The 57,671-nt window shown below is 53.6% G+C and carries 47 protein-coding genes and 7 tRNA genes (1 of these 54 running past the window's edge); 48 read left to right on the top strand and 6 right to left on the bottom strand.

Annotated features, from left to right (window positions below; genetic code table 11):
* The first annotated feature begins 405 nt into the window (after positions 1 to 405).
* Complete coding sequence (glpA, locus tag B5D23_RS10460; protein ID WP_078685400.1) at positions 406 to 1,989, top strand: anaerobic glycerol-3-phosphate dehydrogenase subunit GlpA; 1,584 nt, start codon at positions 406 to 408, stop codon at positions 1,987 to 1,989.
* Positions 1,979 to 3,277, top strand: coding sequence for a glycerol-3-phosphate dehydrogenase subunit GlpB (gene glpB / locus B5D23_RS10465; protein WP_078685401.1), 1,299 nt, complete (start codon positions 1,979 to 1,981; stop codon positions 3,275 to 3,277). The genes glpA and glpB overlap by 11 nt, the downstream gene beginning before the upstream one ends.
* A gap of 122 nt (positions 3,278 to 3,399) precedes the next feature.
* Here glpB and B5D23_RS10470 read toward each other — a convergent pair whose 3' ends face one another.
* Together B5D23_RS10470 and B5D23_RS10475 are read right to left on the bottom strand one after the other, a co-directional pair.
* Complete coding sequence (locus B5D23_RS10470) at positions 3,400 to 4,149, bottom strand: UPF0280 family protein (RefSeq protein ID WP_078685577.1); 750 nt, start codon at positions 4,147 to 4,149, stop codon at positions 3,400 to 3,402.
* 105 nt (positions 4,150 to 4,254) lie between these two features.
* A tRNA-Asn gene (locus B5D23_RS10475) sits at positions 4,255 to 4,330 on the bottom strand.
* A 14-nt stretch (positions 4,331 to 4,344) separates the two neighbouring features.
* On the opposite strand from B5D23_RS10475, the gene B5D23_RS10480 reads away from it, so the two are divergent.
* Entirely contained in the window at positions 4,345 to 4,674 is a 330-nt protein-coding gene (locus B5D23_RS10480; protein WP_078685402.1) for a hypothetical protein, read from the top strand.
* Here the strand turns inward: B5D23_RS10480 and B5D23_RS10485 are convergent.
* A tRNA-Asn gene (locus tag B5D23_RS10485) sits at positions 4,653 to 4,728 on the bottom strand. The genes B5D23_RS10480 and B5D23_RS10485 overlap by 22 nt on opposite strands.
* A gap of 282 nt (positions 4,729 to 5,010) precedes the next feature.
* Between B5D23_RS10485 and lysS the strand changes: the two genes are divergently transcribed.
* The 9 genes from lysS (at position 5,011) to B5D23_RS10530 (ending at position 14,894) form a co-directional block, all read left to right on the top strand.
* On the top strand, positions 5,011 to 6,528 hold the full coding sequence (gene lysS / locus B5D23_RS10490) for a lysine--tRNA ligase (protein ID WP_078685578.1): 1,518 nt from the start codon (positions 5,011 to 5,013) through the stop codon (positions 6,526 to 6,528).
* Positions 6,525 to 7,754, top strand: coding sequence for a lipoprotein-releasing ABC transporter permease subunit (locus tag B5D23_RS10495; protein ID WP_078685403.1), 1,230 nt, complete (start codon positions 6,525 to 6,527; stop codon positions 7,752 to 7,754). The genes lysS and B5D23_RS10495 overlap by 4 nt, the downstream gene beginning before the upstream one ends.
* On the top strand, positions 7,747 to 8,436 hold the full coding sequence (locus B5D23_RS10500; protein ID WP_078685404.1) for an ABC transporter ATP-binding protein: 690 nt from the start codon (positions 7,747 to 7,749) through the stop codon (positions 8,434 to 8,436). The genes B5D23_RS10495 and B5D23_RS10500 overlap by 8 nt, the downstream gene beginning before the upstream one ends.
* On the top strand, positions 8,420 to 11,110 hold the full coding sequence (gene bamA / locus B5D23_RS10505; RefSeq protein ID WP_078685405.1) for an outer membrane protein assembly factor BamA: 2,691 nt from the start codon (positions 8,420 to 8,422) through the stop codon (positions 11,108 to 11,110). The genes B5D23_RS10500 and bamA overlap by 17 nt, the downstream gene beginning before the upstream one ends.
* 105 nt (positions 11,111 to 11,215) lie before the next feature.
* A complete protein-coding gene (locus B5D23_RS10510) occupies positions 11,216 to 11,734 on the top strand; it encodes an OmpH/Skp family outer membrane protein (RefSeq protein WP_078685406.1) in 519 nt (172 codons plus the stop codon).
* 13 nt (positions 11,735 to 11,747) lie between these two features.
* Positions 11,748 to 12,794 (top strand): UDP-3-O-(3-hydroxymyristoyl)glucosamine N-acyltransferase, encoded by a 1,047-nt coding sequence (lpxD, locus tag B5D23_RS10515; protein ID WP_078685407.1) that lies wholly within the window; start codon positions 11,748 to 11,750, stop codon positions 12,792 to 12,794.
* Positions 12,787 to 13,248: a 3-hydroxyacyl-ACP dehydratase FabZ gene (gene fabZ, locus B5D23_RS10520; protein ID WP_078685408.1), complete on the top strand. Its 462-nt coding sequence runs from the start codon at positions 12,787 to 12,789 to the stop codon at positions 13,246 to 13,248. Before lpxD ends, fabZ begins: the two co-directional genes overlap by 8 nt.
* Before the next feature lies 1 nt (position 13,249).
* Positions 13,250 to 14,059 (top strand): acyl-ACP--UDP-N-acetylglucosamine O-acyltransferase, encoded by an 810-nt coding sequence (gene lpxA, locus B5D23_RS10525; RefSeq protein ID WP_078685409.1) that lies wholly within the window; start codon positions 13,250 to 13,252, stop codon positions 14,057 to 14,059.
* 7 nt (positions 14,060 to 14,066) lie between these two features.
* Positions 14,067 to 14,894: an LpxI family protein gene (locus B5D23_RS10530; protein ID WP_078685410.1), complete on the top strand. Its 828-nt coding sequence runs from the start codon at positions 14,067 to 14,069 to the stop codon at positions 14,892 to 14,894.
* Between the two features lie 77 nt (positions 14,895 to 14,971).
* On the opposite strand, the gene B5D23_RS10535 is transcribed toward B5D23_RS10530, so the two are convergent.
* Positions 14,972 to 15,685, bottom strand: coding sequence for an N-acyl homoserine lactonase family protein (locus tag B5D23_RS10535; RefSeq protein ID WP_078685411.1), 714 nt, complete (start codon positions 15,683 to 15,685; stop codon positions 14,972 to 14,974).
* A gap of 271 nt (positions 15,686 to 15,956) precedes the next feature.
* On the opposite strand from B5D23_RS10535, the gene ricT reads away from it, so the two are divergent.
* From ricT to B5D23_RS10590, 10 genes are all read left to right on the top strand, one after another.
* Positions 15,957 to 17,141 carry a PSP1 domain-containing protein gene (gene ricT / locus B5D23_RS10540; protein WP_078685412.1) on the top strand — a complete coding sequence of 395 codons (1,185 nt, stop codon included), beginning with the start codon at positions 15,957 to 15,959 and terminating at the stop codon, positions 17,139 to 17,141.
* Positions 17,142 to 17,166: 25 nt separating this feature from the next.
* Complete coding sequence (metG, locus tag B5D23_RS10545) at positions 17,167 to 19,116, top strand: methionine--tRNA ligase (RefSeq protein ID WP_078685413.1); 1,950 nt, start codon at positions 17,167 to 17,169, stop codon at positions 19,114 to 19,116.
* A 588-nt stretch (positions 19,117 to 19,704) separates the two neighbouring features.
* Complete coding sequence (gene carB / locus B5D23_RS10555) at positions 19,705 to 22,938, top strand: carbamoyl-phosphate synthase large subunit (protein WP_078685415.1); 3,234 nt, start codon at positions 19,705 to 19,707, stop codon at positions 22,936 to 22,938.
* 41 nt (positions 22,939 to 22,979) lie between these two features.
* Positions 22,980 to 24,371, top strand: a complete 1,392-nt coding sequence (gene purF, locus B5D23_RS10560) for an amidophosphoribosyltransferase (RefSeq protein ID WP_078685416.1) — start codon at positions 22,980 to 22,982, stop codon at positions 24,369 to 24,371.
* Between the two features lie 28 nt (positions 24,372 to 24,399).
* Positions 24,400 to 25,392, top strand: a complete 993-nt coding sequence (locus B5D23_RS10565) for a KpsF/GutQ family sugar-phosphate isomerase (protein ID WP_078685417.1) — start codon at positions 24,400 to 24,402, stop codon at positions 25,390 to 25,392.
* A 19-nt stretch (positions 25,393 to 25,411) separates the two neighbouring features.
* Positions 25,412 to 27,040 (top strand): ArnT family glycosyltransferase, encoded by a 1,629-nt coding sequence (locus B5D23_RS10570; RefSeq protein WP_078685418.1) that lies wholly within the window; start codon positions 25,412 to 25,414, stop codon positions 27,038 to 27,040.
* Positions 27,041 to 27,042: 2 nt separating this feature from the next.
* On the top strand, positions 27,043 to 27,558 hold the full coding sequence (locus B5D23_RS10575; RefSeq protein ID WP_078685419.1) for a hypothetical protein: 516 nt from the start codon (positions 27,043 to 27,045) through the stop codon (positions 27,556 to 27,558).
* Positions 27,559 to 27,603: 45 nt separating this feature from the next.
* On the top strand, positions 27,604 to 29,982 hold the full coding sequence (locus B5D23_RS10580) for a penicillin-binding protein 1A (RefSeq protein WP_078685420.1): 2,379 nt from the start codon (positions 27,604 to 27,606) through the stop codon (positions 29,980 to 29,982).
* Between the two features lie 156 nt (positions 29,983 to 30,138).
* Positions 30,139 to 30,474 carry a carboxymuconolactone decarboxylase family protein gene (locus B5D23_RS10585; RefSeq protein ID WP_144012607.1) on the top strand — a complete coding sequence of 112 codons (336 nt, stop codon included), beginning with the start codon at positions 30,139 to 30,141 and terminating at the stop codon, positions 30,472 to 30,474.
* Between the two features lie 34 nt (positions 30,475 to 30,508).
* A complete protein-coding gene (locus B5D23_RS10590) occupies positions 30,509 to 30,856 on the top strand; it encodes a phenylpyruvate tautomerase MIF-related protein (RefSeq protein WP_078685422.1) in 348 nt (115 codons plus the stop codon).
* 58 nt (positions 30,857 to 30,914) lie between these two features.
* On the opposite strand, the gene B5D23_RS10595 is transcribed toward B5D23_RS10590, so the two are convergent.
* Entirely contained in the window at positions 30,915 to 32,966 is a 2,052-nt protein-coding gene (locus tag B5D23_RS10595; protein WP_234985088.1) for a peptidase U32 family protein, read from the bottom strand.
* Positions 32,967 to 33,033: 67 nt separating this feature from the next.
* Here B5D23_RS10595 and B5D23_RS10600 point away from each other — a divergent pair, with 67 nt between their 5' ends.
* From B5D23_RS10600 to B5D23_RS10620, 4 genes are all read left to right on the top strand, one after another.
* Positions 33,034 to 33,831 (top strand): dihydroorotate dehydrogenase electron transfer subunit, encoded by a 798-nt coding sequence (locus B5D23_RS10600; protein ID WP_078685423.1) that lies wholly within the window; start codon positions 33,034 to 33,036, stop codon positions 33,829 to 33,831.
* 20 nt (positions 33,832 to 33,851) lie between these two features.
* Positions 33,852 to 34,763 carry a dihydroorotate dehydrogenase gene (locus tag B5D23_RS10605; protein ID WP_078685424.1) on the top strand — a complete coding sequence of 304 codons (912 nt, stop codon included), beginning with the start codon at positions 33,852 to 33,854 and terminating at the stop codon, positions 34,761 to 34,763.
* 384 nt (positions 34,764 to 35,147) lie between these two features.
* Positions 35,148 to 35,594: a DMT family transporter gene (locus tag B5D23_RS10615; RefSeq protein ID WP_078685426.1), complete on the top strand. Its 447-nt coding sequence runs from the start codon at positions 35,148 to 35,150 to the stop codon at positions 35,592 to 35,594.
* Between the two features lie 32 nt (positions 35,595 to 35,626).
* Entirely contained in the window at positions 35,627 to 36,415 is a 789-nt protein-coding gene (locus B5D23_RS10620) for an AsmA family protein (RefSeq protein ID WP_078685427.1), read from the top strand.
* An 89-nt stretch (positions 36,416 to 36,504) separates the two neighbouring features.
* On the opposite strand, the gene mutY is transcribed toward B5D23_RS10620, so the two are convergent.
* Positions 36,505 to 37,599 carry an A/G-specific adenine glycosylase gene (gene mutY, locus B5D23_RS10625; RefSeq protein ID WP_078685580.1) on the bottom strand — a complete coding sequence of 365 codons (1,095 nt, stop codon included), beginning with the start codon at positions 37,597 to 37,599 and terminating at the stop codon, positions 36,505 to 36,507.
* 354 nt (positions 37,600 to 37,953) lie between these two features.
* On the opposite strand from mutY, the gene rpmE reads away from it, so the two are divergent.
* The 22 genes from rpmE to rpsG form a co-directional block, all read left to right on the top strand.
* Positions 37,954 to 38,175: a 50S ribosomal protein L31 gene (gene rpmE / locus B5D23_RS10630; protein WP_078685428.1), complete on the top strand. Its 222-nt coding sequence runs from the start codon at positions 37,954 to 37,956 to the stop codon at positions 38,173 to 38,175.
* Between the two features lie 177 nt (positions 38,176 to 38,352).
* Complete coding sequence (locus tag B5D23_RS10635; protein WP_078685581.1) at positions 38,353 to 39,282, top strand: DUF1385 domain-containing protein; 930 nt, start codon at positions 38,353 to 38,355, stop codon at positions 39,280 to 39,282.
* A 19-nt stretch (positions 39,283 to 39,301) separates the two neighbouring features.
* Positions 39,302 to 40,375, top strand: a complete 1,074-nt coding sequence (gene prfA / locus B5D23_RS10640) for a peptide chain release factor 1 (RefSeq protein WP_078685429.1) — start codon at positions 39,302 to 39,304, stop codon at positions 40,373 to 40,375.
* Positions 40,376 to 40,377: 2 nt separating this feature from the next.
* Positions 40,378 to 41,259 (top strand): peptide chain release factor N(5)-glutamine methyltransferase, encoded by an 882-nt coding sequence (gene prmC / locus B5D23_RS10645; RefSeq protein ID WP_078685430.1) that lies wholly within the window; start codon positions 40,378 to 40,380, stop codon positions 41,257 to 41,259.
* A gap of 132 nt (positions 41,260 to 41,391) precedes the next feature.
* Positions 41,392 to 42,315 carry a UDP-3-O-acyl-N-acetylglucosamine deacetylase gene (lpxC, locus tag B5D23_RS10650; RefSeq protein ID WP_078685431.1) on the top strand — a complete coding sequence of 308 codons (924 nt, stop codon included), beginning with the start codon at positions 41,392 to 41,394 and terminating at the stop codon, positions 42,313 to 42,315.
* A 217-nt stretch (positions 42,316 to 42,532) separates the two neighbouring features.
* A tRNA-Thr gene (locus B5D23_RS10655) sits at positions 42,533 to 42,608 on the top strand.
* A 10-nt stretch (positions 42,609 to 42,618) separates the two neighbouring features.
* Positions 42,619 to 42,704, top strand: a tRNA-Tyr gene (locus B5D23_RS10660).
* 65 nt (positions 42,705 to 42,769) lie between these two features.
* A tRNA-Gly gene (locus B5D23_RS10665) sits at positions 42,770 to 42,846 on the top strand.
* A gap of 59 nt (positions 42,847 to 42,905) precedes the next feature.
* Positions 42,906 to 42,981, top strand: a tRNA-Thr gene (locus B5D23_RS10670).
* 55 nt (positions 42,982 to 43,036) lie between these two features.
* Positions 43,037 to 44,179, top strand: a complete 1,143-nt coding sequence (tuf, locus tag B5D23_RS10675) for an elongation factor Tu (protein ID WP_078685432.1) — start codon at positions 43,037 to 43,039, stop codon at positions 44,177 to 44,179.
* Positions 44,180 to 44,184: 5 nt separating this feature from the next.
* Positions 44,185 to 44,334, top strand: coding sequence for a 50S ribosomal protein L33 (rpmG, locus tag B5D23_RS10680; RefSeq protein WP_078685433.1), 150 nt, complete (start codon positions 44,185 to 44,187; stop codon positions 44,332 to 44,334).
* Between the two features lie 121 nt (positions 44,335 to 44,455).
* Positions 44,456 to 44,532: transfer RNA gene (locus B5D23_RS10685), tRNA-Trp, on the top strand.
* 24 nt (positions 44,533 to 44,556) lie between these two features.
* Complete coding sequence (secE, locus tag B5D23_RS10690) at positions 44,557 to 44,808, top strand: preprotein translocase subunit SecE (protein WP_078685434.1); 252 nt, start codon at positions 44,557 to 44,559, stop codon at positions 44,806 to 44,808.
* Between the two features lie 34 nt (positions 44,809 to 44,842).
* Positions 44,843 to 45,397 carry a transcription termination/antitermination protein NusG gene (gene nusG / locus B5D23_RS10695; protein WP_078685435.1) on the top strand — a complete coding sequence of 185 codons (555 nt, stop codon included), beginning with the start codon at positions 44,843 to 44,845 and terminating at the stop codon, positions 45,395 to 45,397.
* Positions 45,398 to 45,454: 57 nt separating this feature from the next.
* A complete protein-coding gene (gene rplK, locus B5D23_RS10700; protein WP_078685436.1) occupies positions 45,455 to 45,880 on the top strand; it encodes a 50S ribosomal protein L11 in 426 nt (141 codons plus the stop codon).
* A gap of 11 nt (positions 45,881 to 45,891) precedes the next feature.
* On the top strand, positions 45,892 to 46,599 hold the full coding sequence (gene rplA / locus B5D23_RS10705) for a 50S ribosomal protein L1 (RefSeq protein ID WP_078685437.1): 708 nt from the start codon (positions 45,892 to 45,894) through the stop codon (positions 46,597 to 46,599).
* Between the two features lie 205 nt (positions 46,600 to 46,804).
* Positions 46,805 to 47,332, top strand: coding sequence for a 50S ribosomal protein L10 (gene rplJ, locus B5D23_RS10710; RefSeq protein WP_078685438.1), 528 nt, complete (start codon positions 46,805 to 46,807; stop codon positions 47,330 to 47,332).
* 46 nt (positions 47,333 to 47,378) lie between these two features.
* Entirely contained in the window at positions 47,379 to 47,762 is a 384-nt protein-coding gene (gene rplL, locus B5D23_RS10715) for a 50S ribosomal protein L7/L12 (protein WP_078685439.1), read from the top strand.
* A 343-nt stretch (positions 47,763 to 48,105) separates the two neighbouring features.
* On the top strand, positions 48,106 to 52,218 hold the full coding sequence (rpoB, locus tag B5D23_RS10720; RefSeq protein WP_078685440.1) for a DNA-directed RNA polymerase subunit beta: 4,113 nt from the start codon (positions 48,106 to 48,108) through the stop codon (positions 52,216 to 52,218).
* A gap of 72 nt (positions 52,219 to 52,290) precedes the next feature.
* Positions 52,291 to 56,445 (top strand): DNA-directed RNA polymerase subunit beta', encoded by a 4,155-nt coding sequence (gene rpoC, locus B5D23_RS10725; RefSeq protein WP_078685441.1) that lies wholly within the window; start codon positions 52,291 to 52,293, stop codon positions 56,443 to 56,445.
* A gap of 386 nt (positions 56,446 to 56,831) precedes the next feature.
* On the top strand, positions 56,832 to 57,203 hold the full coding sequence (gene rpsL, locus B5D23_RS10730; protein WP_078685442.1) for a 30S ribosomal protein S12: 372 nt from the start codon (positions 56,832 to 56,834) through the stop codon (positions 57,201 to 57,203).
* Between the two features lie 14 nt (positions 57,204 to 57,217).
* Positions 57,218 to 57,671 carry the 5' portion of a 30S ribosomal protein S7 gene (gene rpsG, locus B5D23_RS10735; RefSeq protein ID WP_078685443.1) on the top strand. The gene runs 17 nt beyond the window's last position, so the window shows 454 of its 471 coding nt (coding positions 1-454); its start codon is at positions 57,218 to 57,220; its stop codon lies off the right edge, out of view.

Raw genomic sequence — 57,671 nt, forward strand, 5'->3', positions numbered from 1 at the left:
CGCAAGCGTTCAGAAAGAAAGGGTTGAGGCGCAAAGAAAAAGAACACACGTTCAGTTAACTAGGCCGAAAAAAATGGGACCGAAATGGAGAGGAGAGCGTAGCTCTCATCACATTTCGGTCCCATTTTATTTCGGGCGAAAGCGGGATTCCCAAGGGCCTCGTCCTTGGGCGGGGTCAAGGGGCAGCGCCCCTTGCAGGGGTGCGGGGACAGAGTCCCCGCCCAGCCAGCGCAAAAGCCTGCTGTTTTGCTATGATTCAGATCTGATTAAAGAGGTTGACATGGCTTGATTGACGCGCAATATCCGCTCGTACTTCACTGAAATTGAAATGGACCTGCGCCTCTGCGGGAGTAGGGGTGTTATCTACTGTAGTGAGAGCTGCGGTGGAGTGGAAAGGAGAGATGTGTGCAGACACAGGTATTAATTATTGGTGGCGGCGTGACTGGCACAGGCATAGCGCGAGACTTGGCTCTTCGTGGTGTGGACTGTGTGCTGGCCGAGGCTCTGGACATCAATGCTGGGGCATCGGGAGGCAACCACGGGCTGCTGCACTCAGGCGGGCGGTACGCATGTACTGATCCTGAGGCTGCGGCGGAGTGCCGTAGCGAGGGCGAGATCCTGAAACGGCTTGCACCGCACTGCATTGAGAAGACCGGCGGTATTTTTGCTGCTGTGGAGGGTGACGACGAACAGTACGCTGCGGACTTTGGTTCCTACTGCGAGAAGGCAGGCCTGCCTGCCCGCCAGCTGGACCCGAAGGAAGCGCGTGAGATGGAGCCAGTTCTTTCTGACCGTGTTTTTGCAGCATGGGAAGTGGAAGACGCCTCTGTTGATCCGTTCCGCCTTGCTCTGGATAACATGGCCCACGCTGTGAGTCTGGGAGCGCGATTCCTGCGCCGGACGCGAGTTGTTGGCTTTGAGAAAGAGGGTGGACGTGTCACGGCTGCCAAGCTGGTTGAAACCCGCACGGGCCGTGAACTGACCATTGAGGCAGACGTCATTGTCAATGCTGCTGGAGCATGGGCAGGCGAAATTGCGGCAAAGGTTGGCGGAGAGCTGAATATGCTGTTCTCCAAAGGCACGCTGCTGATTACGCATTCGCGCATGGCAAACCGGGTCATCAACCGCCTGCGTAAGCCGGGCGACGGCGATATTCTTGTCCCGGGTGGAACTGTTTCCATCCTTGGTACAACGTCTGTTCGCCTTGAGAACCTTGATGATATTCGTCCTTCTATTGAAGAAGTTGACCGCAATATCAATCAGATGGCGGCGCTGATTCCTTCTCTGGAAACGACGCGTTACGTCCGTGCATATGCTGGTGTTCGTCCGCTGGTTATGAGCCGAGGCGCAACAAGCGACCGTACAGTCAGCCGTGGCTTCACGCTCGATGGCCATGAAGAAGACGGTCTTGAAAATTTCATTACGATTACGAGTGGCAAGCTCACGACGTATCGTTTGATGGCAGAGCGCACCTCTGATCTCGTTTGCGAGCGCCTTGGTGTTTCCGCTCCCTGCCTGACCAGAACCGAAGCATTGCCAGAAGCTTCTGAGTGCCGCTGGACCGAGCCGGGAGTTGCTCCCAAGATTTGGCTCAAGGGTCACGAGCGGGACGATCAGCTCCTGTGCGAGTGCGAAATGGTACCGACTTCTGCTGTTGACCAGATCATTGATTCCTTTGCTCCGGGCAAAGACGCCCCGCGTATGGAAGCTGTTGCACGCCGAAGCCGTGTGGGTAAGGGCAGCTGCCAGGGTGCAACCTGTGGCCTTCGTCTTGCTGGCCATATGTACGACCGTGGCGTGTTTAATGGTCCGGAAGACCTCGATAGCCTCCGTGATTTTGTTGCGGAACGCTGGCGTGGCAAGCGCTCCATTCTGTGGGGACCCCAGCTGAATCAGGCTGAATTGCAGGAAGCAATCCATTGCGGCCTGTTTGATCTTGAACTCAATTCCGCAGCAGTGAAAGGCGAGGAGGACGACAATGCCCGATAGAAGCGAACGGCATTTTGACGTCATGGTGATTGGTGCTGGCATGGCTGGCATGGCCGCCTCTATTTTTGCTGCTGACCGTGGTCTCAAGGTTGCACAGGCAGGCGTTACAGGCGAGAGCGTGTATACCAGTGGTGTCATGGACATCATGGGCGTGCACCCGGTTGCTGACGCCCATGTCTGGGGTAATCCCTTTGACGCCATGAAGGCAGTTGCCAAAGATATTCCTGGTCATCCGTACGCCAAGCTTACAGAGAGCGATGTGCGTGACTCCTTTAAAGAATTCCTTGGATTCTTTGAAGAGCTGGGCATCCACTATTGCCATGAAAAGGACGCCAATAGCGATGTCCTGACCGCAATGGGAACATTGAAACACACCTACGCTGTGCCCGAAACCATGTGGGCAGGAACAGTGCTTCGCAAGAAGAAAGCACCATGCCTGTTCGTTGGGTTCCGTGGCCTCAAGGGATTCAGCCCCAAACAGATTGCCTCGGTTCAGGGCAAGTTCTGGCCGGGCCTGAAAGCCGCTGTTGTTGAGTTCCCGGGCTGCGAAGAAAAGGGTGAAATTTATCCTCAGCAGATGGCTCAGGCTCTGGAATTTGAGGGCAACCGTGAGGCGCTCGTAGAGCGCATCCGTCCGCACCTCGCTGATGCTGCTGGCGTGGGTATCCCCGCGATTGTCGGCATCTACCATTGCCGCGAGATTCTTGCTGACCTCGCTGAGCGCCTTGGCGTGCCGGTGTTTGAGATTCCGTCTCTGCCGCCGAGCGTTCCGGGCCTGCGTATTAAGGAAGCTTTTGACCGCCACATCGAAGATCGTGGTGTGACTGCTTTCCGTCAGAAGAATGTGCTTTCTGCCCGCTATGATGCTGCTGAGAAAGAGTTTGTGCTGGAAGTTGGCTTTGGTGCAGTGGAATATACCCTGCGTACAAAGGCTGTCATTCTTGGTACAGGCCGTTTCCTTGGCGGTGGCCTGTTCGCTGCTCGAAAAGGCATTGAGGAGACGGTGTTTGGTTTGCCCGTGTCCCAGCCAGAAGAGCGTGACGCATGGCACCAGAAAGACTTTATGAATCCGGCAGGACATCCTGTGAACCGAAGTGGTCTGGAAACTGACGAACAGTTCCGTCCGCTTGGTGCAGAGGGTTCTGCTGCTTATGCACGACTGTATGCCTGCGGCTCGGTGCTGGCTCATCAGGACTGGATGCGCGAAAAGTGCGGATGCGGTCTTGCTCTGGCTTCGGCATTTAAGGCTGTAGACAGTCTGGCTGCTGATTTGAAGGCAGACAAATAAAAGAGAGCCAGCGAGTGCTGGCGCAAAGGTTCGTGCGGGCTGTGTCCCGCAATCAACAAAGGCGAAAAGGGTGCGGCGCTCCGGATGGAGCGCCGCTTTCTTTTTGGAAAAGAGAAAGGTCGCTAGAGCGCTGTGAGTTCGATTTTTCCCCATGCGGTGAGTGTCTGGCCGCACTGGGCAAAAATGCCTTCGATGCCGTTCTGCTCCCAGGCCTGAGCCTGCTCTGTCACGTGGCGCAGGTCCTTGCGTTCCTGAACCATGTTGCAAAGGGCGGTGGCGGCTGCATCGGCAAGGCTGGCGTCCCTGGAACGGACGACAACGAGGTCTCCGTGCCCAAGGCTGAGGGAGTGACCAATCTTGGCAGAGGAGGCACAGAGCGCGACGGGAAAGTCTTCTGCGCCAAGAGAGAGACCAATGCGGGCCTCGTGCGTGGGGTCTGAGAGAATGGCACAGGTGCGGGGGCGGTTTGAGTACATGAAGACATCGCCGCCGTTTTCGACGAGCACGTTTGCGCTGTGCTCGTGCAGACGCTCTGCAACCATTTGGGAGACCGTCCCGGCAACAGCAGCCATTGGGCCAACGCCGCAGATGGTGCCTGCGTGGGCCATGCGCTGAATGATTTCCGGAGCATGCTCAGGAACCGTCACAGGGACGAGGCTGTGCAGGAAATCTGGATGCAGGGTAAACCAGGCCTTGAGCTGGCCGCGAAGTTCATCGACGCATTCAAGGGCGAGCTGGGACATGTTGTGTTCTGCAAGGATGAGGAGGTCAGTTTCTTCGACAACGGTCTGGAACTGGACTTCTCCTGTTCGGGCCTGAATGCCGGAGCGGTAGGCGCGGTGTGCGCTGCTGTGTGGGGAATGGGTGCTCATGCGGTCATGATGCCGCTCGGTCTGGCTTTTCGTCAAGAGAAGGGCGGGGAGGGTGTACGCTCCAAACGAAAAAAGCCTTCATCTTTCGATGAAGGCTTTGATTTCTGGCTCCCCGGCACGGACTTGAACCGCGAACCTAGTGGTTAACAGCCACCCGCTCTGCCGATTGAGCTACCGGGGAATGTTTGTGACGTCATGTGCCGTCGAGAAAAGTGTCTAAGGAGATTCCTTCTCCGGGTCAAGCAAAAAAATAAAAAAAGTGAAAAAAAGTTGTCATGGCAGGTATTTTTGACCAAAAAAGGGGAAACTGCCTCAGTTTTTGTCGGCTCCATGACGAAAAAGAATGAGAACACATTTTTATCAGCTTGTGAAGGCGGAGAAAAAAGAGAGGAGGGGAGAAGAAAAAAGTATGAAAAAATATGTAGGTGGAAAACTGAGGGGGCGGGCGTGACTGTCGCTGAAAATGAAAAAAGCCCTCATCTTTCGATGAAGGCTTTGATTTCTGGCTCCCCGGCACGGACTTGAACCGCGAACCTAGTGGTTAACAGCCACCCGCTCTGCCGATTGAGCTACCGGGGAATGTTTCGACGTGTGTTGACGTCGTGGAGGAGTTATTAGGGATTTCAGAAACCTCCGTCAAGAAAAAATTCCAAAAAAATGCAAAAAAGTTTAAAAGTGCACTGAGGGGGTGAGGTATGGTTTCTTGACGACAGGCTCCATTATGAATAAACCTCACAGGTTCTTTCCCGATGAATGTCTTGGCTAGTTGGAGAATGTATCTTGAGCAACTCAGGCAATAAGCCTCAGCAAAAGCAAATAAAGCTTCCCGTAAAGTCCCCCTTCGTTGACTATTTCCAGCCGATGCTGCGCGCAATGCAGGATCGTGGTGAACTCAACGAAGTTCTGAAAAACCGAGTCGGCAAGGCCTGCACCCTTCTGGACGCAGGTGTCAAACTCTTCCCGAATACTTTCCGCAGGGATACAAAAATCGAAACCATTCTTGAAAAATATGATGGTCTCGAAACTGAAGCCCTTGAAAAAGTTGAAGAACAGTTTGCTATTGCTGGCCGAATCGTCGCACACCGATCCTTTGGTAAGGTGACCTTCTTCCAGTTGCAGGATGTGTCTGGCCGCATGCAGGTCTACGCAGCCCGTGACGAGATGGGTGCAGACGACTACCAGATTTTTAAAAAGTACGACGTTGGCGATATCGTTGGCGTGCGTGGCGGCCTGTTCCGCACCAAGACTGGCGAACTCACTGTTATGGCCAAGTCTGTGATGCTGATCACCAAGTCCATGCGTCCTCTGCCAGAAAAATATCATGGCCTCAAAGACGTCGAGACTCGTTACCGCCAGCGCTATGTTGACCTGATCGTGAACGAGCGCTCCCGGCAGATTTTCGAAACCCGTGCGAAGATTGTTCGTGCGTTCCGTGACTTCATGCACGACCATGATTTCATGGAAGTCGAAACTCCCATGATGCAGTCCATCCCCGGTGGTGCAACTGCAAAGCCTTTTGAAACCTACCACAATGCACTCGACATGCAGCTCTTTATGCGTATCGCTCCTGAGCTGTACCTCAAGCGCCTTTTGGTTGGCGGTTTTGAAAAGGTTTTCGAAATCAACCGTAACTTCCGTAATGAAGGCATCGATACCCAGCACAATCCTGAATTCACCATGTGCGAGTTCTACTGGGCCTACGCCAACTTTCATGATCTCATGGACTTTACGGAGCAGCTCTTTGCGCACATCGCAATGGAAGCCTGCGGCACCACCAAGGTGACGTATCAGGATCAGATCATCGATCTGACTCCCGGCACCTGGAAGCGTGTTGATTTCTACAGCTCTCTCGAAGAAATCGGTGGCATCCCCAAGGATGTGTACACGGATTACGACAAGGCTGTTGCCCTCGTGAAAAAAGAGGGTGAAAAAGTTATTGATGATGAAAAGCTGGGCAAAATTCAGGCAAAGCTTTTCGATATTTTTGTTGAGCCAAAACTCATCCAGCCTCACTTCATTTATGGCTACCCAACGGAAATTTCTCCGCTGTCCCGCCGTAATGATGAAGACCCGACCGTCACGGACCGCTATGAGCTGTTCATGACTGGTTGTGAGCTGGCGAATGCGTTCTCCGAGCTGAACGACCCTGTCGACCAGCGTGGCCGCTTTGAAGAGCAGGTCAAGGAAAAGGACGCAGGCGATGAAGAGGCTCACTGCATGGACGACGACTACGTGCGTGCCCTTGAGTACGGTATGCCTCCGGCAGCTGGTCAGGGTGTTGGCATTGACCGTTTGGCAATGCTGCTCACTGATTCTCCGAGCATTCGCGAAGTCATCCTCTTCCCGCTTCTGCGTCGCGAGGTGAATGCCGGCTCATGAGTTTTGAATCATTTGTCGCCCTTAGATACCTGATTGCCCGTCGTGGTCAGGCCTTCATTTCAGTCATCTCCGTGATCTCCATCCTTGGAGTCGCGCTTGGCGTGGCTGCTTTGATTGTCGTCCTCGGGGTGATGAATGGCATGAGTACTGATATGCGGGATAAAATCCTTGGTGTGAATGCACACCTCGTGATTGCCAGCGTGGATGCAAAAATCCACAACCCCGCAGCGATCAGTGAAAAGGCTTCAGAAGTTCAGGGCGTCACTGGTGTGACGCCCTTTGTTTACTATGAAGCCATGCTGAGCACCCGGCACGGCGTTAAGGGCGTTGCCTTGCGGGGCATTGATCCGACAACGGCCTCCTCTGTGCTCAGCCTGTCCCGTGACATCTTTGAAGGAAAGCTGTCTGATCTGAACGTCCAGTCTGGCCCGCCCGGTATTATTCTCGGTTCTGAGCTTGCTGGACGTCTTGGCGTCAGAAAGGGCGCTCTGGTCAATCTGCTTTCTCCTGCGGGCAAGCGAACTGCTGCCGGATTCGTTCCGACAGTCAAAATATTCAGGGTTGTCGGTGTGTTCAAAACCGGCATGTTTGAGTATGATTCCTCGCTGGCCTACACAAGCCTGCCTGCGGCACGCGCGCTGATGAATCTGGAAGATGATGTCGTTAGCGGTTTTGAACTTCGGGTCGACGATGTTGACCGGGCTTCGGAAATTGGAAAAGAAGTGAATACCGCCATTGGTGGTTTTCCGTTCTACACGCGTTCGTGGCAGGAGATGAATGCTAATCTTTTTGCAGCACTCAAGCTGGAAAAAGTCGGCATGTCAGTTATTTTGATTATGATTGTCCTTGTTGGCTCCTTCTCTATCGTGACCACGCTGGTCATGCTGGTGATGGAAAAGACACGGGACATTGCCATTTTGATGTCTATGGGAGCAACGCGAAAAAGCATTCGCAGAATTTTCATGCTTCAGGGTATGATTATTGGTTTTGCGGGGACGGTCCTTGGCTATGCCCTTGGGCTTGGCCTGTGCTTTTTGCTCCAGCGTTACCAGTTCATTGAGCTTCCCAAGGGGATCTATTCAATGGACCATTTGCCCGTGCTTCTGGACTGGGTGGATATGACGCTTATAGGCATTTCGGCTATGGTGCTGTGCTTTGTGGCAACACTTTATCCCGCACGGCAGGCCGCACGGCTTCTGCCAGCAGAAGCGCTACGTTATGAATAAATTCCCGTTGTATGAATTGCGGGCAGTTGATAAAGACTTTGTTGGTCCCGGCGAGCAGGTCTCTGTGCTGCGGCAGCTGACTCTTTCGATTCAGGCTGGCGAGAGCATAGCGATTGTTGGTTCTTCCGGGTCTGGCAAGTCGACGCTTCTGCATCTGCTCGGGACGCTCGAATCGCCGAGCGCTGGGGAGATTTTCTTTGAGGGGCAAAACCTGACGAAGCTGGATGAGGCTGGCAAGGCCGCATTCCGTAATCGTGAGCTGGGTTTTGTTTTTCAGTTTCATCATCTGTTGCCAGAATTTTCTGCTTTGGAAAATGTTGCCATGCCGGGAATCATTTCTGGCATGAAACGCCACGACGCGCTGGAACATGCGCGTGAGGTTTTGGCACAGGTTGGGCTTGAAGCTGGGCATAACCGGCGGGTCAGTACCCTGTCTGGTGGCGAGCGGCAGCGGGCAGCTATTGCTCGTGCGCTGTTTTTGAAGCCAAAGGTACTGCTTGCTGATGAGCCGACAGGAAGTCTGGATGAGCAGAATGGAGACCGCATTGGTGACTTGCTTATAGAACTGAACTGCGACCTCGGAATGACCGTTGTCGTTGTGACGCACAATGACGTGCTTGCTCGGAAAATGAACAGACGGTTAGAACTTCGCTCTGGAGAACTTTATGAACAAGCTGATTGAGCGGGCTGTGCTTGCCTGTGCATGTCTGTTGATGCTGACGTGTGTGATCGGTGTGGGGAGGGCATGCGCTCAGGACGCTGGCGCTGTCGGAACACAAAAGATTCTTGTGCTTCCCTTTGATGTACGGGCCGATCAGGACCTTTCCTATCTGAAAGACAGTCTGCCCCAGCTTTTGAACGACAGGCTGAAATCACTCGGGTTTGAGGCAATTTCCTCGGACAAGATGCGTTCGCTTATCGACAGAAACAATGTCGAATACCTGGATGTTCAGACGGCTCGTGACCTCTCGCTGCTGGCGGGAGCAAACTACGCAGTCTATGGCAGCTTTAACCAACTCGGCGAGACACTGAGTCTCGATGTTCGGCTGGTTGAGGCCTTTGGTCTGAAACCACCCCGTCCGCTTTTTGTGGTCAAGGAAGGCATTATCAATCTTTCCAGCGCCATCGACGAGCTTGGTGACAAGATCAAGGTTGAGCTGATGCGCCGCGAGGCCATTGCGGACATTCGGGTCGAGGGAAACAAATTTTTGGAAAAAGATGTGGTGCTGATGCGCCTCCGCTCCCGCAAGGGAGACATCTATGACCCCAAGGCGCTGAACGAAGACGTGAAGCGCGTCTATGGTCTTGGATACTTCAAAGACGTTCGGGTCGACATGGACGAGTCCTCTGATGGCGTTGTCCTGACCTTTACCGTTGAAGAGCGTCCCCGTATTCAGGCCATTAGCGTTCTCGGCACAGAGGAACTCGATGCCGATGACGTGCAGGAGCTGATGTCCACCAAGATTGGCGCAGTTCTGAACCCCAAGATGCTTTCTGACGATCTCGGTAAGATCAAGGAAGAGTATCGCAAGAAAGGCTTTTATAATGCCAAGGTGTCGTACAATCTTGATGAGACTGGCCCACAGGCCCGCCTGAACATCACGGTTGACGAAGGCAACAAGCTGTACATTGAGAAAATCGCTATTGAGGGTGCTGAGCAGATCAGCGAAAGCGAGCTGAAAAGCGAGCTGGCCCTTGACGAGCGTGGTATCTTCTCATGGATTACAGGCACAGGTGTTCTGAAAGAGGACCTGCTGACCCGTGACTCTGCAGCAATTGAAGCCTACTACGGCAACCACGGCTTTATCGACGTCAAGGTCGGTCAGCCTGATGTCCGTTTTGAAGATGATGGCATTTACATCACCTTTAAGGTGGAAGAGGGCACCCGCTACAAGGTCGGCGAAGTCACCTATGATGGCGACATTCTTGATTCTGTTGACAAGCTCAAGAAGATCACCAAACTTGATGATGATTCTGCCGAAGGCGAGTACTTTAACCGCTCTGTGCTTCACAAAGATTCACAGCGCCTGACCGAGTACTATTCCAATTATGGATACGCCTACGCCGAAGCTGATTACAGCCTGAATCCTGACAAGGAGAAAGGGCTGGTTGGCGTTGCCTTCCACATGAAGAAGCGTGAAAAGATTTACATCCGCCACGTCAGCATTGAAGGCAACTCCAAGACCCGAGACAACGTTATCCGTCGTGAACTGCGACTGGCTGACGGTGATCTCTACAGTGGCTATCGCCTGCGCCGTTCCGGTCAGCGCCTTGGCTATCTGGACTACTTTGACAATGCGGACATTCAGCCTGTACCTAGCGGTGAGCCGGGTCTTATGGACCTGAAGGTCAAGGTCAAGGAAAAGAACACGGGCCGTCTCTCTGCTGGCGTTGGTTACTCCAGTGCAGACGGTGGCTTCCTGACGGGTTCCATTGAAGAGCGAAATCTCTTTGGTAAGGGCTATTACACTGGCTTTACCGGAACCATCGGCGGCTCTGATTCGCAGTACAAGATCAGCTTCACCAACCCGCATGTCTACGATTCTCCGTGGTCTGCTGGTGGTGACCTGTACCTGACCCGCGTGGACTGGGACGACTATGATCGTGACACCACTGGTGGCCGGGTTCGTGTTGGCTATCCTCTGGGCGAGTACACCACCTTTGTGTGGAACTATCGCCTTGAGCATTATGAAGTGTCCGACGTGTCTGACGACGCTGCAACCCAGATCAAAGAGGTTGAGGGCAAGCACTGGCTCAGCTCCACAACCGTTGGTCTGAAACGCCGCACCACAGACAAGCGTTTTGACCCCTCTCGTGGCTCTACCTCCAGCCTTTCTGTTGAATACGCTGGTGGCGTGCTGCTGGGTGATGACGAGTTTATTAAAGTTGTGGCCGACCACAGTCAGTATTATCCGCTGTGGTGGGGAACAACCTTCCATATTCACGGTCGTGCTGGTTACGCCTTTGAGAACGGCAGCGATGAGATTCCGGTCTTTGAGCGCTTCTATCTGGGTGGCATCAACTCGGTCCGTGGTTACAAGTCCCGCCGCATTTCCCCGGTTGACCCGGCAACAGGCGACCGCATCGGTGGTGACAAAATGGCTTTCGTGAACGTGGAATACATCTTCCCGCTCATGGAAGAGCTTGGTTTGAAGGGCGTTGTGTTCTTTGACGCTGGTGAGGTCTGGGACGATGACGAGTCCATGGATCTTGACTGGAAGAAGAGTATTGGTGGCGGTATCCGCTGGTACTCGGCTTTTGGTCCCCTGCGTCTCGAGTACGGCTATGCACTTGACGAGGTCCCGGATCAGGGCGGCAAGGGCAAGCTGGAGTTCTCAATGGGCCAGTTCTTCTAGACAAAATCGTGCATATCCGCCCCGCGCTGCCTGTGATATAAGGAAACGCGGGGCGGCTTTTTGGTCTTTTTTTGCACAAAACATTTCTCCCACAAGGAGTGAGACATGCGTAAAATTTTGCTGACAGTGATGATGGTGCTTCTGATGGCTCCTGCTGCATATGCAGCTCAGGGCAAGATCGGTATCGTGAACATGCCGAAGATCATCAAAACTTGTGAACCCGGTCAGAAAGCTCTCAAGAGCCTTCAGAGCAAGTTCAAGGGCGTTAAGGCTGACATCGACAAGAAGAAAGCCGCTCTCGACAAGATGCAGAAAGAAATGCAGAAGCAGAGCCTCGTGCTTTCTCAGGAAGCCAAGATGGACAAGGAAATGGAATTCAAGCGTAAAGTGCGTGATTTTCAGGACACCCTTGGCAACTACCAGCGCAAGGCCCGTGTGGAAGAGCAGCGCCTGTCTGAGCCTGTTGTAAAGCTCATCATGCAGACCATTCAGAAGTACGGAAAGTCCCACGGCTACTCCATGATTCTTGACGGTCAGGCTGCTGGTGTCATGTACATCGACAAAGGCGTCGACGTGACCAACACCATCATTGTTGAAGTGAACAAGGCTTCCCGCAAGAAGTAGAAGAGAAAAAGACATGCAGATCAGACTTTCTGAGCTTGCAGAAAATATGGGCCTGACCCTGAGAGGTGAGGATTGCCTCATCTCTGGGGTCGGGACCCTTGAATCTGCTGGGCCTGACGACATTACTTTTCTGGCGGACCCGAAGTACGCTCATCTGCTGGAAGCAACACAGGCCGCCGCTGTTGTTGTTTCTGAAGCTCATGCTGGCGATGTAGAGCGTGCGCTTGTGAGTGCAAGTCCCTACATGGACTTTGCCCGCATCCTGATGATGTTCAACCCGAAGCAGGGCTGCCTTGAAGGGCAGGGCGTGAGCGATCAGGCCTATGTCCATCCTTCGGTAGAACTTGGTGAAGGTGTTGACGTGTATCCCTTTGCGTTTATTGCTGATGGCGCAAAAATTGGTGCACGAACAAAAATTTTTCCGGGTGCCTACGTGGGAGAAGGTTGTGTCATCGGTGACGATTGCACCCTGTATCCCCGTTGTACCCTGATGGCTGGCACCACGCTTGGCGACCGGGTGATGATTCATCCCGGCGCAGTGCTTGGCGCTGACGGATTTGGCTACATCCCCACTGACGAGGGCCGAGTCAAGATTCCTCAGGTTGGCCGCGTTGTCCTCGAAGATGATGTCGAGATCGGCGCAAACACCACCATTGACCGGGCCATGATTGACCGGACTTTGGTTCGCACTGGCACCAAGATTGATAATCAGGTGCAGATTGCTCATAACTGCACCATCGGCGAGCACAGCACCATTGTGTCGCAGGTGGGCATTGCGGGCAGCACCACGGTTGGCAAGAACGTCATTATGGCTGGCAAGGCTGGTATCGCAGACCACATCACTATTGGTGACAACGTCATTGTTGGTCCCAAGTGTGGCGTTGCTCGCGATATTCCTGCGGGCAAGAAGATGGGTGGTCACCCGGCTGTTGATTACGGTATTTACATGCGCTCACTGACTCTGGCTCCCAAGATGCCAGACCTGTTTAAGCGCGTTCGCAAGCTTGAGAAGCAACTGGCCGCACTTGAGTCTGGCGGTCAGGGAGAAAATAATGAGTAAGGAAGAAATCAAGTCTCTTGATATTCAGGATATCATGAAGCTGTTGCCCCACAGGTACCCATTCCTGCTGGTGGACCGTGTGACCGAGATTGTGCCCAATGAGAAGATTGTTGCGTACAAGAACCTGACCTTTAATGAGCCATTTTTTCAGGGACATTTCCCTGATTTTCCTGTGATGCCTGGTGTGCTGATCTGTGAAGCAATGGCTCAGGCTGGTGGCGTGCTGTTCCACTATTCCCAGAAGACTGACAGCGATAGCCTGTTTATGTTTGCTGGTCTGGACAAGGTGCGTTTCCGCCGTCCGGTTCGTCCCGGTGATCGTCTGGACCTCGTGGTTGGCGATGTTCGCGTGCGTCGCACCATCCTGAAAATGAAAGCACAGGCGCTGGTCGATGGCGAGCTGGCCTGTGAAGCTGAAATGACTGCTGCTTTGGTCAACAAGAAGGATATCTAGCATGTCGACACAGATTCATCCTTCTGCGGTTGTTGATCCTTCCGCACAGCTTGGCAAGAATGTTACTGTTGGTCCTTACGCCATTATTGAGGCGGATACTGTGATCGGTGATGGCACCACCATTGATGCTTTTGCCCAGATCAAGCAGTACACCACAATGGGCGCCGAGAACCACATTCACTCTCATGCCCTGATTGGTGGCGATCCGCAGGATATCAAGTTCGGTGGCGAAAAGACCACTCTGGTGCTTGGCGATCGCAATATTATTCGTGAATTTACCACCATCCACCGTGGTACCCCTGAGGGGCGTGGCGAAACCAATATTGGTTCTGAGTGCATGATTATGGCGTATGCCCATGTTGCGCACGACTGCCACCTCTCTGACAATGTCATTCTGACCAACTGCGTTATGCTGGCTGGTCATGTGGATCTTGGCGTGCATGCTGTTGTTGGCGGCATGTGTGGCGTGCACCAGTTTTGCCGTATTGGCGATTATGCCTTTATCGCAGGTATGACCGGTGTGCCGAATGATGTCCCGCCATTCTGTATGGCTGCTGGTACCCGTGGCTCTCTGCGTGGTCTTAACAGCATTGGTCTTCGCCGCTCCGGCATGACCAGTGAGACCATTCGGGCCATCAAGCATGCGTACATGACGATTTTCCGCTCTGGCTATACCCGGAGTGAGGCGCTGGAAGTCATGAAGGGCGAAGAGAACAAGATTAAGGAAGTGGAATACTTCCTCGACTTTATCTCGAATAGCGAACGTGGTTGCCTCAACGACGTTTCCAAGAACTCCAAGCACGTGGACTAGGCTGAGCATGCAGATTGAGACCATTGGCATCATCGCTGGCGGCGGGCAGTTTCCGTTTCTGGTTGCTCAGGGTGCACACCGTCGCGGCCTCAAGGTCGTGGCTGTGGGCTTTTCTGACCACACAGACATGGAGCTTGCCAAAGAGACGGACGATTTTATTGAACTGCACATTGGCCAGCTCAATAAGCTGATTCGTTTTTTCAAGCGCCACGGCGTGAGCCGAATTGTTCTTGCCGGAGCGATTAACAAGCCCCGGGCACTGCACTTTAAGCCAGACCTGCGGGCTATGAAGCTGCTTTTTAAGCTGCGTTCAAAGGGCGATGATGCGATTTTGACCACTGTGGCCAAAGAGCTTGAGTCCGAAGGCTTGCAGGTTGCTTCTGCGCTGACCATTGTCCCAGATATTGGAACTCCTGCCGGAGTCATTACCCGAGGCAAACCCAATGCTCAGGAATGGGCAGACTTGCGCTATGGCTGGCCAAAAGCCAAGGCCATTGGCTCAATGGATATTGGACAGTCTCTGGTGGTGAAAAACGGAATGGTCGTTGCCGTGGAAGGTCCAGAAGGAACCGACGCCACGCTTCGCCGTTCAGGTGAGCTGGCAGGTCCGGGCTGTGTTTTGGTCAAAGTCTATAAGCCGGGGCAGGACAACCGAATGGATTTGCCTGCGGCCGGACTCCAGACTGTGCAGACCATGATTGAAACCGGGGCGAGCTGCCTTGGCATTGAGGCTGGAAACAGTCTGTTTTTTGATGCTGAGGAGGCGATTGCTCTGGCGGATAAGCACGGTATCCATATTGTTGGCCTGACCGCCGAGGAGATGGAGCAGGAATAGCCCTGTGGAGTGAGAAGAAAAAAGTGAGCCGGGATATGGAGTTTGTCCATGTCCCGGCTTTTTTGCGGAGAAAAATTCTAGGCGTAGGTCTTTCCGGCAATGCTCAGGGCGTGGAGCGGAAGGATGGTGCCTTGCTTGGCGCCGATTTTTTGGGCGTTGTCGTAGGCAAGAAAGGCGTCATAGTGCACGCCGGGGCACACCACGTGGCCGTTTTTGGGGAAGTTCTTTTCGTTGGAACAGAATCCGGGAAGGATGACAGGACCGGATGCCGTGCTTATAGTCATGGTTTGCATGCCGGGAGTGTGTCCCGGTGTGAGTTCACCGATAATTCCGGGAAGAATTTCTACGGTTCCCTCAATGGTCGTAAAGTCGATTTTTTCGATGAAAAATGTGTCGTAGCGGTGGTCGAGAGGGTGGGGATTTTTGCAGAATTCCAGCTCTTTTTTCTGCACGTAATGCGTGGCCTTGGTAAACAGTTCGTTGTTGCCGCAGTGGTCATCGTGCAGGTGCGTGTTAATCACCACAGAGATGTCGTGTGTGGCAAGGCCATAGTCTTCGAGACAGTCACTGATGGGCTGTGCGGTCAGACCTGTTTCTTCTGTAAATTTTTGTGGCACAAAGACTTCGTCTTCGTTGAGACCCGTATCAATAAGGATGTTCTGGCCGTTTCCCTGCACGAGAAAAGCGTAGATGGGCAACCAGATCGGCTTCCCATAGCCTTGCTGATAGGTCATGATCCCCTGATCGGGGTTGCGGACACCGGTAAGAAGTGGGATGACGGAATAGTGCATAGCCTAAACCCCGTTTTCTTTGTGGTGATGGGGAGTTCTGGTCTTTCTGGAACACGGGCTGCGCAGGCTGCGAACAGACGCTGGGTGCGTCGACATGCCCGGTGAACTCCCTCAAGTTTGCTGCATAAAAGAATATGACAGCCCGGACGCACGTCAAGAGTTTGCGCAGTGCTTTTGAAAATTCGGCACCAGAACAGAGCATTTGAAGTTCGCGTGGAACTGTTTTATAGAGGCACGTTGCGCGGTTCATCAACTCACACAGGAAGGCTATATGGGCCACATACTCGGATTGAAATTTAGCGACTACAGCCAGGTGTATTACTTTGAATCTGGCGCGTTTGTCGTGAACGTCAATGATTACGTCATCGTGAAAACAGACCAGGGCATGGGCCTTGGGTCTGTTGTTGTTGTGCCTGACACCCTGCCTGAGGAATTTGCTGAAGAAGAACTGAAACCTATTTTTCGGGTTGCAACTGAACACGATCTGAAAACAGCTGAAGAGAATTCCAAGCTTTCCCGCCAGGCATTGAAGTTCTGCAAGGAACGGGTCCGGGAACGCAAGCTGGAAATGAAACTTGTCGATGTCGAAGTTTTCTTCGACAGGGGCAAGATTATATTTTATTTCACCGCACCCGGGCGGGTTGATTTCCGGGAACTGGTCAAGGACCTTGTCCGGGCCTACAAAACGCGGATTGAGCTGCGTCAGATTGGTGTCCGACACGAGACCCAGATGATCGGCGCTGTTGGCAACTGCGGGCAGGTCGCCTGCTGCCGCCGCTTTATGCGAAAATTTGCTCCAGTCACCATTAAGATGGCCAAGGAACAGAACCTGTTCCTGAATCCAACGAAGATTTCGGGGATTTGTGGTCGTCTTTTGTGTTGCCTGAGTTTTGAAGAAAAGAATTATGAAGAATTTTATCGGAAGTGCCCAAAGATTGGAAAACGAATGGACACGGATGATGGAATTTTGAAAGTGCTCCGGGCCAATTTCTTCCGAGGCAGCATTGCTGTTCTCTCGGAGTTTGGCGAAGAGCGGGAATTGACGCTGGAGGAGTGGGAAGCCCTGAACCCCCGGCGCATTGATCCGCTGGAGTTGCAGCGTCGGTTGCAGGAAGCTCAGGCCCAGATGCGGTCGCATCGCGGGCGTGGTCCCCAGCATCGACCCGCTCCAAAACGGGCACCAAAGGCTCCGGAAGCCAAGGCTGAAAAGCCCGAAAGCTCTGAGCCAGAGCACGAACAGCCTGCTCCTGAAAAGCGACAGGCAGACGTGCAGGGCACTGATGCTCCCCAAAAAACTCGTCCCAGTAAAAAACGTCGCAGTGGGGGACGAGGCCGGGGAGGCTCTTCGCGCGGCGGAGAGCAGCAGGGAGAAGCGCGCCCTGATGCCCAGAAGAAATTTAAACCCCGAAAAAAGGCTCGCCGCCGTCCCAAGCCAAAGGGACCAAAGGCCGAGTAGCTGAGTGATTGAGGAGGAATCCAAGTTGAGCCAGTTTTACATCACAACTCCCATTTACTACGTCAACGCAAAGCCCCATCTGGGGCACGCATATTCCACAATTGTGGCAGACAGCGTCGCGCGTTTTCACCGGGTAATGGGTGATGAAACGTACTTCCTGACCGGAACTGACGAGCACGGCGATAAAATTGCTCAGGCTGCTGAGGCCGCAGGCCAGACCCCCAAGGAATTCGTTGACCAGATCAGTGGAATTTTCCAGAAGCTCTGGCCAAAGCTGAATATTTCCAATTCAGACTTTATTCGTACCACCCAGGATCGCCACATTAAAACCGTGCAGCGAGTCTTGCAGCAGGTGTATGACAACGGTGACATTTACAAGAGTGAATACGAAGGCCTGTACTGTTATGGCTGCGAGCAGTTCCTGACAGAAAAGGATCTCGTTGACGGCAAGTGCCCAGATCATGACAAGGCACCGACTGTCATCAAGGAAACCAACTACTTTTTCCGCATGTCCAAGTATCAGGACTGGCTGAAGCAGTACATTCTGGATCACCCGGATTTCATCCGTCCAGAGCGTTACCGCAACGAAGTGCTGTCCATGCTGGATATGGGCGTGCTGGATGACCTGTGTATCTCTCGTCCCAAGACGCGCCTGTCCTGGGGCATTGAGCTGCCTTTTGATACGGATTACGTCACCTATGTATGGTTTGATGCCCTGCTGAACTACCTGACGGCGATTGACGCTCCAGAGGGTGAGAAGTTCGGCAAATTCTGGCCTCACGCCAACCATCTGGTTGCCAAAGACATTCTGAAACCTCATGCGATTTTCTGGCCCACCATGCTCAAGGCTGCTGGTCTGGAACCGTATGAGCACCTGAATGTGCACGGCTACTGGCTGGTCAAGGACACCAAGATGTCCAAGTCCATTGGTAACGTTGTGGACCCACTGTCTATGGTCGATACCTACGGCGTGGACCCCTTCCGGTATTTCCTGATGCGCGAAATGCGCTTTGGTCGTGACGCTTCTTTTTCCGAAGACGCACTGGTTGGCCGCCTGAACGCAGACCTTGCCAATGACCTTGGCAACCTGTTCTCCCGCGTGCTGTCCATGACGCAGAAATACTTCGGTGGCGTTGTGCCGGACCCGTCCCGCAAGCATCAGGCAGAAGATCTCGAGATTCTGAGTCTCGCAACCCGTTCCTTCACAACGTTCCAGGAGCATTTCGGCAAGTTTGAGTTTGGCGAAGCCCTCGAAGGTCTGTGGGAGCTGGTGCGTGGCCTGAACAAATACGTGGACAGCACCCAGCCCTGGGCGCTGGCTAAGGCAGAAGACACCGAACGTCTTGGTAACGTTATGTACGTGATGCTTATGCTCATGCGTAAGGTTGCCCTGCACGTGTGGCCGGTTATGCCGGATACTGCCGAAAAGATGTTGCTCCAGCTGGGGCAGGGTGAATTTGCTCCCGAAAGTGTTAACCTGACGGACGAAGCAGATTCCTTTGGTCGGCTTGAGCCGGGCCTGCAGCTTGCCAAGGCATCCAATCTTTTCCCGCGTGTGGAAAAGAAAAAGGAAGAGCCGAAAGCTGCTCCCAAGAAGGAAAAGAAGAAAGAAACCAAGAAGGCTGCAAAGGCTCAGCCCGCAGAACCCGGAACCATTGAGTTCGCTGATTTCCAGAAAGTGGATATGCGCGTTGGTACCGTTGTTTCCTGCGAGCGGCATCCCGATGCTGACCGTCTGCTTTTGGTCAAGGTTGATCTTGGCGAAGAAGAGCCGCGTCAGGTTGTGGCTGGTCTTGCAGAGTTCTTTACTCCTGATGAGCTTATGGGTCGTCAGGTTGTGGTGGTGGCAAACCTTGCCCCCCGCAAACTCCGCGGCTACACGTCGCAGGGGATGATTCTCGCCGTCCGGAAGGATGGCGGTATGGAACTGTTGACTGCGTCTGGCCCTGTAAAGGGTGGCAGCAAAGTTTCCTAATTCTATTCGTTTTTGCCGGAACCGTCGTCCGGCGGTTTCGTAGGACGACATTTGACGGCGAACAGAAAAGCACAAGAAGCTGTGCTTCCGAGGTAAGCGCCTGTGGGAGCACAGCTTTTCTGCGGCCTGAGTTCAGGCCGCTTTTTTTGAGCGCCGTATTGTCTGGGCAGTGTCCAGACGTTACGGCGTTTCTTTTTGTCGACCTCTGTGCCAGTTACTGGCATATTTCAAAAGAGGTTCAGCCCGCGAAGAGGACGCATTGCCTCATTGAGAGGACTGCTGTGCATACCGTGGGAACATGGCTGGAGAAGAAACATAGAATGGAAGACTGTGGGCAGTGTGGAGCTTGCATTCCCGGGCAGAGCGTGAAAGATGGACGACTGCATTCCCGTCAGGGGCTGGCAGAGCCTTTTCGCTGGACTCTCGGAGCATGCTCCTCTATAACACCCCCAGCTTTCCGGGCGGAACGCTGCCTCCATATGTTTTTTCTCAAAAAAACGTTCCCACCCTGTGAGACAGCAGACGCATTGGTTGCCCGTCTGGGCAAAAAATGCGCAGGAAAGATAACCCGAACCATACCAACACGACATGCCTAAACGTACTGACATCAAGAAAATTATGTTGATCGGCTCTGGTCCGATCGTCATTGGTCAGGCCTGCGAGTTTGACTACTCCGGGACTCAGGCTTTGAAAGCCCTTAAAGAAGAAGGCTACGAAGTAGTTCTGGTGAACTCTAATCCTGCAACGATCATGACTGATCCAGAGCTGGCTGACCGGACGTACATTGAGCCGATTGAGCCAGAAACCGTTGCACGAATCATTGAAAAGGAGCGTCCCGACGCCTTGTTGCCCACCCTTGGTGGTCAGACCGGTCTGAACACCGCTCTGGCTGTTGCCGAGATGGGTGTGCTGGAGAAATACGGCGTTGAGCTTATTGGTGCGGCACGAGAGGTCATCGAAAAAGCCGAAAGTCGTGAACTTTTCCGCGAGGCTATGGAGCGTATTGGCCTCAAGGTTCCGGCGAGTACCATTGCTCGTAACCTTGATGATGTTCGTGATGCCACGAAGGAAATTCCTTTCCCCATCATCATTCGACCCGCATACACGCTTGGCGGCACCGGCGGTGGTGTTGCCTACAACATGGAAGACCTGCTGGAGATTTCCTCTCAGGGTCTTGCTGCCAGCCGTACGAGCGAAATCATGCTCGAACAGTCTGTTCTGGGCTGGAAAGAGTATGAGCTGGAAGTGATGCGTGACAAGAACGACAACTGCGTCATCATTTGTTCCATCGAAAACCTTGATCCCATGGGTGTCCATACCGGTGACTCCATTACGGTTGCCCCGGCCCAGACCTTGACCGATCAGGAATACCAGCACATGCGTGATGCCTCTCTGGCTATTATGCGCGAGATTGGTGTTGAAACCGGTGGTTCAAACGTGCAGTTTGGCCTGAATCCTGAAAACGGCGAACTGGTTGTCATTGAGATGAACCCCCGTGTGTCCCGTTCTTCTGCACTGGCTTCCAAGGCAACAGGCTTCCCTATTGCCAAGATCGCAGCCAAGCTTGCAGTCGGCTACACACTGGACGAAATCCCTAACGACATCACCCGTGAGACAATGGCCTCCTTTGAGCCGACCATTGACTACGTTGTGACCAAGATTCCCCGTCTGACCTTTGAGAAGTTCCCGGGTACCGAGGACGTTCTGACAACGGCCATGAAGAGCGTTGGTGAAGCCATGAGCATTGGCCGAACCTTCAAGGAATCCCTCCAGAAGGGCCTGCGTTCTCTGGAGATCGGAATGCCCGGCCTTGGCAAGGACTTCCTCCAGCAGTGCCCAGACAAGGACGACATCCTTGCCAAACTGCGCAAGCCCAACTCCAAGCGTATCTTTGCTCTGCGTCACGCCATCCAGTGCGGACTCACTGACGAAGAAATCTTTGAGGCCTCTCACATTGACCCCTGGTTTATTCGCCAGATTCGGGACATTGTTGAGGTTGAGGGCGAGCTGAAATCCTTTAGCCTCGGTGCAACCCTGTCCGCAGAGAATACAGAAGTCTGCGACATGCTCCGCAAGGCCAAGGAATACGGCTTCTCTGACGTCCAGCTCGCCAAGCTCTGGAAGCTGGAAGAATCTGATGTTCGCCGCCTGCGCAAGGCTGCTGGTATTGAGCCGACATTCTATCTGGTTGATACCTGCGCTGCTGAGTTTGAGGCGTACACCCCATATTTTTACTCCACCTATGAGCAGGGTGAAGAACTTAAGGCTGCCGAGGGCAAGAAAGTCATGATCCTCGGTGGTGGCCCAAACCGTATTGGTCAGGGCATTGAGTTTGACTACTGCTGTGTTCACGCATCCTACGCCCTGCGCGAAGAGAACGTGACCTCCATTATGGTGAACTCCAATCCGGAAACTGTTTCCACTGACTATGATACGTCTGACCGACTCTACTTTGAGCCGCTGACCTTTGAAGACGTCATGAACATTGTGGAAATGGAAAAGCCGGATGGCGTCATCATTCAGTTTGGTGGACAGACCCCGCTGAACCTTGCTGTTCCGCTGCTGCGTGCCGGAGTCAATATCCTTGGCACGCATCCTGATTCCATTGACCGCGCCGAAGACCGTGAGCGTTTTGGTGCATTGCTCAAAAAGCTTGGCCTGCGTCAGCCCGACAACGGCACAGCCATGAGCGTTGACGAAGCCGTGGAAGAAGCCGCAATCGTTGGCTACCCGGTTGTTGTCCGCCCCAGTTACGTTCTGGGCGGCCGCGCAATGGAAATCGTGTATGACGAGGAAGGCCTCAGGAATTACTTTGCACACGAAGTGCAGGCTGTTCCCGAACATCCTATCCTCATTGACAAGTTCCTTGAAAACGCTGTCGAAGTTGACGTCGATGCCCTGTCTGACGGGGAAGACGTCTACGTCGCAGGCATCATGGAGCACATCGAGGAAGCAGGCATTCACTCTGGCGACTCCGCCTGTGTGATTCCGCCCATTACTCTTGGTCACCTGATTGTTGAAGAAATCAGACGCCAGACCGTTGCTCTTGCCAAGGAGCTGAAGGTTGTTGGCCTGATGAACATTCAGTTCGCCGTGAAAGAGGGCGCTATCTACATCCTCGAGGTGAACCCACGTGCCAGCCGTACGGCACCGTTTGTGTCCAAGGCCACTGGCGTTCCGCTGCCAAAACTCGCAACCAAGGTTCTGCTTGGTGCCAAGGTGAAGGATCTCGACCCCTGGAGCATGCGCAAGGGTGGGTACATCGCTGTCAAAGAAAGCGTGTTCCCGTTCAATCGTTTCCCAGGTGTAGACATTCTGCTTGGACCAGAAATGCGTTCCACAGGCGAAGTTATGGGTGTGGATACCTCCTTTGGCATGGCATTCCTCAAGGGTCAGCTCGCAGGCGGGCAGAACCTTCCGACCTCTGGCCGAGTCTTCATCTCTGTGAATGACGCGGACAAGGAAGGCATTCTGGACGTTGCTGCAACCTTTAAGCAGCTGGGCTTTACCATTCTGGCAACGCACGGCACGGCAAAGTTCTTTGCCCGCCGAGGTGTTGAGACTGAGACCGTCTACAAAGTGTACGAAGGTCGTCCCAACGTCGTTGACCGCATCAAGAATGGCGAAGTTGACCTTGTCATCAACACGGCTTCGGGCAAAAAGACGGCTGGCGACTCCACTGTGATTCGTCAGAACACGCTGCTGTACGGTGTTCCGTACACCACCACCGTCGCTGGTGCCCGCGCAATGGCATACGCCCTTCGTGATTTGAAGGAACGTGAGCCGGGCGTGAGAAGCCTTCAGGAATATTACAGCGATTAAGCTTACTCCAACTGGCCGTACAAAGCGGCAACAGCAAGGAAATGAAAAAAGAATACTGCGGACTGTTTGGTATTTACGGACACCCCGAGGCTGCTCGGATGAGCTATTTTGGTCTTTTCGCGCAGCAGCACCGTGGTCAGGAAAGTGCCGGCATTGTCTCTTGGGATGGTGAAAAACTTTGTGAGCAGAAAGGCATGGGCCTTGTTGCCGAAGTTTTTGAAGAAGCCCACCTTGGCGACCATCTCAAGGGTGACATTGCCATCGGTCATATTCGCTATTCCACGACCGGAGCCTCCCAGTTGCTGAACGCACAGCCTTTTACTGTGCGTTTTGGTGACACGAAGCTGGCCCTTGCACACAACGGCAATCTGGTGAATGCGCACGAGCTGCGTACAGAGCTGGAACACATGGGAACCATCTTTCAGACCTCTATGGACTCTGAGGTCATCGTGCACCTCATTGCCCGAGGCATGAATCAGGATGGTCTCTGTATCGAAGACGCTGTGGCGCAGGCCTGCCGCCGTATCAAGGGAGCATTCTCGCTTTTGATTCTCGCCAACGACAAGCTTATTGCCGTGAAGGACCCGCTGGGGATTCGTCCTCTGGCCCTTGGCCGCATGAATGACTGCTATGTCCTGGCTTCCGAAACCTGCGCCTTTGATCTGCTTGAGGCAGATTTCATGCGCGCACTCCGTCCGGGTGAGATGTTCATTCTGGACCGGGGCGGACGCCAGCGCAGTGTGCAGTATGTTGACGAACAGAAGAAAAAGCAGTGCATTTTCGAGCTGATTTACTTTGCACGGCCGGATTCTGACATCTTTGGTCAGAACGTCTATGAATGCCGCCGCGCAATGGGTATGGCTCTGGCAAACGAAGCTCCTGTGGATGCTGATTTTGTTATGCCATTCCCGGATTCGGGAAACTACGCAGCCGTGGGCTATGCTCAGGCTTCCGGACTTCCCTTTGAGCAGTGCATGATTCGGAACCACTACGTGGGCCGAACCTTTATTCAGCCTTCACAGGACATGCGTGATCTGTCGACCCGCATGAAGCTGAACCCTGTGCGAAGCATGGTAAAGGGCAAACGCATTGTGGTGGTTGAAGATTCCATTGTTCGCGGAACGACCATTCGCACTCGCGTCAAGCGGCTGCGTGAACTTGGTGCCGCAGAGATCCACATGCGTGTGGCCTGCCCGGCGATCAAGTTCCCGTGCTACTACGGAATCGACTTTTCCAGCAAAGGCGAGCTGATTGCAGCAAACCACTCTGTGGAAGACATCGCCCGCTTTATTGGTCTGGAAAGCCTCCATTACCTGTCTATTGACGGGCTGCTGTCCTCCGTGGAATACCCAAAGGACTTCTGCCTCGCCTGCTTCGATGGAAATTATCCAATCCAGCCCTGCAAGGGCGCTGGAAAGATGTGTATGGAGTAGGCTGACTTTAACCTCAGGTTTTGAATATATGACACCCAAAGCACAGGAACGTGACTGGCTGACCCTTGGTCGGGAGACTCTCGACATCGAAATTGAAGGGTTGCGCCGGGTACGTGACAGGCTGAACGGGAGTTTCATTCAGGCGCTTGAAATTATGGGTGGCTGCACAGGTCGTGTGGTTGTTACAGGCATCGGCAAGTCCGGGCTTGTTGGCCGCAAGATCGCAGCCACTCTTTCGAGCACTGGAACCCCCTCCTTTTTTTTGCATCCTGTTGAGGGCGCTCACGGCGACCTTGGGATGCTTCGCTCCGAAGATGTGGTGCTGGCACTCTCCAACTCTGGAGAGACAGATGAGCTGAACGCCATCTTGCCCGCGCTGCGCACTCTTGGACTCAAGGTTGTTGGCATTACAGGAAATCTCCAGTCGACTCTGGCGTCTCTTTCTGATGTGGCTCTCGACAGCGGTGTCGAGCGCGAAGCCTGCCCCCTTGGTCTTGCTCCCACAGCCAGCACAACCGCCCAGCTCGCCCTTGGTGATGCTCTGGCCTCCTGCCTGGTCACGTGGAACCGTTTTGAAAAAGATGATTTTGCCCAGCGCCACCCCGGTGGTTCTCTTGGGCAGCGCCTGCGGGCCTGCGTGCAGCATTTGATGCATGTGGACGATCTGCCGACGGCCGATCATACGCTTCCCTTTGCCGAGGCATTGGTTGCGCTTGATGCTGGCGGACTTGGCGCACTTGCCATTACAGACGCTTCTGGCGTTTTGCATGGCATTTTGACTGACGGTGACGTGCGCAGAATGCTGTGCAGCGGAACTCCAGACATGAACGTCGCGGTGGAAGATGTGATGACATCAGAGCCGCTTTGTGTACGTCCTGACGTGACGGCTGCCGAAGTTCTTGATATTATGGAGACTCGCGAAGTGACCGTTATCCCCGTGGTGGACAGTGAGAAAAAGCTTGTTGGTATGGTCCACCTCCATGATCTGCTTGGTAAGGGACGCCTCAAGTTCTCTGCCTAGCATGACCTCAGGAAACTGAATGCAAACTACTCCTTCCGCTCTTGAAAACCGAGTTTTAGGATGCCGGCCAGAGCTACTGGCCGGCCTTCTTATTTTTGCTGTTACCCTTGCCCGTATTCTTTTTGTGCTCTCTGGTCAGCTTGATCTTGTTCAGGACGAAGCCCAGTACTGGGACTGGTCCCGAACCTTTCAGCTGTCCTATTTTACCAAGGGACCGCTCATTGCATGGATTAATGCAGCGGGAACAGCCGTTTTTGGTGACACCACCTTTGGTGTTCGCGTTGGGGCCATTCTTGGCTCCGCACTGATGCAGTGTATCTTGTTCCTTGGTGTGGCAAAGCTCTGGAAGCGTCCCCGCCTTGGTCTGCTTTCACTGGTCGTTCTGAACTGTTCGCTTTTGGCAATGGCCTCTGGCGTGCTCATGACCACAGACAATCCGCTTATGGTTTGCTGGATGGGCGCACTCTTTTCCATGTACTGGGCCTATCAGAAGCCGGAGCGCATCGCACCGTATGTGCTGCTGGCACTGGCGCTGGCCGTGGGCAATCTTGCCAAGTACATGATGCTGGCCTTTGCTGCTGTGGCGTTTGTCTTTGTCTGGCTGCTGCATCGGCGGGGCATGGCAGAAAAGCGTTTTGTGACGCGGTTGACCGTGGCACTTCTCGTGGGAACGCTGCTGGGATTCCTCCCGATTCTTATCTGGAACATGCAGAATGACTACGCCGGAGTGCGGCACGTCCTGCACCTTGGCGGTGTGTCTGGTTCCAGAGCGCAGTCCTTTATTCGCTTTGACAGATTCCCGGAATACATTGGAAGCCAGTTTGGTCTTCTTTTGCCGTGGTGGTTCATTTTTACCCTGCTTGGAGCCTGGGGCAGCATTCAGGCTCTGCGGAAAAATCCCGGCCGGGGCATCCAGTATGCCAAGGCGCAGGATTACGCACAGAATGCCTTGCTGGTCGCGGGCTTCTGGCCTATCTGGGGCTTTTTTATTTTCTGGTCTTTCCATACCAAAATTAATCCAAACTGGTCCGCCGTGAGCTACGCCTCTGGTTTTATTCTTGCTGCGGCTGCATGGAATGCGGTGTGGAAGCGACGTGGTGGGAAGAACTGGCGCGTGTGGCCGTGGCCGATTATTGGCGCCATGCTCATGACCATTCTGATGGTTCATGATGCGTTGCCAATTCCGTGGCGCTACGAGGGCACGTTGCCCATCGTGGGCAAGGTCCACATCGAGAACCCCATCATGCATCTGAAAGGCTGGGATGATTTGGGTGACAAGCTTGATGAGCTTCGCAATACCCAGTTCGACAATCCTGAGCATGTCTTTTTCTTTGGCGACAACTATGATGTGACCTCTGCGCTGTCGTGGAGTGTTCCCGGCAAGGAACGTGCGTATTGCCTGCCGGGTGGTCGTCGACTCAACCAGTATGACTTGTGGCCCGGTCCGCAGGACAAGACTGGCTGGGATGCGATTTTTGTTATGAAAAAATTCAAGGGCCAGCATGATTCTCTCCTGAAATATTTTGAAAAGTATGAGAGAATCCCATACCAGTCCATGCATGCAGGACGTCCGGCCCGCCGATTTACTGTGTATTTGTGTTATGGTTTCAAAGGAAACTGGCCGCCAGTAACTGGAACTGGATACTAGCTATGAGTGATTCGTGTATGTGCGCGGCCTGCGCCAGAAGAGGGCAGTGTTGTTGTGAAGTCCTGCCAGAGGACATCCCGCACTGTTTCCCACTGTCGCAGGCAGATGTGGAGCGGATAGAGGCTGCGACTGGAATTCCGGGAAAGGGCATTGCCCGGCAGGAAACTGTACCAGCCCTTGTGCAAAGTCTTGAGCGGCTCTTTCCTGAGTGCAAGGATTTGTTGCAGGAAAAAGTGCAGATTGGGGGCCAGCATTTGCGGCTGGCTCTTGAGGACGGCGCCTGTGTTTTTCTTGGAAGCGAAGGCTGTACACTCCCCCGGGATGCCCGGCCTGTGTACTGCCGCATTTATCCCTTCTGGGTGCAGAAAGGCTCAATCATGGTCTTTGATACTGCGCCATGCGTGCAACGCGCCGGAGCCGCGGGGCTGGATAAGCTCCTGAGTGCTCTGGATATGGACAGAAAGACGGTACGCCGACTTTTCGCCACGCTTTTACAGGAATGGTTTCCTGAGCGCTAACGCGACTGAACACTCAGCCACACTATGGCCCGAATGGGTACTGTTATGAAAAAATTGTGTATTGTTCTGGGAATTCTTTGTGCTCTCGCCGTTGCTGGTGTAGCTGGCATCGCAGGTGGCCTGTACTACTGGGCCTCTCGCGATCTTCCCGGTTTTACGAATATTACGGACTACAATCCGCCGCTGGTGACAACGGTCTACACCCGGAATAACGAAGTTCTGGGGTATTTTTACAAGGAAAAGCGTTTTCTTGTTCGTATCAAGGAAATGCCTGACTTTGTCCCGCAGAGCTTTCTTGCGGCCGAAGACACCAGCTTCTACGCCCACGGTGGTGTGGATATTCTTGCTATCGCCCGTGCTTTTTTTGCAAACATGCGTGCTGGTCACGTTGTGCAGGGCGCAAGTACCATCACCCAGCAGGTCATCAAATCCTTGCTGCTGACTCCTGAGCGGAGCTATCAGCGTAAGATCAAGGAAGCCATCCTTGCGTATCGCCTTGAGCATTACCTGACCAAGGATGAGATTCTGACCATTTATCTCAACCAGATTTATTTTGGTGCCCGTTCTTATGGCATTGAGGCTGCTTCCCGCGCCTATTTTGGCTGCCATGTGCAGGATTTGACTATTGCGCAGGCGGCAATGCTGGCTGGTCTGCCCAAGGCGCCCAGCTCGTATAATCCGTATCGCAATATGGCTGGAGCCATTAAGCGCCAGCATTATGTGCTGAATCGTTTGCGCGAGCTGCACTGGATTACGGAAGAGCAGTATCAGGAAGCCCTGAGCGAGCCTATTACCCTGAAACGCATGGACGATCCGTCCTGGCATCAGGGCGCATATTATCTTGAAGAAGTTCGCCGTCGCCTCATTGAACGCTTTGGCGAAGATGTTGTGTATAACGCTGGTCTGCACGTGTACACCGCCGTGGACATGACGCATCAGCTTGCTGCCGAGCGATCTGTTCGGGACGGCCTGATTGCCTCTGCAAAGCGCCGCGGCTGGACTGGTCCCCTTCAGCATCTGAACCGGAATGAATGGGGCATGTTCCTGAATAATCACCCGTATTCGGCTCTTGAGCTGGAGCAGGGCACATGGGTAAAGGCGTTGGTCAAGGATGTGACCGCTGACCGGGCCATTGTGCAGTTTGGTGATTTTCAGGGCCGTCTGGACGTGAAAGAAGTTCACTGGGCCAGAACCATTGACCCAAGCAAAGCCACGGAAGAAGTGCCCAGTGTCAAGGATTGCCGCAAGGTGCTGAACTCTGGCGACGTGATTTGGGTCTCTCTGCTTGCCGTTCCTGAAAACCTGAATCCTGAGGATGAAAGCGCTGCCAAGGCTGCCATGTGGAATGTCACGCTGGAGCGTGAGCCAGAGGTGCAGGGTGCGCTGATTTCCATGGAGCCGGGAAGCGGTGAAGTCCGTGCCCTTGTTGGTGGCTATAGCTTTGACAAAAGCCAGTTCAACCGGGCAACGCAGGCGAGACGCCAGCCGGGTTCAGCATTCAAGCCGTTTGTCTATTCCACAGGTCTGGACAATGGCATGACGCCGTCGACTGTCTTGCTTGATGCTCCTATTGTGTACACCAGCTCGACAATGGTCTGGAAACCGCAGAATTTTGAGGGCATTTTCTATGGCCCGACGCTTTTGCGGACCGCCTTGGTGAAGTCTCGAAATCTCGTGACAATTCGACTGGCTCAGCGCGTAGGTATCCGAAAGATTATCAAGCGTGCCCGTCATATGGGACTGGAAAGCGAGTTCCCGGAGGATCTTTCCGTGAGCCTTGGTTCCTCTCCTGTGACGCCGCTTGGCCTGACAAAAGCCTATTCAGGCTTTGCCCGTGGTGGCAGTACGGTTGAGCCTCGCTTTATCCTGAGTGTCGAAAGCGCATGGGGCGATACGCTTTATGTGAATGAAAAGCAGGTGAACGAGGACGCCGTAAGCCCGCAGACAGCGTACATCATTACGTCCCTCCTGAAGGAAGTTGTGTCGAGCGGTACGGGCTGGCGTGTTCGCCGAGCCTTTACTCGTCCCATTGCGGGCAAGACTGGCACATCCAACGATGAGCAGGACGCATGGTTTGTTGGCTTTACGCCATACCTGCTGACAACTGTCTGGGTTGGCTTTGACCGTATGCAGCCTATGGGACGTTTTGAAACTGGCTCCCGTGCTGCATCGCCTATCTGGGTTGGCTATCGCAAAGCCATTGAGTCGCAGTATGCGGAAGAGGATTTCCCTCAGCCTCCGGGTATTGTTATGGCTCGCATTGATGCCAAGAATGGTTTGCTGGCTGGCTCCGCCACAGAAAAGAGCTATTTTCTGCCCTACAAGGCGGGAACAGAGCCACACCGAACCTCGACCGCAAGCACCACCAGTCCCGGTGGAAGCGTGAAGGCCGCAGGTGAGGACCTGCTCAAACAGGTGTTCTAAATGAAAACAGAAACGCCCCGTGTTCGCATGGGGCGTTTTTTTTGTGCACTTTTTCTGTGATTTTTTGTGTATGATGGGCTCTGTGAAATCAGGCGTTGCAATTTTTTGCCTCTCATGCCCAAGTACAAAGAGCAAAAGGGGCAGGAGGGTATTCGTATGACCCGACTGGAAAAATTTACAGAAACCCTTGAGACGCTGCACAGGGAAACACCTCGGCAGCTCGAAGCTTTTTATTCCTTGATGAAAGCCACCAAGGGGGGAAGCTTTTTGGAGACCAAGCACAAGGCTCTGACCTTGCTTGCGCTTGGCGTTTCGCAGCAGTGCGATTCGTGCATTGCTGTGTACGTGAAGCAGGCCCTTGAGGCGGGCGCAGGGCGTGAAGAAATTCTTGAAGCCGCATGGCTGGCCGTGCTCATGGGTGGTGGTCCCAAGTTGACGTACATGGAAAAAGTGCTTGAAGAACTGGAGCTGAACGGCGCAGTTTCGGAATAAAGAGGGTGTGTCCTCGCCGACACGGAGAAAAAATATGCCTTTAATGCGAGTTGAAACGAATCTTGAGCTGACGGCAGAACAGGAAAAGGAAAAGAATGCGATTTTTTCGACTGCTGTTGCCGAAATGCTTCAGAAAGAAGAAAAGTGGGTGATGTCGCTGGTCGAAAGCGGCCGGACACTCAGCTTTGGCGGAAGCGTTGAGCCTGCGGCCTTTGTTGAGCTGAAAAGCATTGGCCTGCGGGAGACAAGCTGCGCGCCCTTGAGTGCGCAGATTTGTGCCTTGCTCCACCGGGAGCTGAACATTCCGGCTGACCGGGTCTACATCGAATTCAAGGATGCAGAGCGGGGGTTCTTTGGCTGGAATGGCGGCACCTTTGCCTAAATAAAAAAACGCGCACCAGTGTGACTGATGCGCGTTTTTTAATGTCGTTTGCCCAGAGCTAGAGCAGGCGAAGGTCCCAGTTAAATGTACTGGTACGTGTTGCCTGCGGAACCTCACGAGGCTTGCTTTCGTGCATATGAATAAATGCACTGTAGCCAGCCTGATTGAGTTCATGCTCCTTGGTATGCAGGTCCAGTCCCCATGCAGGGTAAATCCAGTTGAGCTGGCCGTAGCGGCGAACCCAGCAGGCTTCCTTTTTGGGGCTGAGGATTGGCTTCTCCGGCTTGACGCCTTCAAGCGGAATGCGGGTAAAGCCCAGAGGCCACTGGCCTGTCGTGACAAAGCCTACCGGAAGAGGTGTGGCCTTGCCCAGCGCCAGCGCATCGTCTTTGTTCAGCTCAGGAGAGGCAATAGCGCCGCTAAAGCCCATATCTTTGAGCCAGAGCAGGTGGTGCTGGTTGGCAACGTTGCAGAACGGGCTGGCCCAGAGATTCAGCTGGTCAGACTTGCGCGGGTTGTCCTGTGAGTGATGCCGTTTGCCTCGGCCGCGTCGCAGTGCGACCGCGCGGGGCAGGCGGGGCAGTTCTTTGGGGAACAGCGCAATCTGCCACGGAGCGCCAAGCATGAAGCGGCGGGCACCACCGCGCACGAGGCGTTCAATGACTTCCTGCCATTCTTTTTCTTCATTCGGCCAGATAACAGGCGGCAGCCACCACCACACGCGCATGGCAAGACCGGGCTTGGTTTCGCGGGCAGTTTTTGGCGTGAGCCACAGACCAGAACCTTCGTTCAGGCGGTTACGGCCAAGGTGGCGGTACACGTGGTGGTGCAGCGGGCGAATTGTTCCCTTGAGCGGCTTGGGCTGTTTTGGCTCAAACGTGGACTCCGCTGTTTTGGGAGCCTTGATGGCCTGAGCTTCTCTTTCCAGCTTGTCCAGTGCCTGCATGAGTTCTTTTTCGCGGCGGTCAATGAGGAACACCGGGCTGCCCGCATTGGGCAGGCGTTTGCCCTGAGCCATGAAGTCCAGACGGCCACCCTTGGGCACAGCCTTGCGGATTTTTACGATCTGGTGACCGGGTTCGTCCTCAAAGCCAACACGCAGCAGGTCGCCGGGTTTCAGCTCGACACGAGGGGAAATATTCAGCTTGCGGCCGCGGACGGTTTTCAGTTTGTCCACGAACATACCAGAAGCGGTATGGCGCTGCGGATCTGTCGGAGTATACGGACGCTGGGGCAGGAACGCGTAGTGCGAACCCTTGCGGCCCAGTGCCTGCTCCAGCAGTGAGAGCGCAGTCTTTCTGGCCTGAGGATCATTCGGGTTGTCGCGCAGCAGGCGGTATGCACTGACGGTGTAGTACACGTAGTGCGGGCCTTTGCGGCGGCCTTCGATCTTCCAGGAGTGGACTTCGGGAACCTCAAGCAGGGTCTTGGTCAGTACATCCAGCGAAAGGTCCGTGCAGGAGAAAAATCTTCCGGTATTATTTTTCTGGGAGTACGTGCGGCGGCAGGGCTGTACGCAACGGCCCCGGAGACCACTCTTGCCTCCAAGGTACGAACTCCAGTAACACCGACCGGATACGTTGTAACACAATGCGCCATGTACAAAGACCTCAAGATCACACCCGGAGGGGCATGCCTTGGCGCAGGTGCGAATTTCATCAATATTTAATTCACGGGGCAGAACGATTCTTTGTACGTTCAGCTTTTCGTGTATCATAGACAGGGCGCGGGGTGAGCCTGCATTTGCCAGGGTAGAAAGATGGATTTCTCCTTCGAATCCAGCCTGACGTACGAGCTTGACCATTCCCGGGTCCTGTACAATAAGAGCTGCCGGCCGAACGTAGCGGTTCAGTCTTTCGACAAGACGACCTGCGGCCTGATCTTCACCCGGCTTAAGCAGGGTGTTCATGGCAACGTGCACGCGACAGTTCTTCTGGCGTGCGAGTTCGGTCAGCACGGCCAGCTCGGATATGGAAAAGTTCCCGGCTTCGGCGCGGGCTGAAAAGTTTTTCAGTCCCAGGTAAATAGCGTCAGCCCCGGCGGCAAGGGCCGCCATAAAGGCGTGGCGATCACCTGCGGGAGCAAGAATTTCTGGTTGTGTCATATTCATTTGTGCTTCGCCTGTTTTGGGTGGAGCGTTCTTTTAACGCGACGGCGACCAATAAGGGATTGCAGCGATGTTTGCAAATGCATGCAGTGACGTGAAAGTAAGGTCCTTATCCCGTTTCGGCAAGCAGGGACCGGATGGAGATTTTTTTGAACTCGTTCTGGAACATCCAGACGAAACCAGCCCTGCGTGGAAAAACTGGAAACCGGGTCAGTTTATTATGGTACGCCCCACAAGATGGGAGCACAATCCTCTTTGGGGCCGTCCGTTCTCTATCTATCGAGCTGGGGACGGCATCCTGTCCGTTTTCTTTCAGGTCGTAGGACGCGGGACGGAGAAACTGACGCAGCTTGCGCCCGGTGACAACGTCACAGTCTGGGGGCCGCTCGGCAATACGTTTGTTATGGATGAAAACCGCAAGACCCTCATTCTTGCGGGCGGTATCGGCATGGCACCTTTTGCCGAATATGTCGAGCGCCATTCTAAGCCGGAAAATGTTCAAATGATTTTTGGGCACCGTCCTCCGGTAGAAAATTACCCCTTTAGCTCCATTGCAGACAAGATTAAGGCGACATCCTGTCGTGAGCAGAAGCCTGAAGACCTTCAGAACTTTATTGCTCTTCTGGAAAAAACAATTCCAGAATACTGCCCGGATGGGCTGATTGTCGCCTGTGGTCCAACCCCATTCCTCAAAACTGTTCAGCGAGTGGCTGCTGACCACGGTGGTCGTGCTCAGATTTCTTTGGAAAATCGCATGGCATGTGGCGTTGGTGCCTGCCTTGGCTGCGTGTGTGAGCACAAGGACAAAGGCCCTGTTTCCGTCTGTTCCCGTGGACCTGTGTTCTGGTCCGATGAGATTACGTTTTAACTGAGCAGGACAGGTATTTTATGGATATGCACGTGAGCTTTGGCGGTCTGGAGCTGAAAAATCCTGTTCTGACCGCCTCCGGCACATTTGGCTATGGTCTGGAGTACAGCCGTTATGGCGATTTGAAGAAACTCGGCGGTATTGTCGTTAAAGGTTTGTCTCTCAAACCTCGCGAAGGCAATCCCATGCCGCGTATCGCAGAAACGCCTTCGGGTATGCTCAACGCCATTGGACTTCAGAATATTGGCGTCGAAGCCTTTCTGGAAGGCCGTCTTCCGCGCTTGCCGCATAAGGATATGGCTGTCATTGCCAACCTCTATGCGTGTAGCGCAGAAGAGTTTGCCGACCTCGCTACCGTCCTCGCTGAGCAGGACGGCGTTGCCGCCCTTGAAGTGAACATCTCGTGCCCAAATGTTCGCTCCGGCGGCATTCTTTTTGGGCAGGACCCCAAAATGGCAGCAAAGGTTACTGAGGCCGTGAAGCGTGTGGCTGGCGACAAGCCCGTTATTATCAAGCTCTCTCCCAATGTGACCGACATTACCGAGATCGCCCGTGCCGCAGAAGGCGCAGGAGCAGACATTCTCTGCCTTATCAATACGCTTTCCGGTATGGCCGTCGACGCCCGCACTCGCCGACCCCGTCTCGCTAATGTCATCGGTGGACTCTCTGGCCCAGCTGTGAAACCTGTTGCCCTTCGCTGTGTGCATCAGGTCTGTCAGGCCGTAAAGACCCCGGTTATCGGTGTCGGTGGTATATCCTCAGCTGAGGATGTCCTCGAATTTATTCTCTGTGGCGCCCACGCTGTCGAAATCGGGACGGCAAACTTTATTCGACCCGATTTTGTCTTCCACTTGGTGGACGAACTTGAAAAGCTGTGCGATGCCTATGGAATAGGCTCATGGGATGAGTACCGCGGTTCTTTGAAGGCATAAGGGATTTTCGCGGGGTGGTATATTGGGGGCGCTGCCCCCAAACCCCCGCCGGGGCCAGCCCCGGACCCCGCGTAAGGGAATGATTCCCTTACGTATCCTCATCGAGTTTGAATTCCCTCCACGCTTCGCGTGAATGGAATTCAAACTTGGGTGAGGCGCAAAGAAAAAGAACGCACTGGGTGTCCACTAGCTGGACTATGGGGCTGATGGAGAGGAGAGCTTTGCTCTCATCCCACTCAGCCCCATAGTCCAGCGAAAGCGGGATTCCCAAGGGCCTCGTCCTTGGGCGGGGTCAAGGGGCAGCGCCCCTTGCAGGGGCCTTGGGGGCAGCGCCCCCAACAAAACACACCCCACTAAACACACAATAACAAACGAGGCACACAAATGAAGACGCTGATGTACTTGGTGCTGGCGCTGGGAGTTGGTGGTGCAATGTCCATACAGCTTGGGGTGAATATGCGCCTTGGGGGGTGGACCCATGACCCGATTATTACGGCGTTTATTTCGTTTGTTGTTGGCTCACTGACGCTTTTGGCGATGATATTCCTGCTTCGTCTTCCGTGCCCGAATTTTGGAGAAATTTCTCAGGTTCCGTGGTGGCAGTGGTTGGGTGGAATGCTTGGCGCCTACGTTGTGGCGAGTTCTATCCTTGTTGGCCCTCACCTTGGAACGACGACAACTTTTGCCTTTATTGTTGCTGGTCAGCTGGCGGCATCGCTTGTTTTGGATCACTATGGTATGTTTGGTGTACCCAAACATCCAATTGGGCTGCTCCGAGTGCTGGGTATCTGTATGGTGTGCGCTGGAGCTGTGCTTATTCGTCGTTTTTGAACCCAAAACCGTTGTAATAACGGGGTTTGCATATGAAAAAAATACTGGGCATCAGCTGCCTCGTGCTTGTTCTGGCTGTGGTTGGCCTTGGTGCATACGCGATTATGTCGATCAATCCCTTGGTCAAACGCTCTATTGAGGACTATGGCACCCGGTTTACAGGGACAGCCGTAACACTGGATTCCTCTGACATTTCGATTTTTGATGGCCGTGGAAGCCTGAAAGGTTTCCAGATTGGTAACCCTGCGGGATACCAGTCTCCACATGCCATTCGTATTGAATCCGTGGATGTCTCAATGGACACTAAATCGGTGACAACAGATACCATTGTCATTCATTCCCTGCGAATCGACCGCCCACAGCTGACACTTGAGCTGTCCAAAAAAGGCACGAATATCGAAGAAATTCGAGACCATATTGCTCAGCGGGTGAGAAAGCATGAAGCTGCGCAGGCTGCGAAAGCAGAAAAAGAGGGCGCAGCAGACGAAAAAAAGGCGGATGAGCCGAAAGAAGAAAAGTATGTTCAGATCAAAGACGTGGACATTATCGGCACACAGGTCAACGTGGCGCTGACTGGCCTGAGAAAGAATTTGGTCACAGTGAAGGCCGGTGATATTCATATCATGGATATTGGAACAGACCGAAAGGTGACCATGTCTGAAGCTGCCCTGATTATTGTTGAAGCCATCAATAATAGCGTGGTGGAGTCTGTGCCGGGCCTGAACAAGAATTCTTTTGAAAAAGGTCTGGATTCGGTCAAGGAAGGACTGGATGAGTTCGGTAAGGGACTCCAGAATTTCTTCAATGATCTCGAAAAATGACTGCGTGATGTGAAACCGAAAAAAGAGAAAGAGCCACTCCGGGATGGGGCGGCTCTTTTTTTGTGCTCTTGCCAAGGGGAAGAAAAGTCTTAGATGTACTGACTGAAACGCAGGTCCTGTCGCATCAGGTCGATAAGCTTGCGATGCCCTGCCGGGAACGCGCGTTCTGTAATCTGCTCTGGCGTGGCCCAAAGACATTCGTCTGCGGCGCTCATGGTCGACGGCGGAAGCGGGGCGTCGGCCTGGAGAAAGTAACAGTGGAGGGTGACGCGAAAGCGCGTGTAGCCGTGACGGACAATGGAAATTTTGTCTGCGATGCGGACCTGAAACCCTGTTTCTTCCTGAAATTCGCGAACGACGGCCTGCTCGGGGCTTTCGCCCGCTTCGATAGAACCGCCGGGGAATTCCCAGAGTCCTCCCCAAACCGCACCTTGTGGACGTTTCTGAATGTAGATTTTCCCTTTGTGCTCCAAAACACCACAGACCACATTGAGTGGCGTTATGTCTTTTTTCTTTCCGGGAACCGGACGGAATGCCACAATGTCGAGCCGTCGGGCTTCGCAATGCTCGGCAACGGGGCAGGATTCACAGCGGGGAGCACGGGGCGTGCAGATGAGTGCGCCCAATTCCATGACGGCCTGATTGTAATCGCGGGCCTGTCCTGCTGGGAGAAGTTCTGCGGAGAGTGCTTCAACGCGTTTTTTGGCATCTTTTTCTTTGATGGGCGAATCAATGTCGAAAAGCCGGGCGTAAACCCGCTCGACATTGGCGTCGATGGCAGGGACGTCCAGACCAAATGCAAGGCTGGCAATGGCGCCTGCGGTGTAGGGTCCTATACCGGGAAGCGCCAGAATGGCTTTGTGCTCTGCCGGAAATTCGCCGCCATGCTCGGCACAGATGACGAGCGCGGCTTTGCGGATGTTTCTGGCGCGGGTGTAATAGCCGAGACCTTCCCAGTATTTGAGAATTTCGTCTTCGGGCGCGTCGGCAATGCTGGCAATGGTCGGAAAGCGGTCCATCCACCGCTCAAAATATGGAACTGCCCGGTCCATCTGCGTTTGCTGGAGCATTATTTCAGAAATCCAGACGTGATAGGGCAGGTAATCCTGTCGCCAGGGCAGGGGGCGCTGTATTTTTTTGAACCACGCAATGAGTGTGGGAGAAAATGTGTTCTTTTTGGGCATGAGGAGAGCAGAAAAGCATGCTCCCCGTGCCTTTGCAAGTGCGGATTTGGTCTGTTTTTCGGTCCACTGCGTGCAAATTTTCAGGAAGACGTTTATTCCATTGAGACTTTGCCCTTTTTTGTATAAAGCAACAGCAAACCCTCTGCGCGGAAGGCTCCCCAGAAGACTGCTCCGACCCGTTGCTTCTTGCCTTCTCCGTACGGTGACAGTATACATTATCAGGAATGTTTGTTCCCCTGTGGAGAGCACACAAAGCGGACTGCCTGCTGGGCGCCCGCAAGACATAAACTTGCCAAACGGCTTGAAACAGGGTATCCAACCCGTCTTTTCCGAACCCTGTGGAGGAATATTGCCATGAAAAAAGATATCCATCCGAAAGTTTACAAGGCCAAGATCCGTTGCGCCTGTGGTCACGAGTTTGAAGCTATCACCACTAAAGGTGAAGAGATGCACGTCGAAATTTGTTCCGCTTGCCATCCCTTCTTCACCGGCAAGCAGCGCTTCGTTGACACCGCTGGCCGTATTGACCGCTTCCGCAAGAAGTACGCCAAGTTTGGTGCCGACAAGGAGAACTAGAATTTCTCTTTTCGTCGGGAATTGTATCCCGAACGGCAGTCGCCTCCGTCAGGACAACCTGTCGGAGGCGTCTTTTCATGTGAACCGGGCCGTGGCATCTCACGGCTGGAGGCTGCAATGTCCCGTACAGATTCGTGTTTCCCGGGCTTTTTTCGCTCCTGCGGAAAAGCAGCCCGGATGGCTCTGTCCCCGGTTTTGATGGCAGCCCGCTCCGTTGGTGGGCAGGCTGTGGTCGAAGGCGTGATGATGCGAAACGGTGACCGTCTGGCTATTGCCGTACGCAAGCCCGATGGCTCAATTACTCTCGAAAAGCGAGAGTGGTTCACGTTTTCGCACCTCTCTCCCCTGATGCGGAAACCCTTTGTCAGAGGCTTTTTTGTCTTGATCGAAACCTTGGTCAACGGCATCAAGTCTTTGAATTTTTCCACACAGGTTGCAACAGAGGGCGACGGAGAAGAAGAGATTAAGCCGTGGCAGATGGCCCTGACTGTGGCCCTGTCCATCGCACTTGCCCTTGGGCTTTTTGTTGTCGTTCCCCATCTGTTCTCTCTGGGGGTAGAAGCCCTCGGTTTTGGTGGCGACACCAGTTCCCTGAGCTTTCATGCCTGGGATGGACTGTTTAAGCTTTCTATCTTTGTGGCCTACATTTGGGCCATATCCCGGATTCCAGACATCAAGCGGGTGTTCCAGTATCATGGAGCAGAGCACAAGACCATTTGGGCGTATGAAGAAGGCCAAGAGCTTTCGCCCGGCACCGCTCGTCCGTTTAGTCGTTTGCATCCACGGTGCGGCACAGCCTTTTTGCTGTTCGTGCTGACTCTCTCAATTCTTCTTCATGCCCTGCTGATTCCGCTTCTGCTGGCAATATATGCCCCTGAGGGCGCAGTCTTTCGGCAGATGTATGTTGTCTTTGCCAAGTTTTTTATGATGATTCCTGTAAGTGCTATCGCGTATGAGCTGATTAAGTATACAGGACAGAAGGGTGCCCGCCTGTGTCGGGTGCTGTGCTGGCCGGGACTCATGCTTCAATATCTGACCACGAAAGAGCCTGACGACTCGCAGCTGGAAGTGGCCATCGCCGCGCTGAACGGCGCGGTCGACAACTAGATTTCAAGAGGTCTCCGAGATGTTCGCCAAGCTAGACAGCATTGAACGAAATTTTGAGGAGCTCGAACTGGAGCTTGCCTCACCTGACGTTTTTAACGATCAGGAACACTATACCAAGCTGACCAAGATGCACGCTGACCTGGGCGCCATCGTGAAAGTCTACCGGGAATACCGGCAGATGCAGGAGAATCTGAGCGATAACCGCGAGATGCTCGACGATGACGATCAGGAAATTCGTGATCTTGCCAAGGCTGAAATTGACGAAATCGAAACGCGTCTGCCTGAGCTGGAGCATGAGCTGAAGCTTTTGCTTTTGCCCAAGGACCCGATGGATGAAAAGAACATCATCCTCGAAATTCGTGCGGGTACTGGCGGTGAAGAAGCAGCACTTTTTGCTTCTGACCTGTTCCGTATGTATATGCGTTTTGCTGAGCATAATGGCTGGAAAACTGAAATGATGAGTTCGAACGAAACGGGTTCCGGTGGCTACAAAGAAGTCATCGCGTCCATTTCTGGCGAGCGCGTCTACAGCCGTCTGAAATATGAATCCGGCATTCACCGCGTGCAGCGCGTTCCGGCCACTGAATCTCAGGGCCGTATCCACACTTCTGCATGTACTGTCGCAATTATGCCGGAAGCCGAAGAAGTCGAGCTGAACATTAGCCCCGAAGACCTGCGCATTGATGTGTACCGTTCTTCTGGTCCTGGTGGACAGAGTGTTAACACCACTGACTCGGCTATTCGTGTCACCCATTTGCCCACTGGTCTTGTTGTGACCTGTCAGGACGAAAAGTCCCAGCACAAGAACAAGGCCAAGGCTCTGACTGTTCTGCGTTCCCGCCTGTTCCAGATGGAGCAGGACCGCATTCATCAGGAGCAGGCAGATACTCGTCGCGCACAGGTTGGTTCTGGCGACCGTTCCGGTCGAATCAGGACATACAACTTCCCTCAGGGACGTATCACTGACCATCGCATCAACCTGACGCTGTACAGGCTTGAAGAAGTGCTGGGTGGTGACCTTGAGGAAATTGTGGAATCCCTTGTGAGCCATTATCAGGCTGAAGCCCTGCGTCAGCAGGCGGAGGACGCATAAGCGTGATCCAAGCAACAACCGTACGAGACTGTGTCGCACAGGCTCGGGCACGGCTGGAGCAGGCCGGGGTTGATAGCCCGGCACTTTCTGCAGAAATTCTGACGGCGCATGTCCTTGGCATGCGCCGTCTTGATATTCTTGTCCATGCAGACAAGGCTGTTGCCGCTCCAGACCTGGCCCGCATTCAGGAATGTGTTGAACGTCGGGCAGCAGGTGAGCCTGTTGCGTATCTGCTCGGTGAAAAAGAATTTTTTGGTTACGATTTTTATGTGGACCGTTTTACGCTGGTGCCACGCCCGGAAACTGAGCTGCTGATTGAAGCTGTTCAGTCGATATTTCCGCGAGATGCTGCTTTTCAGTTTGCCGATCTCGGCACCGGAAGTGGCTGTATTGCTGTGACGCTGGCTTTGGAATTCCCCGGGGCACAGGGCTGTGCTCTGGATCTGAGCGAAGGTGCCCTGGCGGTGGCGCAGAAAAATGCAGAGCGTCATGGCGTGGCGTCGCGTGTTGAGATGCGCCATGCGGATTTTGGAAGCGATTTTGCCCCGGAAGCGTCACTTGATCTGATTGTCTCGAATCCTCCGTACGTAAGTGAGGACGAGTATGCAGAGGTCAGTGTGGAGGTCGCGGACTTTGAGCCGAAGACTGCGCTGGTTCCGGCAGAAGGGGAGGGGCGCTCGGACGGGCTGGAGTGCGTTCGCAGGCTGGCACCGCATGTGGCAAGGCTTCTGCGGCCCGGAGGCTGGTTCCTCATGGAATATGGCTGGAAGCAGGGACCTGCTGTTGCCGAGATTCTTGGTGCTGTTTCCGAGTTTCAGACTGTGAAAATCTGCAAGGATCTCGCAGGGCTTGATCGCTATGTCGTCGCGCAAAAGCGTGTGTAAAAACACACGTGTGTGATTTTTTTCCAACAAAAGGACACAGGGTACACGTTGCTCTGTATCCTTGTATTTCAAGTGGTTAGCTCTATCTTTGTATGTGGCATGAAAGTTGCTTAAAAGGGGCTGGAGGCATTCATGCAACAGACAACAATCCAGAAAACAGTAAAATGTTCCGGCATCGGCCTGCACAGTGGCCGCCGGGTTGAACTTGCCATTCGTCCTGCTGACGTTGATACCGGTATCGTGTTCGTTCTTCATGACGACAACGGAACCCGATTCCTGACGCCAAACCCCAATAATGTGGTTGGCACCGGGCTGGCAACGACACTTGGACAGGGCAATGATACCATCGGAACAGTCGAGCACCTCATGGCTACCCTGCGCGGCCTGAATATTGATAATGTTCAGATCGACGTGAGTGGGGGAGAGGTCCCGATCATGGACGGAAGCGCTGCTTCCTTCGTGTTTTTGCTCAAGTCTGCGGGCATCCGCAAGCTTGGAAAGCCTCGTCGCATGTTTATGCTGACCAAGTCTTTTGAATACCGCGACGGTGAAAAGAGCATCAAGGCTCGCCCGTACGACGGTTTTCGTGTGGACTATACCATCGAATTCGATCATCCCCGCATCGGAACCCAGACTATGCGCTTTGAGCTGACTCCAGAAAGTTTTTCTGCCGAAGTCGCCAAGGCCAGAACCTTTGGCTTCCTGCGCGATGTTGAATACCTCCAGAAGAATGGCCTCGCTCTTGGTGGATCTCTGGACAACGCGGTTGTGCTCGATGAGTACGGCGTTGTGAATGGTGAAGGTCTCCGCTTTGAAGATGAATTTGTCCGCCATAAGATTCTGGACTTCATTGGCGACATGTCGGTAAGTCCGCTCCCGCTCATGGGGCACTTTGAAGTGCGCTGCTCCGGCCACGCATTCAATAATGCCTTCCTGCGCGAGCTGACAGAAAATGGTGCACAATACCTGCGAACTGTGGAAGCAGAGGAAGCTGTTCCGGTTCAGGCTGCGGCCTGTCAGGAGCAGGATGTCGCTGGTATGCCCGTTCTGGCCTAAGGTTTGCCTTTCTGCATGAATTGAAAACTGCCCCCTTTCGGGGCAGTTTTTTTTGTGATAGATTGCTGGTTCAGCGAGCGAGTAGACGGATCTTTTTGAAGTTTTTATAGAAAAAAACAAAAAAATTTCAAAATTTGCTTGACGTGGGCGGCTGGTCCGTATAGTTCTGCTCCTCGCCGAAGGGGAAAGCTTCCTGCTTCTCTTTTGGTTGCCAGGCGCTGGTGTAGCTCAATTGGCAGAGCAGCTGATTTGTAATCAGCAGGTTGTAGGTTCGATTCCTATCACCAGCTCCAGCTTTGAAATGGAGGGGTTCCCGAGTGGCCAAAGGGAACAGACTGTAAATCTGTCGGCGATTGCCTTCGGAGGTTCAAATCCTCCCCCCTCCACCATTTCACACGCGAAAGCGACTGTAGGAGACAGGGAAGACCTGTTGTTTGACTGCAGAATATTGTGTGCGGGAATAGCTCAATTGGCTAGAGCATCAGCCTTCCAAGCTGAGGGTTGCGGGTTCGAGTCCCGTTTCCCGCTCCACATATATCCTCATGTCCTTCCTATTTTCCCCTTTACTCTCTCTTACAGTTTCTTTATAAGCCCACGTAGCTCAGTAGGTAGAGCACTTCCTTGGTAAGGAAGAGGTCACCGGTTCAAATCCGGTCGTGGGCTCCATTTTTTGTATTCAATTTCTGACCATCAACCAACCGTTTGTACGGGGGAAAGAGTCATGGCCAAGGAAAAATTCGAACGTAAAAAGCCGCATGTTAACATTGGTACCATTGGTCACATTGACCATGGTAAAACCACTCTGACCGCAGCTATCACCAAGGGTGCATCCCTTATCGGTGGCGGCGAGTTCATCGCTTTTGACGAAATCGACAAGGCTCCTGAAGAAAAGGAACGCGGTATCACCATCGCAACCTCTCACGTTGAGTACGAGACCGAAACCCGTCACTACGCTCACGTGGACTGCCCTGGTCACGCCGACTACATCAAGAACATGATCACCGGCGCTGCCCAGATGGACGGCGGTATCCTCGTGGTCGCAGCTACTGACGGTCCCATGCCTCAGACCCGTGAGCACATCCTGCTCGCTCGTCAGGTTGGTGTGCCTTCTCTGGTTGTCTTCCTCAACAAGTGCGACCTCGTTGACGACGAAGAGCTCCTCGAGCTCGTCGAACTCGAAGTTCGTGAGCTGCTTTACAAAGGCCCTGAGGCTGATTCCGCAGACGATCCGGCACTCGCTCCTATCAAGGAACTCCTGGATGCTTGCGACAGCTACATCCCTGAGCCTGAGCGTGACGTCAACAAGCCTTTCCTGATGCCCATCGAAGACATCTTCTCCATCTCCGGCCGTGGTACCGTTGTTACCGGTCGTGTGGAGCGTGGTGTTCTGAAAGTTGGTGACGAAATCGAAATCGTCGGCATCAAGGAAACCACCAAGACCACCTGCACCGGCGTTGAAATGTTCCGCAAGCTCCTCGATCAGGGTGAAGCTGGCGACAACATCGGCGCTCTGCTCCGTGGCGTGAAGCGTGAAGACGTCGAGCGCGGCCAGGTTCTGGCAGCTCCCGGCTCCATCACCCCTCACAAGAAATTCAAGGGCGAAGTCTACGTACTGACCAAGGAAGAGGGCGGCCGTCATACTCCGTTCTTCTCCGGTTACCGCCCGCAGTTCTACTTCCGTACCACCGACATCACCGGCGTGGTTACCCTCGCTGACGGTGTTGAGATGGTTATGCCTGGTGACAACGCAACCTTCGAAGTTGAGCTCATCGCCCCCATCGCTATGGAAAAGGGCCTGCGCTTCGCTATCCGTGAGGGTGGCCGTACCGTCGGCGCTGGCGTTGTTTCCGAAATCGAGGAGTAATCTCCATGCAAGTTAACATCCAGCTCGCCTGCACTGAATGCAAACGTCGTAACTATTCTACGACGAAGAACAAGAAGAACACTACTGGTCGTCTTGAGGTCAAGAAATACTGCCCTTGGGACAAGAAGCACACTCTGCATCGCGAAACCAAGTAGTGTAGCAGGCTCTGTACTCGGTGATTTATCACCGCGACTGGAGCTGGTACTGCACTGATATTCACGGGGGCCAAGCCTCGGTCTTGCCCCCGTTTTTACTCATCAGTACCACACACGATGCAGGCCAGTAGCTCTAACGGCTAGAGCGCCGGTCTCCAAAACCGGATGCTGTAGGTTCGAATCCTACCTGGCCTGCCACTTTTTTTACCATCGGAAGGAATCATGGCGAAGAAAAAGTCCAAGTCGGCCAGCGCCGCTAAGACCGCTCCCGAATCCGGGTCCGCGAACAAGCTCAGCCAGCTCAAGGAGTTTTTTGACCAGTCCAAGGTGGAGATGAAGAAGGTGACCTGGCCTACGCGCAAGGAAACCATGGCAACAAGTGCTGCCGTCATCGTCCTTGCCTTGGTTATGGCGATCTTCCTTGGTCTTGTTGACACAGGATTGACCAAAGCCATTGAGGCCATCTTGTCATAAGCGGCTTGCCCGCAAAAGGTAGGTAACAAAGATTATGACAGAAGAAAAAGATAGCCTTCCAAGAGCCCGCTGGTACATCGTCCACACGTACTCTGGATTTGAGCAGCGCGTCGAACAGACCCTCCGCGAAATGATGCGTACGGGGCAGGACAACGGACAGATTCTGGAAGTTGTTATGCCTACGGAAAAGGTGATTGAGCTGGTGAAGGGCGAAAAGAAAACGTCCACTCGCAAGTTCTATCCCGGATACGTGATGCTCAAAATGATTCTGACCGATGAGTCCTGGCATCTTGTACAATCCATTCCGCGAGTGACCGGTTTCATTGGTGGCAAAAGCCGCCCCGCGCCTATGCGCGACAGTGAAGCCGAACACATCCTCTCGATGATGGAAGAGCGCCAGGAACAGCCCCGACCCAAGTTCAGCTTTGATCGTGGCGATGAAGTCCGCGTCATCGATGGTCCCTTTGGTGGATTCAACGGGGTGGTGGAAGAAGTCAATCACGACAAAGGAAAACTTCGGGTTTCGGTTTCAATTTTTGGTCGTCAGACCCCTGTCGAACTGGACTTTGTCCAGGTCAGCAAGGGATAGGGCAGACCAGACTGCGAAGCGGCCTGATTTTAAATATGTAGATACGAGGAAGTAGCAATGGCCAAAAAGGTACAGGCGAAAATTAAGCTTCAGATTCCTGCTGGAGCTGCCAATCCGTCCCCGCCGGTCGGCCCAGCTCTTGGTCAGCATGGCCTGAACATCATGGAGTTCTGTAAGGCCTTTAATGCGAAGACGCAGGATCAGAAGGGTATGATTATCCCTGTTGAGATCACTGTTTATCAGGATCGATCCTTCACCTTCATCACCAAGACTCCGCCGGCATCAGTTCTGCTCAAAAAGGCCTTGAACCTCCCTAAGGGTTCTGGTGAGCCGAATAGAAATAAAGTTGGTAAAGTGACTCGCGCTCAGCTCGAGGAAATTGCCAAGATTAAGATGCCTGACATCACTGCCAAGGATCTCGATGCAGCCGTTAGCAATATCGCTGGCACTGCTCGTAGCATGGGAATTGACGTAATCGATTAAGGGGAACAGCTATGCCCAAGCATGGAAAAAAATATCGCAAGGCTATCGAGGGCATTGACCTGAATGCCCGCTATGAGATGCCCCAGGGCGTCGAGCTGGCTCTCAAGACCTCGGTTGCAAAATTTGATGAGACCGTTGACGTCGCCCTGGTGCTCGGCGTTGACCCTAAGTACTCCGACCAGATGGTTCGTGGTGCTGTGAGCCTGCCTCACGGTCTCGGTAAAGACGTTCGCGTGGCAGTTTTCTGCCAGGGCGAAAAAGAAGCAGAAGCTAAAGCTGCCGGCGCAGATTTCGTCGGTGGTGAAGATCTCGTCGCAAAAGTCAAGGAAGGCTGGCTGGACTTTGATAAGGCCATCGCTACCCCTGACATGATGGGTAAAGTCGGTCAGATTGGTCGTGTGCTCGGTCCCCGTGGCCTGATGCCTAACGCCAAGACCGGTACCGTCACTTTCGACGTAGCCAACGCCGTCAAGGAACAGAAGGCCGGTAAGGTTGAGTTCCGTGTCGACAAGGCTGGCGTTCTGCACGCACCTCTGGGTAAGGTTTCTTTCGGCAACGAAAAAATTCTTGACAACCTCAAGACTTTGATGGAAACCGTTATCCGCCTGAAGCCTTCTGCTGCTAAGGGCACCTACATCAAGTCCATGACCCTCGCTACCACGATGGGCCCTGGCATCAAGGTTGATCCTTCGACTCTGCGCAAGCACGTCGAGGCATAACCTGACGATTATGACATAAAGCGATGCCGTGTTGTTATGACGCGGCACCGTTTTTGTGTATATTGTCGTTCGGGGCTTTCCCGAACGGATTTGGGAAGAAGAGTTGAAGAAAGCTGGTGAACCTTTCGGGGTTCTTAATTTCCCGCTGAGACCACTTTGGCTCCTCTTCTTGTGGACAAAAACCTTCAAGCCCAAGGAGTAAGCGGTGAACAGGGCACAGAAAGCCGAATTGATCGAGATGATCAAGGCTAAGGCCGATGACGCATCTATTGCGATTGTCACCGACTTCAAGGGCCTGACCGTGGAGGAGATGACTGAACTGCGCGTGAAGCTTCGTGAAGCTGGCGTTGCATACAAGGTCGTCAAGAACACACTGGCCCGCATCGCTCTGGATGGCGGACAGCACGAGCTTCTTCAGGGTCACCTGAAAGAAAACTGCGCTGTCGCATTCGGTTTCGATGATCCTGTGGCTGCGGCGAAGGTTCTCAGCGAGTACGCCAAGTCCAACAAGAAGTTTTCTGTTAAATTCGGTTGCCTGGAAGGTAAGCCCCTCGATGAGGCCGCGCTGACCGAACTCTCCAAGCTCCCGAGCAAGCCAGAACTGCTTGGCAAGCTCCTGGGCACCATGAATGCCGTGCCCACCAACTTCGTATGTCTGTTTGCAAATCTGCAGCGCAAGTTCCTGTATGCCCTTACGGCTATCAAGGACCAGAAAGATTCTGCCGCTGCATAGCAATCTGACGAGCCAAAGTTTTTTTATTTCCTAGGAGGAATTCCCAATGGCTGACATCACTAAAGACCAGGTTGTAGAGTTTATCTCCAACATGACCGTTCTCGAACTCTCCGAGTTCATCTCCGAGCTGGAAGACAAGTTCGGTGTTTCCGCTGCTGCTCCCGCAATGGCTGTTGCTGCTGCTCCTGCAGCTGGTGGCGAAGCTGCTGCTGAAGAAAAGACCGAGTTCGACGTCGTTCTGAAGGGCGTTGGCGGCAACAAGATCGCTGTCATCAAAGCTGTCCGCGCAATCACCGGTCTTGGCCTCAAAGAAGCCAAGGCTAAGGTTGACGAACTGCCTTCCACCCTTAAGGAAGCAGTTGCTAAGGAAGAAGCTGAAGAAGCTAAGAAGCAGCTCGAAGAAGCCGGCGCAGAGTGCGAACTCAAGTAGTTTGAGCTTTACCAAGAGCTTATGGGGAGCGCAGCATGCCCAAGGGAGCTGCGCTCCTCTTTTTTTGCATTTTGCGAGAAGTTAGTGCTTGCCTCGGAGTAATTTCTTTGTTAGAAATACGCTCTTCATGTCGACAGTGAAATTTTCACATCCCGTATGGCTTACCACAATGCAAAACACAGCAGGTGCTCGTGTGTTTTTTTGGTGCGTTCTTTCCCGTCTCCCCGCACAGGGGTCTGTGAACGTACCTTGTCATTATACTAACTAGCTCTCCATTTTTGATAGTTTTGCCCGAGGGTCGTCGCCCCCGCCAACGGTCAAATTTCTCGCTTGAGAGGGAAAAATGGTCCAACTCACGAAACATTTTGGCAAGATTGCCAGCACGCATCCGATTCCAAACCTTCTGAATCTGCAGGTGGAATCGTATAGAAAGTTCCTGCAGCTGGATGTGCCTCCGGCAAGTCGCGCCGACGAGGGACTTGAAGGCGTGTTCCGGTCCGTGTTCCCCATTGAGGACTTTAATCGGACTGCAAGTCTGGATTATGTCAGCTATGAGATCGGAACGCCTAAGTTCGATGAAGTCGAGTGCATTTCCAAAGGCCTGACCTATGAATCTCCGATTCGTATCACGGTTCGCCTCGTTGTCTATGATGTAGACGAAGAGACACAGAACCGCACGATTCGTGACATCAAGGAGCAGGACATCTACTTCGGCACACTGCCTCTGATGACAGACAAAGGTACCTTTATTATAAACGGTACTGAGCGCGTCATCGTTAACCAGCTCCAGCGTTCTCCTGGTATTATTTTTGAGCACGATTCAGGAAAGTCTCACTCTTCTGGCCGTGTTCTTTACAGCAGCCGCGTCATTCCTATGCGTGGTTCCTGGCTGGATTTCGATTTTGACCACAAGGATATCCTGTACGTCAGAATCGACCGCCGCCGCAAAATGCCCGCAACCATCCTTTTCAAGGCTATGGGAATGTCCCGCCAGGACATCCTCGATACCTTCTATGAAAAGGAATACTACATCCTGCGCGATGGCAAGCTCTTCCGTGAGCTTGATGAGAAAAAGTTCTGCAAGGAAAGCGTTTACGCCGATATTCTTGATGAAAACGGCGAAGTGCTCGGCAAGCAGGGTAAGCCCCTGACCAAGCGCATCTTCAAGAAGATGTTCCGCGCTGGTCTGACGGAGCACGAGGTTGATCCTCTGTCCCTGACCACCCTGTTCCTCGCAGAAGATCTCTTCGACGCAGAAAGTGGTGAAGTACTCGCAGAAGCAGGCGAGCAGATGACTGAAGAGCTGGCCGTGAAGATTCGCGAAGCCGGCATTGAGCGTTTGCCCGTCCTGTATACTCGTGGTCCTGAAGTTTCTTCTTCCATGCGTGATACCCTCATGCTGGACAAGACCACGGATATGTCTTCTGCGCAGATTGAAATTTATCGCCGCCTGCGCCCCAGCTCTCCGCCAACCCCGGAGATTGCAGAAACGTTCTTCGAGAACCTGTTCCGCAATGCAGACTACTATGACCTGTCTGCAGTTGGCCGCTACAAGCTGAATACCCGTTTGAAGGTCGAGGAAGACATTGAAGTCCGTACTCTGACCAACAACGATATTCTGACGGCTATCAAGACCCTGTGCCTTCTGAAAGATTCTCATGGTCCTGCTGACGATATCGACCACCTTGGCAACCGTCGTGTTCGCCCGGTTGGTGAGCTGGTTGAAAACCAGTACCGTATCGGTCTCGTCCGCATGGAGCGCGCCATTAAGGAGCGCATGAGCCTTCAGGAAGTCGCAACCTTGATGCCTCACGACCTGATCAACCCCAAACCGGTTGCAGCTGTTCTGAAGGAATTCTTCGGTACCTCTCAGCTGTCCCAGTTCATGGACCAGACCAACCCGCTTTCTGAGGTTACTCATAAGCGCCGTCTGTCTGCTCTTGGACCGGGTGGTCTGACTCGTGAGCGTGCAGGCTTCGAAGTCCGAGACGTTCATACGTCTCACTACGGCCGTATTTGTCCTATTGAAACACCTGAAGGCCCGAACATTGGTCTGATTGTGTCCCTGACCACCCATGCAAAGGTCAACGACTTTGGCTTTATTGAAACACCATTCCGCCTCGTGCGTGATGGCAAAGCCACTGAAGAGATCGTCTACATGGATGCTTCTCAGGAAGAAGGACAGATTGTTGCTCAGGCTAACATCAAGCTTGGCGAAGACGGTACCATCGAAGACGAAACCGTTCAGGCTCGTCTGCATGGTGAAGTACTTCCGGTCGAACCGGCCGAAGTCACCGCAATGGACATTTCTCCGAACCAGATTGTGTCCATCTCCGCAGCGTTGATTCCGTTCCTGGAGCACGATGACGCTAACCGAGCTCTCATGGGTTCCAACATGCAGCGCCAGGCTGTGCCTCTGCTGCGCAGCGAACGCCCGCTGGTTGGTACTGGCATGGAAGGCCCTGTTGCCTGTGATTCAGGTGGCTGCCTTTTGGCCAAGGGTGACGGTGTGGTCCACTTTGCTGACGCAGAACGCGTGGTTGTCAAATATGACGACGCTGCTCTCTGCCCAGAAACCGGTGGCACCAAGTCGTACGACCTTCAGAAATATCACAAGTCCAACCAGGGCAGCAGCTTCGGTCAGAAACCGACCGTGCATCCTGGTCAGCGCGTGACCAAGGGTCAGGTGCTGGCAGACGGCCCGGCAATCAAGGACGGCGAGCTTGCGCTCGGCAAGAACCTTGTTGTCGCGTTCATGCCTTGGTGTGGTTATAACTTTGAGGACTCCATCCTTATTTCTGAGCGTATGGTGAAGGAAGATGTCTTCACCTCTGTTCACATCGAAGAGTTTGAGCTGGTTGCCCGTGATACCAAGCTCGGACCCGAAGAAGTCACCCGCGACATTCCGAACGTGGGTGAGGACATGCTCAGAAACCTCGACGAGTCCGGCATTATTCGCATTGGCGCACGAGTCGTTCCCGACGATATCCTCGTTGGTAAAATCACCCCCAAGGGTGAGACTCAGCTGACCCCCGAAGAGAAGCTCCTCCGAGCCATCTTCGGCGATAAGGCGCGCGACGTGAAGAATACGTCCCTCAAGGTCCCACCGGGGATCGAGGGTGTTGTTCTTGACGTAAAGGTCTTTAACCGCCGCTCTGGCGATAAAGACTCCCGTACCCGCGAGATCGAAGATCTTGAACTTGCACGTATCGACCGCAAGGAAGAGCAGCACATTGCCGCTCTGGTAGAAAAGACTCGCGAGACTCTGTGGGACATCTGCAAGGACCAGGCTGTCGGCAAGTCTATTGCTGGCAAGACCAAGGGTTCCGAGCTGGTGAGTGCTGGCAGTGCCATTGATGAAGACGTCTTCTACACCATTCCGGTCAAGCAGTTGGCTGGTGTGTTCAGCGACGCTGGAATCAATGAGCAGATCCTTGATATTCTTGATACCTATGACCGTCAGGTGATGTTTGTCCGTGAGATTTACGACACCAAGCGCGGTAAGGTTACCGAAGGCGATGATCTGCCTCCGGGAGTGATCAAGATGGTCAAGGTGTATCTGGCTGTGAAGCGTAAGCTTAACGTCGGTGACAAAATGGCTGGTCGTCACGGTAACAAGGGTGTTGTTTCCAACATCCTGCCGGAGCAGGACCTGCCGTTCTTCGCTGACGGTCGTCCGGTCGACATCGTCCTGAACCCTCTGGGCGTGCCGTCTCGTATGAACATCGGTCAGATTATGGAAACCCACCTTGGCTGGGCAGCCAAGGAGCTGGGTCGCCAGCTGGGCGAACTGCTTGACAGCGGTGCGCACATGGAAGTCCTGCGAAACGAAGTGAAGGACGTCTTTGATTCTCCGGCCATCACGAGCTTGGTGGACGAGATTGATGACGATGAACTTCAGGCAGCAGTGAAGAAGCTGAAGCCCGGTATCGTGTGTAAGACTCCTGTCTTTGACGGTGCTGAAGAAGAGGAGATCTGGGACTGGCTGGACAAGGCCAAGGTGCCGAATGACGGCAAAATGGTCCTGTTCGACGGCCGTACCGGTGAACCCTTCAAAAACCGTGTCACCGTTGGCGTTATGTATATGCTGAAACTGCATCACCTCGTCGACGAAAAGATCCATGCCCGTTCGACTGGCCCGTACTCCCTGGTCACCCAGCAGCCGCTTGGTGGTAAGGCACAGTTCGGTGGTCAGCGACTCGGTGAAATGGAAGTCTGGGCACTTGAGGCTTACGGCGCAGCTTACCTGCTTCAGGAATTCCTGACGGTCAAATCTGACGACGTCAACGGACGTGTGAAGATGTACGAAAAGATCGTTAAGGGTGATAACTTCCTTGAAGCAAACCTGCCCGAATCCTTTAACGTTCTCGTGAAGGAACTCCAGGCTCTCGGCCTTGATGTTGATCTGCATCAGGACGAGCTGCCCGAAGACGAGTCCCCTCGCGATCGCGACTAGCGCATAACTGAGGCGGGTGCGACAGTGCCCGCCTCAGATGAACTTTAACAATAAGTACCGCGAGGTAGATCAATGTCTTTGGATGATCTGTTCGCTCTGCGAGGGCCTTCCACTGGTGGGCAGCAAAGTCACGTGCTGAAGTCCATCCAGATATCTTTGGCTTCGCCGGAGAAGATCCGTGAATGGTCTTATGGTGAGGTCAAGAAGCCTGAGACCATCAACTACAGGACCTTCAAGCCTGAGCGTGACGGCCTGTTCTGCGCAAAGATCTTTGGTCCCGTTAAGGACTACGAGTGCAACTGCGGTAAGTATAAACGCATGAAGCACCGTGGCATTGTGTGCGAAAAGTGCGGCGTTGAAGTAATTGCTTCCAAGGTCCGCCGAGAGCGCATGGGCCACATTGAGCTTGCTGCCCCGGTTGCTCACATCTGGTTCCTGAAAACCCTGCCTTCCAAGATTGGTACGCTTCTGGACATGACCATGTCCGATCTGGAAAAGGTTCTGTACTTTGACTCCTTCCTCGTGATGGACCCAGGTCAGACCAGCCTCCAGAAGTACCAGATTATTTCGGAAGAGCAGTACTATCAGGTCATGGACCACTACGGTGAGGAAGCCGTGGAAGTGGGCATGGGCGCAGAAGCCATTAAGGTACTTCTGGAAGGTCTCGATCTTCCTGCTCTGCGTACCCAGTTGCGTGAAGAGACTCGCTCCACACGCTCTCAGACCAAGAAAAAGAAACTGACCAAACGCCTGAAGATTGTTGAGGCGTTCCTGGAATCCAATAATAAGCCCGAGTGGATGATTATGGACGTTGTTCCTGTTATTCCGCCCGAGCTGCGCCCGTTGGTACCTCTGGATGGTGGACGTTTTGCGACGTCTGACCTGAACGATCTGTACCGCCGTGTTATCAACCGTAACAACCGCCTGAAGCGCCTGCTGGATCTCGGTGCTCCGAATATCATTATTCGAAACGAGAAACGCATGCTTCAGGAAGCTGTCGACGCCCTGTTCGACAACGGTCGCCGTGGCCGTGCCATTACCGGCACCAACGGTCGTCCGCTGAAGTCCCTGTCTGACATGATTAAGGGTAAGCAGGGTCGCTTCCGTCAGAACCTTCTGGGTAAGCGTGTTGACTACTCTGGTCGTTCCGTTATTTGCGTTGGCCCGTACCTGAAACTTCACCAGTGCGGTCTGCCGAAAAAGATGGCTCTTGAGCTGTTCAAGCCCTTTATCTACTCCAAGCTGGAGCAGAGGGGACTGGCCAGCACCATCAAAAGCGCAAAGAAGATGGTTGAGCGCGAAGACGTGGTTGTTTGGGATATCCTTGAAGAGGTCGTCCGTGAATACCCGATTCTTCTGAACCGAGCACCTACACTTCACCGTCTCGGCATTCAGGCATTTGAGCCTATCCTTGTTGAAGGTAAGGCCCTCCGCCTGCATCCGCTCGTTTGTGCAGCGTACAACGCTGACTTTGACGGTGACCAGATGGCAGTTCACGTGCCGCTTTCTGTGGAAGCACAGATTGAGTGCCGTGTCCTGCTGATGAGCACAAACAACATCCTGTCTCCGGCAAACGGATCTCCGATCATCGTGCCTTCTCAGGATATCGTGCTCGGTCTCTATTATATGTCCTGCAAGCGTTCTTTCCAGCAGGGTGAGGGCAAGATATTCTCCGACAAGTGGGAAGTCTTCTCTGCCATTGATGCTGGTGCCGTGAGCATTCATGCCCGCGTCAAGGTTCGCATGGACGGCGAACTCGTCGACACCACCCCCGGCCGTATCCTCCTTGGTGAGCTGCTGCCGCCGGAAGTGCCGTTCGAATTCGTCAACACTCTGCTCGAAAAGGGCAAGATCAAGCGTCTGGTGGGTGAGACCTACAGCCGCGCCGGAACCAAGGCCGCAGTCATCCTGTGTGACCGCATCAAGGACTTTGGTTATGAGTACGCAACCCGTGCTGGCGTGACCGTTGGTATCAAGGATATGAAGATTCCTGCCCGTAAGACCAGCATGCTTGCCGATTCTCAGGCAGAGGTTGATACCATTGAGGCTCAGTACCGCGACGGTATCATCACCCGTACTGAGAAGTACAACAAGGTCATTGACGTCTGGACCAAGGCCACCAACGACATCTCCCGCGAAATGATGCAGGAAATGTCTGTTGACGTCCTGAAAGATCCGGTTTCTGGCAAGGAAGAAGAGAATCCTTCCCTTAACCCGATCTTCATGATGGCTCACTCCGGTGCTCGTGGTAACCAGGACCAGATGAGACAGCTTGCTGGTATGCGTGGTCTGATGGCCAAGCCTTCTGGTGAGATTATTGAAACGCCAATTACTTCGAACTTCCGCGAAGGCCTCTCCGTGCTGCAGTACTTCAACTCCTCGCACGGTGCTCGTAAGGGTCTCGCTGATACCGCTCTGAAGACCGCTAACTCCGGTTACCTGACTCGACGTCTCGTTGACGTTGCCCAGGACATGACTGTTACCGAGTTTGACTGCGGTACTGTCGACGGTCTTGAAGTCACCGACCTTATGGACGGTGGTGAAGTGAAGGAAAAACTCTCCAGCCGTATTCTCGGCCGTGTCACGCTTCAGGCTGTGCACCATCCTGAGACTGGCGAAGAGATTATTCCTGAAGGCGCTCTTATTGATGAAAACTACGCCAAGGTTCTTGATGAATCCGGCGTGGTCTCTGTCACCATCCGCTCCGGCCTGACCTGTGCCAGCCCACATGGCGTTTGCGCCAAGTGCTATGGCCGAGATCTGGCTCGCGGACATATGGTGAATGTTGGTGAAACCGTTGGTATCATCGCTGCTCAGTCCATTGGTGAGCCGGGCACCCAGCTGACCATGCGTACCTTCCATATTGGTGGTACTGCATCCAAGGAAATTGAGCAGAACTCTTTCAACGCTTCTCATGCTGGTCATGTAACTCTGTCCCGAGTCAAAACCGTTAAGAACCGCGAGGGTCACCTCATGGTTCTCGGTAAGTCCGGTCAGGTTGGCGTTGTTGATGCCGAAGGTCGCGAACGCGAAAAGCATGGTCTTCCTTCTGGTGCTGTTCTTCACGTTGCTGTGGGACAGGAAGTCAAGAAGGGCGAGCTGCTTGCTGAATGGGATCCGTTCAACGAACCGTTTGTTACGGAAGTTGGCGGTCTCCTGAAGTTCAACGACATTATTGAAGGCAAGACCTACCAGGAGAACGTGGACGAAGCCACGATGAAGACGTCTCAGACCATCATCGAGTACCGTTCCACAAACCTGCGTCCGTCTCTGTCTATCGTTGATGAGTCCGGTGCTGTTCTGAACCGCCCCGGTACCAGCGTTCCCGCAACATACACACTGCCGGCCGGTGCCATTATCATGGTCCGTGACGGCGACGAGGTCCTTCCTGGTGATATTATCGCCCGTAAGCCTCGTGAGTCTTCAAAGACGAAGGACATCGTTGGTGGTCTGCCTCGAGTTGCAGAACTCTTCGAAGTCCGTAAGCCCAAGGATCAGGGTGTTGTTTCCGAAATCGACGGTACTGTCAGCTTCGGTAACGAGACCAAGGGTAAGCGTAAGGTTATCGTCACTCCTGAGTGCGGTGATGCTCGCGAATACCTCATTCCTAAGGGTAAGCATGTCACTGTTGGTGACGGCGACTTTGTTGCTGCTGGCGAACTGCTTACGGAAGGTAACGCCGACCTGCATGACATCCTCAAGATTAAGGGCGAGAAGTTCCTCGCAAATTACCTTGTGGAAGAAATTCAGGACGTGTACCGCTTCCAGGGCGTTGGTATCAATGACAAGCACATTGAACTGATTGTCCGCCAGATGCTGCGTAAGGTGAACGTTGTTGATCCGGGCGAAACTCACTTCCTGGTGGGCGAGCACGTCGACAAGGGCCGCTTCCACGCAGAAAATGCAAAGGCTGACCGCGATGGCCTCCGTCCTGCAATTGCAGAGCCGCTGGTTCTGGGTATCACCCAGTCTTCGCTGTCTACCGAGTCCTTCATCTCTGCCGCATCCTTCCAGGAGACCACAAAGGTTCTGACCGAGGCCTCCCTGATGGGCAAGAATGACTCCCTGCGCGGACTGAAGGAAAACGTTATCGTTGGTCGACTTATTCCGGCTGGTTCTGGCTACCGGGATTACATCGAATCCGACATTACGGTTCCAGATCAGGCTGAGCGCAAAGACAAGTTCCTCGAAGAACTTGAAAAAGATCCGCTGCTTATCAACAGGTAGCAGGGTTATTAAAAAAGATAGAAGAGGAGGGGTTTCCACCCCTCCTTTTTTTTGCTAAAGTCTCCATCTGCTCGCGAGGGGAAAAAAAGAAAAAATAGTTCTTGACTTTTCTTCGAATTGGGCAGTATCTAGACCAGCTTTGGAAATAAATGGGTCCATTTGAGACCCCTTTCCACACGTAATGACCTTCGGGTCCTCTGGTGATGGAAGATATATCTTCGTAGAGAAGCGAAGGGAATCTTCCCTTCGCTTTTTTTTATACTGTTTAGGTGTTTGGCGTCGAGTGGCCGGTTTTTCCGGGACCAGAGAGACGCTGTCGGGGGCCCGACGCGAAAAGAAACACCGTTTTTTTTCAGATATGGGCCCAAAATACGACGGAGGAATGAATGCCTACCATTAACCAGCTTGTCCGCAGCGCGCGTAAAAAACAGCTGAAGCGCAAAAAGACTCCTGCACTGCAGGAGTGCCCCCAGCGCCGCGGTGTGTGCACCCGTGTGTACACTACCACCCCGAAAAAGCCGAACTCGGCTTTGCGTAAGGTCGCACGTGTGCGCCTTACTAACGGCATCGAGGTGACTTCTTACATTCCTGGTGAGGGCCACAATCTGCAGGAGCACTCTGTGGTCATGATCCGAGGCGGTCGTGTAAAAGACTTGCCAGGTGTTCGTTATCACATCATTCGTGGCACGCTTGATACCGCCGGCGTTGCAGACCGTCGCCAGGCTCGTTCCAAGTACGGCGCCAAGCGGCCGAAGTAAACGGGGATATTGAAATGCCTAGAAAAGGTCCTGTACCCAAAAGAGAAATTCTGCCTGATCCGAAATTCCACAGCGTGCTGGCTTCCCGCTTTGTGAACCGCATGATGATTGACGGTAAGCGCAGCATTGCTGAGAAGATTTTTTACAGTGCTCTCGATTCCTTGGCTGAAAAGACCCAGGAAGAGCCTATTAAGGCTTTTGAGAAGGCTCTGGACAACGTCAAGCCCCAGCTCGAGGTTAAATCCCGCCGTGTTGGTGGTGCAACTTACCAGGTTCCTATGGAAGTTCGCCCCGACCGTCAGGTTGCTCTCGCAATCCGCTGGCTGATTACTTTCGCACGCAGCCGCGGCGAAAAGGGCATGACCGGGCGTCTGACCAGCGAACTGCTGGACGCTTTCCACAATCGTGGTGGCGCTGTGAAGAAGAAGGAAGACACCCATCGTATGGCTGAAGCCAATAAGGCTTTTG

Source organism: Desulfobaculum bizertense DSM 18034 (assembly GCF_900167065.1).
In the GTDB taxonomy this organism is placed as follows: domain Bacteria; phylum Desulfobacterota; class Desulfovibrionia; order Desulfovibrionales; family Desulfovibrionaceae; genus Desulfobaculum; species Desulfobaculum bizertense.

Excerpts from the sequence above, each read along its gene's own strand:
- glpB (WP_078685401.1), top strand. The coding sequence starts at position 1,979 with ATGCCCGATAGAAGCGAACGGCATTTTGACGTCATGGTGATTGGTGCT.
- B5D23_RS10470 (WP_078685577.1), bottom strand. The coding sequence starts at position 4,149 with ATGAGCACCCATTCCCCACACAGCAGCGCACACCGCGCCTACCGCTCC.
- B5D23_RS10480 (WP_078685402.1), top strand. The coding sequence starts at position 4,345 with ATGTGCCGTCGAGAAAAGTGTCTAAGGAGATTCCTTCTCCGGGTCAAG.
- lysS (WP_078685578.1), top strand. The coding sequence starts at position 5,011 with ATGCTGCGCGCAATGCAGGATCGTGGTGAACTCAACGAAGTTCTGAAA.
- B5D23_RS10495 (WP_078685403.1), top strand. The coding sequence starts at position 6,525 with ATGAGTTTTGAATCATTTGTCGCCCTTAGATACCTGATTGCCCGTCGT.
- B5D23_RS10500 (WP_078685404.1), top strand. The coding sequence starts at position 7,747 with ATGAATAAATTCCCGTTGTATGAATTGCGGGCAGTTGATAAAGACTTT.
- bamA (WP_078685405.1), top strand. The coding sequence starts at position 8,420 with ATGAACAAGCTGATTGAGCGGGCTGTGCTTGCCTGTGCATGTCTGTTG.
- B5D23_RS10510 (WP_078685406.1), top strand. The coding sequence starts at position 11,216 with ATGCGTAAAATTTTGCTGACAGTGATGATGGTGCTTCTGATGGCTCCT.
- lpxD (WP_078685407.1), top strand. The coding sequence starts at position 11,748 with ATGCAGATCAGACTTTCTGAGCTTGCAGAAAATATGGGCCTGACCCTG.
- fabZ (WP_078685408.1), top strand. The coding sequence starts at position 12,787 with ATGAGTAAGGAAGAAATCAAGTCTCTTGATATTCAGGATATCATGAAG.
- lpxA (WP_078685409.1), top strand. The coding sequence starts at position 13,250 with ATGTCGACACAGATTCATCCTTCTGCGGTTGTTGATCCTTCCGCACAG.
- B5D23_RS10530 (WP_078685410.1), top strand. The coding sequence starts at position 14,067 with ATGCAGATTGAGACCATTGGCATCATCGCTGGCGGCGGGCAGTTTCCG.
- B5D23_RS10535 (WP_078685411.1), bottom strand. The coding sequence starts at position 15,685 with ATGCACTATTCCGTCATCCCACTTCTTACCGGTGTCCGCAACCCCGAT.
- ricT (WP_078685412.1), top strand. The coding sequence starts at position 15,957 with ATGGGCCACATACTCGGATTGAAATTTAGCGACTACAGCCAGGTGTAT.
- carB (WP_078685415.1), top strand. The coding sequence starts at position 19,705 with ATGCCTAAACGTACTGACATCAAGAAAATTATGTTGATCGGCTCTGGT.
- purF (WP_078685416.1), top strand. The coding sequence starts at position 22,980 with ATGAAAAAAGAATACTGCGGACTGTTTGGTATTTACGGACACCCCGAG.
- B5D23_RS10565 (WP_078685417.1), top strand. The coding sequence starts at position 24,400 with ATGACACCCAAAGCACAGGAACGTGACTGGCTGACCCTTGGTCGGGAG.
- B5D23_RS10570 (WP_078685418.1), top strand. The coding sequence starts at position 25,412 with ATGCAAACTACTCCTTCCGCTCTTGAAAACCGAGTTTTAGGATGCCGG.
- B5D23_RS10575 (WP_078685419.1), top strand. The coding sequence starts at position 27,043 with ATGAGTGATTCGTGTATGTGCGCGGCCTGCGCCAGAAGAGGGCAGTGT.
- B5D23_RS10580 (WP_078685420.1), top strand. The coding sequence starts at position 27,604 with ATGAAAAAATTGTGTATTGTTCTGGGAATTCTTTGTGCTCTCGCCGTT.
- B5D23_RS10585 (WP_144012607.1), top strand. The coding sequence starts at position 30,139 with ATGACCCGACTGGAAAAATTTACAGAAACCCTTGAGACGCTGCACAGG.
- B5D23_RS10590 (WP_078685422.1), top strand. The coding sequence starts at position 30,509 with ATGCCTTTAATGCGAGTTGAAACGAATCTTGAGCTGACGGCAGAACAG.
- B5D23_RS10595 (WP_234985088.1), bottom strand. The coding sequence starts at position 32,966 with ATGAATATGACACAACCAGAAATTCTTGCTCCCGCAGGTGATCGCCAC.
- B5D23_RS10600 (WP_078685423.1), top strand. The coding sequence starts at position 33,034 with ATGTTTGCAAATGCATGCAGTGACGTGAAAGTAAGGTCCTTATCCCGT.
- B5D23_RS10605 (WP_078685424.1), top strand. The coding sequence starts at position 33,852 with ATGGATATGCACGTGAGCTTTGGCGGTCTGGAGCTGAAAAATCCTGTT.
- B5D23_RS10615 (WP_078685426.1), top strand. The coding sequence starts at position 35,148 with ATGAAGACGCTGATGTACTTGGTGCTGGCGCTGGGAGTTGGTGGTGCA.
- B5D23_RS10620 (WP_078685427.1), top strand. The coding sequence starts at position 35,627 with ATGAAAAAAATACTGGGCATCAGCTGCCTCGTGCTTGTTCTGGCTGTG.
- mutY (WP_078685580.1), bottom strand. The coding sequence starts at position 37,599 with ATGCCCAAAAAGAACACATTTTCTCCCACACTCATTGCGTGGTTCAAA.
- rpmE (WP_078685428.1), top strand. The coding sequence starts at position 37,954 with ATGAAAAAAGATATCCATCCGAAAGTTTACAAGGCCAAGATCCGTTGC.
- B5D23_RS10635 (WP_078685581.1), top strand. The coding sequence starts at position 38,353 with ATGGCTCTGTCCCCGGTTTTGATGGCAGCCCGCTCCGTTGGTGGGCAG.
- prfA (WP_078685429.1), top strand. The coding sequence starts at position 39,302 with ATGTTCGCCAAGCTAGACAGCATTGAACGAAATTTTGAGGAGCTCGAA.
- lpxC (WP_078685431.1), top strand. The coding sequence starts at position 41,392 with ATGCAACAGACAACAATCCAGAAAACAGTAAAATGTTCCGGCATCGGC.
- tuf (WP_078685432.1), top strand. The coding sequence starts at position 43,037 with ATGGCCAAGGAAAAATTCGAACGTAAAAAGCCGCATGTTAACATTGGT.
- rpmG (WP_078685433.1), top strand. The coding sequence starts at position 44,185 with ATGCAAGTTAACATCCAGCTCGCCTGCACTGAATGCAAACGTCGTAAC.
- secE (WP_078685434.1), top strand. The coding sequence starts at position 44,557 with ATGGCGAAGAAAAAGTCCAAGTCGGCCAGCGCCGCTAAGACCGCTCCC.
- nusG (WP_078685435.1), top strand. The coding sequence starts at position 44,843 with ATGACAGAAGAAAAAGATAGCCTTCCAAGAGCCCGCTGGTACATCGTC.
- rplK (WP_078685436.1), top strand. The coding sequence starts at position 45,455 with ATGGCCAAAAAGGTACAGGCGAAAATTAAGCTTCAGATTCCTGCTGGA.
- rplA (WP_078685437.1), top strand. The coding sequence starts at position 45,892 with ATGCCCAAGCATGGAAAAAAATATCGCAAGGCTATCGAGGGCATTGAC.
- rplL (WP_078685439.1), top strand. The coding sequence starts at position 47,379 with ATGGCTGACATCACTAAAGACCAGGTTGTAGAGTTTATCTCCAACATG.
- rpoB (WP_078685440.1), top strand. The coding sequence starts at position 48,106 with ATGGTCCAACTCACGAAACATTTTGGCAAGATTGCCAGCACGCATCCG.
- rpoC (WP_078685441.1), top strand. The coding sequence starts at position 52,291 with ATGTCTTTGGATGATCTGTTCGCTCTGCGAGGGCCTTCCACTGGTGGG.
- rpsL (WP_078685442.1), top strand. The coding sequence starts at position 56,832 with ATGCCTACCATTAACCAGCTTGTCCGCAGCGCGCGTAAAAAACAGCTG.